This window comes from Micromonospora sp. HUAS YX12 (genome assembly GCF_040215685.1).
Classification (GTDB): Bacteria; Actinomycetota; Actinomycetes; order Mycobacteriales; family Micromonosporaceae; genus Micromonospora; species Micromonospora tulbaghiae.
In genome coordinates this window covers 2,820,275-2,877,945 of record NZ_CP157974.1, presented here as the reverse complement: position 1 = coordinate 2,877,945, position 57,671 = coordinate 2,820,275, and the positions used below count along the sequence as shown (strand labels likewise).

The 57,671-nt window shown below is 73.1% G+C and carries 44 protein-coding genes and 1 pseudogene (2 of these 45 running past the window's edge); 22 read left to right on the top strand and 23 right to left on the bottom strand.

All coding sequences use genetic code 11. From position 1 onward, the window contains the following. The 3 genes from ABIH81_RS13960 to ABIH81_RS13950 form a co-directional block, all read left to right on the top strand. Positions 1-819, top strand: partial view of an ROK family protein gene (locus tag ABIH81_RS13960; RefSeq protein ID WP_349880653.1) — the 3' portion only. 441 nt of this gene lie to the left of the window's left edge; the window shows 819 of its 1,260 coding nt (coding positions 442-1,260); the start codon falls outside the window, past its left edge; the stop codon is at positions 817-819. Between the two features lie 133 nt (positions 820-952). Further along, entirely contained in the window at positions 953-2,620 is a 1,668-nt protein-coding gene (locus ABIH81_RS13955; protein WP_349880652.1) for a PP2C family protein-serine/threonine phosphatase, read from the top strand. After that, positions 2,617-3,624, top strand: a complete 1,008-nt coding sequence (locus ABIH81_RS13950) for a cobalamin-dependent protein (RefSeq protein WP_349880651.1) — start codon at positions 2,617-2,619, stop codon at positions 3,622-3,624. The genes ABIH81_RS13955 and ABIH81_RS13950 overlap by 4 nt, the downstream gene beginning before the upstream one ends. Position 3,625: 1 nt before the next feature. On the opposite strand, the gene ABIH81_RS13945 is transcribed toward ABIH81_RS13950, so the two are convergent. Then, the gene (locus tag ABIH81_RS13945; protein WP_349880650.1) at positions 3,626-4,141 is read right to left on the bottom strand and encodes a MarR family transcriptional regulator; all 516 of its coding nucleotides are present in this window, start codon (positions 4,139-4,141) and stop codon (positions 3,626-3,628) included. A gap of 95 nt (positions 4,142-4,236) precedes the next feature. On the opposite strand from ABIH81_RS13945, the gene ABIH81_RS13940 reads away from it, so the two are divergent. Further along, complete coding sequence (locus ABIH81_RS13940; protein ID WP_349880648.1) at positions 4,237-5,367, top strand: PP2C family protein-serine/threonine phosphatase; 1,131 nt, start codon at positions 4,237-4,239, stop codon at positions 5,365-5,367. Between the two features lie 10 nt (positions 5,368-5,377). On the opposite strand, the gene ABIH81_RS13935 is transcribed toward ABIH81_RS13940, so the two are convergent. From ABIH81_RS13935 to ABIH81_RS13905, 7 genes are all read right to left on the bottom strand, one after another. Continuing rightward, positions 5,378-6,859 carry a sugar transferase gene (locus tag ABIH81_RS13935; protein ID WP_318335447.1) on the bottom strand — a complete coding sequence of 494 codons (1,482 nt, stop codon included), beginning with the start codon at positions 6,857-6,859 and terminating at the stop codon, positions 5,378-5,380. A 212-nt stretch (positions 6,860-7,071) separates the two neighbouring features. Further along, positions 7,072-8,826 (bottom strand): substrate-binding domain-containing protein, encoded by a 1,755-nt coding sequence (locus ABIH81_RS13930; RefSeq protein WP_349880647.1) that lies wholly within the window; start codon positions 8,824-8,826, stop codon positions 7,072-7,074. A 177-nt stretch (positions 8,827-9,003) separates the two neighbouring features. Next, positions 9,004-10,038, bottom strand: coding sequence for a lactonase family protein (locus ABIH81_RS13925; protein ID WP_349880645.1), 1,035 nt, complete (start codon positions 10,036-10,038; stop codon positions 9,004-9,006). Between the two features lie 102 nt (positions 10,039-10,140). Beyond that, a complete protein-coding gene (locus tag ABIH81_RS13920; RefSeq protein ID WP_128137837.1) occupies positions 10,141-10,743 on the bottom strand; it encodes an ATP/GTP-binding protein in 603 nt (200 codons plus the stop codon). Further along, positions 10,724-11,113, bottom strand: coding sequence for a DUF742 domain-containing protein (locus tag ABIH81_RS13915; RefSeq protein WP_349880643.1), 390 nt, complete (start codon positions 11,111-11,113; stop codon positions 10,724-10,726). Before ABIH81_RS13915 ends, ABIH81_RS13920 begins: the two co-directional genes overlap by 20 nt. Beyond that, positions 11,103-11,525 carry a roadblock/LC7 domain-containing protein gene (locus tag ABIH81_RS13910; protein WP_013288181.1) on the bottom strand — a complete coding sequence of 141 codons (423 nt, stop codon included), beginning with the start codon at positions 11,523-11,525 and terminating at the stop codon, positions 11,103-11,105. Before ABIH81_RS13910 ends, ABIH81_RS13915 begins: the two co-directional genes overlap by 11 nt. Beyond that, complete coding sequence (locus tag ABIH81_RS13905) at positions 11,525-13,873, bottom strand: nitrate- and nitrite sensing domain-containing protein (protein WP_349880642.1); 2,349 nt, start codon at positions 13,871-13,873, stop codon at positions 11,525-11,527. The genes ABIH81_RS13910 and ABIH81_RS13905 overlap by 1 nt, the downstream gene beginning before the upstream one ends. 304 nt (positions 13,874-14,177) lie before the next feature. Here ABIH81_RS13905 and ABIH81_RS13900 point away from each other — a divergent pair, with 304 nt between their 5' ends. The 5 genes and pseudogenes from ABIH81_RS13900 to ABIH81_RS13880 all read left to right on the top strand — a co-directional run bounded on the left by ABIH81_RS13900 (position 14,178) and on the right by ABIH81_RS13880 (position 18,422). Next, positions 14,178-14,771, top strand: coding sequence for a hypothetical protein (locus ABIH81_RS13900; protein ID WP_282311049.1), 594 nt, complete (start codon positions 14,178-14,180; stop codon positions 14,769-14,771). A gap of 13 nt (positions 14,772-14,784) precedes the next feature. Next, a complete protein-coding gene (locus tag ABIH81_RS13895) occupies positions 14,785-15,837 on the top strand; it encodes a hypothetical protein (protein WP_349880641.1) in 1,053 nt (350 codons plus the stop codon). A gap of 126 nt (positions 15,838-15,963) precedes the next feature. Beyond that, a pseudogene (locus ABIH81_RS13890) lies at positions 15,964-17,624 on the top strand (sodium:solute symporter family protein). A 16-nt stretch (positions 17,625-17,640) separates the two neighbouring features. Further along, positions 17,641-17,964, top strand: coding sequence for a hypothetical protein (locus ABIH81_RS13885; RefSeq protein WP_349880639.1), 324 nt, complete (start codon positions 17,641-17,643; stop codon positions 17,962-17,964). Between the two features lie 74 nt (positions 17,965-18,038). Beyond that, positions 18,039-18,422, top strand: coding sequence for a hypothetical protein (locus tag ABIH81_RS13880; protein WP_349880638.1), 384 nt, complete (start codon positions 18,039-18,041; stop codon positions 18,420-18,422). 108 nt (positions 18,423-18,530) lie between these two features. Here ABIH81_RS13880 and ABIH81_RS13875 read toward each other — a convergent pair whose 3' ends face one another. Beyond that, positions 18,531-20,354 carry a glycoside hydrolase family 6 protein gene (locus ABIH81_RS13875; RefSeq protein WP_349880637.1) on the bottom strand — a complete coding sequence of 608 codons (1,824 nt, stop codon included), beginning with the start codon at positions 20,352-20,354 and terminating at the stop codon, positions 18,531-18,533. Between the two features lie 561 nt (positions 20,355-20,915). Between ABIH81_RS13875 and ABIH81_RS13870 the strand changes: the two genes are divergently transcribed. Together ABIH81_RS13870 and ABIH81_RS13865 are read left to right on the top strand one after the other, a co-directional pair. Next, on the top strand, positions 20,916-22,010 hold the full coding sequence (locus ABIH81_RS13870) for a hypothetical protein (RefSeq protein ID WP_349880635.1): 1,095 nt from the start codon (positions 20,916-20,918) through the stop codon (positions 22,008-22,010). A 79-nt stretch (positions 22,011-22,089) separates the two neighbouring features. Continuing rightward, entirely contained in the window at positions 22,090-22,857 is a 768-nt protein-coding gene (locus tag ABIH81_RS13865) for a class F sortase (RefSeq protein WP_349880634.1), read from the top strand. Between the two features lie 63 nt (positions 22,858-22,920). On the opposite strand, the gene ABIH81_RS13860 is transcribed toward ABIH81_RS13865, so the two are convergent. Then, positions 22,921-27,984 carry an NAD-glutamate dehydrogenase gene (locus tag ABIH81_RS13860; RefSeq protein ID WP_349880633.1) on the bottom strand — a complete coding sequence of 1,688 codons (5,064 nt, stop codon included), beginning with the start codon at positions 27,982-27,984 and terminating at the stop codon, positions 22,921-22,923. A 288-nt stretch (positions 27,985-28,272) separates the two neighbouring features. Between ABIH81_RS13860 and ABIH81_RS13855 the strand changes: the two genes are divergently transcribed. Beyond that, entirely contained in the window at positions 28,273-30,240 is a 1,968-nt protein-coding gene (locus tag ABIH81_RS13855) for a penicillin-binding transpeptidase domain-containing protein (RefSeq protein WP_349880631.1), read from the top strand. 10 nt (positions 30,241-30,250) lie between these two features. Here ABIH81_RS13855 and ABIH81_RS13850 read toward each other — a convergent pair whose 3' ends face one another. The 3 genes from ABIH81_RS13850 to ABIH81_RS13840 all read right to left on the bottom strand — a co-directional run bounded on the left by ABIH81_RS13850 (position 30,251) and on the right by ABIH81_RS13840 (position 34,265). Further along, complete coding sequence (locus tag ABIH81_RS13850; RefSeq protein ID WP_349880630.1) at positions 30,251-31,420, bottom strand: arginase family protein; 1,170 nt, start codon at positions 31,418-31,420, stop codon at positions 30,251-30,253. 58 nt (positions 31,421-31,478) lie between these two features. Continuing rightward, positions 31,479-32,396 (bottom strand): tetratricopeptide repeat protein, encoded by a 918-nt coding sequence (locus tag ABIH81_RS13845; RefSeq protein WP_349880628.1) that lies wholly within the window; start codon positions 32,394-32,396, stop codon positions 31,479-31,481. A 180-nt stretch (positions 32,397-32,576) separates the two neighbouring features. After that, positions 32,577-34,265, bottom strand: coding sequence for a methylmalonyl-CoA mutase family protein (locus ABIH81_RS13840; protein ID WP_349880627.1), 1,689 nt, complete (start codon positions 34,263-34,265; stop codon positions 32,577-32,579). A gap of 319 nt (positions 34,266-34,584) precedes the next feature. Here ABIH81_RS13840 and ABIH81_RS13835 point away from each other — a divergent pair, with 319 nt between their 5' ends. Beyond that, complete coding sequence (locus tag ABIH81_RS13835) at positions 34,585-34,968, top strand: hypothetical protein (protein ID WP_349880625.1); 384 nt, start codon at positions 34,585-34,587, stop codon at positions 34,966-34,968. Positions 34,969-34,972: 4 nt separating this feature from the next. Here ABIH81_RS13835 and ABIH81_RS13830 read toward each other — a convergent pair whose 3' ends face one another. Then, the gene (locus ABIH81_RS13830; RefSeq protein ID WP_349880624.1) at positions 34,973-36,607 is read right to left on the bottom strand and encodes a PucR family transcriptional regulator ligand-binding domain-containing protein; all 1,635 of its coding nucleotides are present in this window, start codon (positions 36,605-36,607) and stop codon (positions 34,973-34,975) included. A 149-nt stretch (positions 36,608-36,756) separates the two neighbouring features. Between ABIH81_RS13830 and ABIH81_RS13825 the strand changes: the two genes are divergently transcribed. Both ABIH81_RS13825 and ABIH81_RS13820 read left to right on the top strand, forming a co-directional pair. Continuing rightward, complete coding sequence (locus ABIH81_RS13825; protein ID WP_349881097.1) at positions 36,757-38,247, top strand: CoA-acylating methylmalonate-semialdehyde dehydrogenase; 1,491 nt, start codon at positions 36,757-36,759, stop codon at positions 38,245-38,247. 17 nt (positions 38,248-38,264) lie between these two features. Then, entirely contained in the window at positions 38,265-39,608 is a 1,344-nt protein-coding gene (locus tag ABIH81_RS13820) for an aspartate aminotransferase family protein (RefSeq protein ID WP_349880623.1), read from the top strand. Between the two features lie 71 nt (positions 39,609-39,679). On the opposite strand, the gene ABIH81_RS13815 is transcribed toward ABIH81_RS13820, so the two are convergent. From ABIH81_RS13815 to ABIH81_RS13805, 3 genes are all read right to left on the bottom strand, one after another. Continuing rightward, complete coding sequence (locus tag ABIH81_RS13815) at positions 39,680-40,087, bottom strand: Asp23/Gls24 family envelope stress response protein (RefSeq protein ID WP_349880622.1); 408 nt, start codon at positions 40,085-40,087, stop codon at positions 39,680-39,682. 127 nt (positions 40,088-40,214) lie between these two features. Beyond that, positions 40,215-41,216, bottom strand: a complete 1,002-nt coding sequence (gene meaB / locus ABIH81_RS13810; RefSeq protein WP_349880621.1) for a methylmalonyl Co-A mutase-associated GTPase MeaB — start codon at positions 41,214-41,216, stop codon at positions 40,215-40,217. A gap of 5 nt (positions 41,217-41,221) precedes the next feature. Next, positions 41,222-42,415 carry an acetyl-CoA C-acetyltransferase gene (locus tag ABIH81_RS13805; protein ID WP_349880620.1) on the bottom strand — a complete coding sequence of 398 codons (1,194 nt, stop codon included), beginning with the start codon at positions 42,413-42,415 and terminating at the stop codon, positions 41,222-41,224. Positions 42,416-42,477: 62 nt separating this feature from the next. Here ABIH81_RS13805 and mce point away from each other — a divergent pair, with 62 nt between their 5' ends. From mce to ABIH81_RS13780, 5 genes are all read left to right on the top strand, one after another. Further along, positions 42,478-42,942, top strand: coding sequence for a methylmalonyl-CoA epimerase (gene mce / locus ABIH81_RS13800; protein WP_030271412.1), 465 nt, complete (start codon positions 42,478-42,480; stop codon positions 42,940-42,942). A 301-nt stretch (positions 42,943-43,243) separates the two neighbouring features. Further along, a complete protein-coding gene (gene ccrA, locus ABIH81_RS13795) occupies positions 43,244-44,599 on the top strand; it encodes a crotonyl-CoA carboxylase/reductase (protein ID WP_194800729.1) in 1,356 nt (451 codons plus the stop codon). Positions 44,600-44,862: 263 nt separating this feature from the next. Next, positions 44,863-46,113, top strand: coding sequence for a DivIVA domain-containing protein (locus tag ABIH81_RS13790; RefSeq protein WP_013475376.1), 1,251 nt, complete (start codon positions 44,863-44,865; stop codon positions 46,111-46,113). 171 nt (positions 46,114-46,284) lie between these two features. Next, positions 46,285-48,342: a hypothetical protein gene (locus ABIH81_RS13785; protein ID WP_349880619.1), complete on the top strand. Its 2,058-nt coding sequence runs from the start codon at positions 46,285-46,287 to the stop codon at positions 48,340-48,342. 383 nt (positions 48,343-48,725) lie between these two features. Then, positions 48,726-49,805, top strand: a complete 1,080-nt coding sequence (locus ABIH81_RS13780) for an AI-2E family transporter (RefSeq protein WP_349881096.1) — start codon at positions 48,726-48,728, stop codon at positions 49,803-49,805. Between the two features lie 4 nt (positions 49,806-49,809). Here ABIH81_RS13780 and ABIH81_RS13775 read toward each other — a convergent pair whose 3' ends face one another. The 5 genes from ABIH81_RS13775 to ABIH81_RS13755 all read right to left on the bottom strand — a co-directional run bounded on the left by ABIH81_RS13775 (position 49,810) and on the right by ABIH81_RS13755 (position 54,919). Beyond that, positions 49,810-50,619 (bottom strand): alpha/beta fold hydrolase, encoded by an 810-nt coding sequence (locus ABIH81_RS13775; RefSeq protein ID WP_349880616.1) that lies wholly within the window; start codon positions 50,617-50,619, stop codon positions 49,810-49,812. 67 nt (positions 50,620-50,686) lie between these two features. Continuing rightward, positions 50,687-51,013, bottom strand: coding sequence for a hypothetical protein (locus tag ABIH81_RS13770; RefSeq protein ID WP_349880615.1), 327 nt, complete (start codon positions 51,011-51,013; stop codon positions 50,687-50,689). Between the two features lie 92 nt (positions 51,014-51,105). Then, on the bottom strand, positions 51,106-52,896 hold the full coding sequence (locus ABIH81_RS13765) for a 3-hydroxybutyryl-CoA dehydrogenase (RefSeq protein ID WP_349880614.1): 1,791 nt from the start codon (positions 52,894-52,896) through the stop codon (positions 51,106-51,108). Positions 52,897-53,019: 123 nt separating this feature from the next. Continuing rightward, complete coding sequence (locus tag ABIH81_RS13760; protein WP_349880613.1) at positions 53,020-54,084, bottom strand: alpha/beta hydrolase; 1,065 nt, start codon at positions 54,082-54,084, stop codon at positions 53,020-53,022. A 388-nt stretch (positions 54,085-54,472) separates the two neighbouring features. Beyond that, positions 54,473-54,919 carry an FHA domain-containing protein gene (locus tag ABIH81_RS13755; RefSeq protein ID WP_349880612.1) on the bottom strand — a complete coding sequence of 149 codons (447 nt, stop codon included), beginning with the start codon at positions 54,917-54,919 and terminating at the stop codon, positions 54,473-54,475. 219 nt (positions 54,920-55,138) lie between these two features. On the opposite strand from ABIH81_RS13755, the gene ABIH81_RS13750 reads away from it, so the two are divergent. Then, positions 55,139-56,641, top strand: a complete 1,503-nt coding sequence (locus tag ABIH81_RS13750) for an aldehyde dehydrogenase family protein (protein WP_349880610.1) — start codon at positions 55,139-55,141, stop codon at positions 56,639-56,641. 9 nt (positions 56,642-56,650) lie between these two features. On the opposite strand, the gene nucS is transcribed toward ABIH81_RS13750, so the two are convergent. Beyond that, the gene (gene nucS / locus ABIH81_RS13745) at positions 56,651-57,310 is read right to left on the bottom strand and encodes an endonuclease NucS (RefSeq protein ID WP_349880609.1); all 660 of its coding nucleotides are present in this window, start codon (positions 57,308-57,310) and stop codon (positions 56,651-56,653) included. 71 nt (positions 57,311-57,381) lie between these two features. Here nucS and ABIH81_RS13740 point away from each other — a divergent pair, with 71 nt between their 5' ends. Continuing rightward, on the top strand, positions 57,382-57,671 hold the start of the coding sequence (locus tag ABIH81_RS13740; RefSeq protein WP_349880608.1) for a DUF4126 domain-containing protein. Its footprint extends 328 nt past the window's final position; 290 of the gene's 618 nt are visible here — the first part of the coding sequence; the start codon lies at positions 57,382-57,384; its stop codon lies off the right edge, out of view.

Sequence of the window (57,671 nt, the reverse complement as noted above, 5' to 3'; positions counted from 1 at the left end):
GAGGCGCGGGAGGCCGCCGTACGCGACGGGCTGACCCTGGCCGGCGCGGCGCTCGCAGTGCCGGGCCTGGTCGGCGACGGCGGCCTGGTCCGGCTCGCGCCGAACCTGGGCTGGCGGGACGTGGACGTGCCGGCGCTGCTCGCCGGGCACCCGCTGGCCGAGCCGGTCGACGGGGTGCCCCCGCTGGTGGTCGACAACGAGGCCAACCTGGCCGCGCTCGGCGAGCTGTACGCGGGCCCGGCCGGCCCGCGCAGCTTCCTGCACGTCACCGGCGAGATCGGCATCGGCGCCGGGATCGTGCTCGACGGCTCGCTCTACCGGGGCGCGCGCGGCTGGAGCGGAGAGATCGGCCACTTCCCGGTGCAGCCGCAGGGGCGGCCGTGCCGCTGCGGCGGCCAGGGCTGCCTGGAGCGGTACGCGGGCCAGGAGGCGATCCTCGCCGCCGCCGGCCTGCCCGGCGCGGAACTGCCGGCGGACACCGCCGCCACCCGGCTCGCCGACCTGGCCGAGACCGGTGACCCGGCCACGCTGAGCGCCCTGACCGACGCCGGCACCGCCCTCGGGGTCGCCGTGGCGGGCGTGGTGAACCTGCTGGATCTGGACACCGTGGTGCTCGGGGGCGGATACGCCCGGCTCGCGCCCTGGCTACGGCCGACGGTGGAGGCGGAGGTCTCCCGGCGGGTGCTCACCGCCGGCTGGGCGCCGGTCACGGTGCGCCCGGCCGTGCTCGGGGCGCAGTCCGCGGCGGTCGGCGGCGCCGGCTCGGTGGTCCGCCGGATCGTCGACCGGCCGGTGGGCTGGCTGGCCCGGACCACCTGACCCGGGATGATCCTCGACGGGCATTCCGTGCGTGTGCTCGGTACGCTTGCCGTCAGGCAACATATCCGCCGAGCGAGGGGTGCACCGACAGCATGCGCAGGGGTCGACCGGCCGAAGCGCCCGGCCACCGGAGGTGACCGCCGCGCGCCGGGGCGGTGTCGCGGGGCCGGTCAGCGGCGGTGGACACGCCTCGCGGAGACGGCCCCGGCGGGTTGCCGAGGCCGCGCTACCGGCTGACGACCATCTGGCCCGGGAACTGCTGGACGGGCTCGCCGAGGCGGTCGTGACTGTCGACCACGCCGGGGTGGTGACGCTCGTCAACGCGATGGCCGCCGACCTGCTCCCCGAGGTGGCGCCCGGCGTCGACCTGGCCGCGTGCCGGGTGCCGGCCCTGGCCGGCGCGGCCGCCGCCGGGTCGGACGCGTTCGAGACCGAACACCACGGCCGGCGGCTGCGCGGCCTGCGGCGCCCCTTGGCCGGCGACCGCAGTGCCTGGTACGTCCGGGACGTCACCGAGGAACACGCACGCACCGACGCGCTGCTGGCCGAACGGTCGCGCACCGCGTTCCTCGCCGAGGCGGGCAGCCGGCTCGGGCTGTCCCTGCACCGGGAGCAGACGCTGCGTACCGCCGTGACGCTGCCGGTGCCCTACCTGGCCGACGCGGCAGTCGTGGTGCACCGCCCGCCTCCACCCGCCGAGGATCAGCCGCACTGGGTCCGGTACGCCACAGGTGACCCCGGCCCGGTCACCGGCCTGGCCGGCTGGCCGACTGTGGAGTCCGTCCCCGGCCTGGTCGAGGCGCTCGACGGCGACCTCACCGAACCGAGTCCCTGGCTGGACGCCGAGCTGGCCGACCTGGCCGAGGTGCTGCCCGCCGGGTTCGGCCGCCCGGGCACCGTGTTGATCAGCCCGATGCCCAGCGCGGGCGGTCCGGCCGGCGCGCTGGTGCTGGCCCGCCGCCGGGAGCGGCCCGGTTTCGACAAGCGGGAGATCGGCCTGGCCCGGGAGTTCGCCGGCCGGGCCGGCGCCGCGCTGGCCGCGGCCGAGCTGTACGGCGAGCAGGCGCACCTGGCCCGGGTGCTCCAGAACAGCCTGCTCCCGCCGGCGCTGCCCCGCCTGCCCGGGATGACGCTCGCCGGCGGTTACCGCGCCGCCGGGGACAGCCTGCGCATCGGCGGTGACTTCTACGACCTGTTCCCCACCGGTGACGGCGGCCTGTTCGCGCTCGGCGACGTCTGCGGCAAGGGCGTCGGCGCGGCCGTGCTGACCGGCCGGGTCCGCCAGTCGCTGCAGACCCTGCGCCTGGTCGAGCAACGACCCCGGGAGCTGCTGGCACTGCTCAACCGGGCGCTGCTGGACGGCCCCGACGCGGCCCGCCGGGCCCAGTTCACCACGCTCCTGCTCGGCGCGCTGCGCCGTGAGCCGGGCGGCGGGCTGCTGATCCGGGTGGCAGGTGGCGGGCACCCGCCGCCGCTCGTCGTCCGCGCGGGCGGCCGCGTCGAGACGGTCCGGGTGGGCGGCATGCCGGTCGGCGCGCTCACCGACGCCCGGTTCGCCGACGCCGAGGTACGGCTGGCGCCGGGTGACCTGCTGCTGGCGTACACCGACGGGGTGACCGAGGCCCGGGGCGGCCCGACCGAGCCCGCCATGTTCGGCGACCCCCGGTTGCGTCAGGCGCTCGCCACCGGCGCCGGGCTTCCGCCCGCCGCGCTCGTCGACCGGGTGCTCCAGCTCGTCGACGAGTGGCTGGACGGGCAACCCCACGACGACATCGCCATGCTCGCCGTGGCGGCCGGGTGACGCCCGAGCGCCGGATCGGGCCGGAGGCACTCGCCGCGTACCTCGACCACCTGGACGCCGCCGACCGGGCCGGCGCGGTCGCGCTGGCGCGCGGCGTGCTGGCCGACGGCTTCTCGGTCGCGGACGTCCTGGTCGACCTGGTCGCGGTGGCGCAGCGGGAGGTCGGCCGGCGCTGGCTCACCGGCTCGTGGAGCGTCGCCCAGGAGCACGCCGCCACCCACGTCAGCGAGCAGGTGGTGGACGCGCTGGGCGCGACGATCGGCCCGCCGCGGCGCGGGCACGCGGTGATGGCCTGCGTCGAGGGCGAGTGGCACGCGCTGGCCGCCCGCATCGTGACCGAGGTGGTCCGGGCGGCGGGCTGGCGGGTGACGTTCCTCGGCGCCAGCGTGCCGGCCCGGCATCTGGTCTCCTACCTGCACCAGACCGGCCCGGACGCGGTGCTGCTGAGCTGCGTGCAGCCGAACCGGCTGGTCCGGGCGGCGCGGATGGTGGAGGCCAGCCGCGCGGCCGGGGTGCCGGTCCTGGCCGGTGGTCCCGGCTTCGGCCCGGACGGCCGGTGGGCCGCCGCGATCGGTGCGGCGGGCTGGGGCGCCAGCGCCCGGGACGCGGTCGCGCTGCTGGAACGGCCGCTGTCGGCCGCGCACACCGGCACGCCGCCGCCCCCGCCCGACGACGCGTACGTGGCGGTGCTGCACCGGCGGCGTGAGCTGGTCCGGCTCGCGCTCGCCGCGGTGGACCCGCCGCCGGAGAGCGCCGAGGACGTCGCCGCCGGCATCGCGCACCTGGTGGACGCGCTGATCGCGGCCGTGCGGGTGGACGACGACCGGCTGCTGCGCGACTTCGTCGGGTGGCAGGAGGAGGCGCTGACGTCCCGGGGCGGCCGGGCGCTGCTGGACGGCGTGCTCGGCACGCTGGAGCGGGCGCTCACCGAGCATCCCCGGGTGGTGGCCCGGTTGCGGGCCGCCCGCGAAGGCGCGCCGGACGATCCCGGCCGGGCCGACTGAGTCAGGCGGTACGGGCCACCGGAGGCTCGCCGGACGGCCGGGCGGGGTCGCCGATCCGTTCCCCGGAGGGTTGCAGCATCGGCCAGCCCTCCGCCACCGTGGCCTCGCCGCGCCGGCCCACCTCGTCGAACTCGCGCATGCCGCGTACCAGCGCGGCCCGGCCCTCCGGGCTCATCCCGGCCAGGATCCGCTCCAGCCGGTGCCGCCGGTCGGCACGCAGCTCGGCGAGGAGCCGGATGGCGGCGGGCGTGAGGTGCAGCGAGATCTCCCGCCGGTCGTAGCGGCCCGGCTCGCGTTCCAGCATCCCGGCCGCGACCAGCCGGTCGCACAGCCTGCTGGCGGAGGAGAGCAACATGTCGGTGAGCGTGGCGAGCCGTCGGAGGTTGATGCCGTCATACTGCTCGACGACCATGATCACGCGTAGCTGGGCACTCGACACCCGGCTGGTGGTGCGCTCCCGGGCGGCCTCCCAGACGGCGAGCAAGGTGCCTGCCGCCTCGTCCAGGGCGGCGGACATACTCGTTTCAGGTCCCCGGGGACTGCGCTCTTCGGTCATGGTGGGCCCGAGACTACTCCCCGGATCTGCCCGGCGACCTGTGCAAAGGAGCAAAGATGAGCGAAGCGGAGGGCCTCGTGCGCCGGATCCTGACCGAGGCGCCGACGGATCTCATCGTGGACCGGCTCGCCGCCGAGCTGGCGCGCACGTACGGCGTCACCCGCACCGAGCTCTACCAGGTCGACTACCGGCTCGCCGAACTGCTGCCGCTGGATGACGGCCCGGCGGTCACCGGCCCCGGCCACCCGGCCTGGCGCGCCTTCGACCACCAGGAGCCGGTGATCGCCGACGGCGTCGGCTGGTTCCCGGTGGGCATGCGCGGCGAACGGCGGGGCGTGCTCAAGGTCTCGCCGGTGCCCGCCGACCCGCACGCCCGCCGGGAGCTGGACACCCTCGCCACGGTGCTCGGGCACGAGCTGAGCGCGGTCATGGCGACCACCGACATCTACCGGTCCGCCCGGCGCAGCCGCCGTCTCACGCTGGCCGCCGAGATGCAGTGGGAGCTGCTGCCCGGGCGCAGCCGGATCCGCCCGTCGTTCAGCCTGGCCGGGCAGCTGGAGCCGGCGTACGCGGTGCGCGGGGACAGTTTCGACTGGTCCGACGACGGTCACCGGCTCTGGCTGGCGGTGCTGAACGGCTACGGCGAGGGGGTGGCCGCAGCACTGCTCGCCTCGCTGGCCACGTACGCGCTGCGCAACGCGCGCCGGGCCGGGCTCGATCTGGCCGACCAGGCCGCGCTGGCCGACCAGGCGATCTACGCCCAGTACCGGGGCGAACAGCACGTCTCCGCGCTCCTGATCGAGCTGGAACTGGCCACCGGTGAGCTGACGGTGGTCGACGCCGGTTCGCCCCGCCTCCTGCGGCTGCGGGCCGACGAGGTGACCGGGCAGGAGCTGGACAAGCAGTTCCCGCTCGGCATGTTCGAGAGCACCGACTACCGTCCGCAGCGGTTCCGGCTGGAGCGCGAGGACCGGCTCTTCGTGGTCAGCGACGGCGTGATCGACGCCACCACCGAGCAGGGGCGCTACGGCGAGGTGGCGCTGGACCGGTTCCTGCGCCGGACCGCGCCGATGGAGCCGCTGGAGGCGGTCCGGTCGCTGATCGGCGACCTGCGGGCGTTCGTCGCCGGTGATCTGGTGGACGACGCGGTGGTGGTCTGCCTGGACTGGCTGGGGCCGCAGCCCTGACCCGCCCCTGTCAGTACGCGCCGCGGCTGTTGACCACCGCGCCGAACGTCTTCCAGAGGATGGTCAGGTCGGCGGCCAGCGACCAGTTCTCCACGTAGTAGAGGTCCAGCCGGATGCCGTCCTCCCAGCTCAGGTCCGACCGGCCGCTGACCTGCCAGAGGCCGGTCATGCCGGGCTTGACCAGCAGCCGGCGTGCCACGTCGCCGTCGTAGCGGGCTACCTCGGAGGGCAGCGGCGGGCGCGGGCCGACCAGGCTCATCTGGCCGAGCAACACGTTGGCGAGCTGAGGCAGCTCGTCCAGCGACCACTTGCGCAGCAACCGGCCGACCCGGGTGACGCGCGGGTCGTCGCGCATCTTGAACATCAGGCCGTCGGTCTCGTTGCGCGCGGCCAGCTCGGCGAGCAGGGCGTCGGCGTTGACCACCATGGTGCGGAACTTGAAGACGCCGAACTCCTCGCCGCCCTGGCCCACCCGGGTCTGCCGGAACAGCACCGGGCCGCGACTGTCGATCTTGATGGCCAGCGCGATCACGATCAGCAGCGGCGCCAGCACGAGCAACGCGATCAGCGAGATCGACCGGTCGACGAAGCCCTTGACCAGCTTGCGGGCACCGCGGAACTCGGGCGCCTCGACGTGGATCAGCGGCAGGCCGGCGACCGGACGGGTGTGGATGCGGGGGCCGGCCACGTCGGTGAGCGCCGGTGCCACCACCAGGTCGACGCCGGTGCCCTCCAGTTGCCAGCCGAGGCGGCGCAGCCGGGTCGCGGTCAGCTCGCCGGAGGCGGTGACCGCCACCGTGTCGGCGCCGATCGCGGTGGCCGCCTCCGGGATGCCCCGGAAGCTGCCCACCACCGGCACGTCGCCCAGCCGCTGCGGCACCGGGGCGAGCAGCGCGTCCGGAATGCACGCCCCGACCACCTGGTAGCCGGCGTACGGTTCCCGGCGCAGCGTGTGCACCAGCTCCAGCACGTGTGCGGTGTCGCCCACCACGAGCACCTTGCGGGACCAGCCGGCGCCCCGGTCGCGGGCCCGGTGCAGCCGCTTGCGGGCCGCGAACCGCGCCACCTCCAGGCCGATCGTGCCGACGGCGAAGGAGATGGCCAGGAAGCCCCGGGAGACGCCGACGTCGGCGATGTACCCGGCGATGGCGATGCCGCCGGCGAGTCGCATGCTGGCCGCGCTGACCCGGCGGTACTCGTCGGCGCCGTAGCCGAGCACCTGGTCGTCGTAACACCGCATCGCCTTGAGCGAGACGAGCCAGACCAGCAGGAGCGCCGGGGCGACCACCACGTACGGGATCTCGGACCCGGTCGGTTCCTCGTCGCCGAACCGGGCCAGGTAACCGACCAGGATGGCCACTGCGAGCACGGCGGTGTCCAGCACCACCAGGACCCGGATGTAGGCCCGCTCCGCGGCTCGCGTCGTCTTGCCCGGGCGTTCACCACCGGGTCGCGACGACGTGGCAGGGGTCAACAGCGTCGCCGAGGTCACCGGCCCTCCCCACTTCGCTCAGGACCGCCCCGTACCCGCCCGGCTCCGGTGTGGAGCCTGCGGTCGAGGCACCCGGTCATCATGCCTGGACAATTATGGTTACCGATTGATTCGGACGCATTACCGTCAGTTCTCATCCCGTGTCTTGACCCGGGAAGCCTTCCGCCGTACCGGATTCCCGGTACGGCGGAAGACTAGCGCTGAGCTTCAGGTCAGCGGGGGGCGGGCGGACGCAGCGCGATCGCCCGGAGGAAGATCTCACCGATCTTGCTGGGGTCGGTGGTGACGAAGGCGCCGCCACCGGTGACCTTGGTGATCGACTCCAGTTCGGCCCGGTTCACCTCGGTGCCGATGCCGATGATGATGACCTGGACCGGCTGCTCGTCGTCCTTCAGCTTGTTCAGCTGGTCCAGCAGCGCCTTCTGCGAGATGCCGTCGTCGTCCTCGTTCTTGCCGTCGGTGAACAGCACGATCGAGTTGACCTTGCCCGGCTCCCAGTCCTGCTGCACCTTCTTGTACGCCGCGAGCATCGTGTCGTACAGGCCGGTGTTGCCGCTGGAGGGCTTGACCGAGGCCAGGCCGCGCTGGAGCGCGCCCCGGTTGCTGGACAGAGGCTTTATTCCGACCAGCTCGCTCCAGTCCTGCGAGCCCTGGAGGTTGGTGGAGAACGTCCAGAGGCCGATCGACCAGGAGTCGTCGAACAGCCCGAGGCCCTGGCTCGCGGCGGCGACTGTGACCTGCTCCCGGCTGGCGCCGTTGGCGGTCGCGACCGGCTTCTTCATCGAGCCGGAGACGTCGATGACGCAGAGCATCCGGCCCGACTGAGTGGCCACCGACCAGGTCGTGGTGGCGGTCGAGATGGCGCCGGGGTCGAGGTCGGCCGCGCCGCCCTGACCCGACGGCGGCACCTGGCTCGCGCCGCCGTTGGCCGGGCTCGGCGCGCCGGTCGGAGCCTGGAAACCCTGGCCCCAGTTGCCGTCCGGCGCGCGCAGCGCCTGCGAGGCGAGGCGGTCCTTGAAGCCCGGCGTACGCAGCACCTCGAAGAGCACCCGGGCGGCGGACGCCTTGGTCGGCTCGATGCCGGGCAGCACCGCGAACGGGTAGTCCAGCGGAATCGGCGCCGGCTCCAGGTAGAGCGCGGCGAGCCGGATCGGCGGCTTGTTGCTGTTGTAGGCGATCACGTCCTCCTCGGACAGCGCCGCCGCACCCAGCCCGTTGGCGATCGCCGTCGGGTCCGACGAGCGCGGGAACCGCGCGAGGAGGTCCTGCCGCAGCGAGGAACGGTTGGTCGCCAGCGCCCGAAGCGCACCGACCATCGCCTCCTGCGCCTTCGGCGAGCCGGACTCGCCGGTGGAACTGGCCGCGGCGGTCAGCGACAGCAGGCCGGACAGGCCGGCCGCGTCCTGGGTCGGCTCGACGATCCCGGCCCGCAGCGGCTTGCTGGCGGTGACCTGGGTCAGCAGGTCGGACCAGCGGAGCTTCTTGTCCGGCCACCCTATGCGCGAGGCCACCGGCTCGGGCAGCGCCACCACGACCGGGCTGCGCGCGATCGAGGCGCCGTTGGTCGGCGCGAAGGCGCTGGCCCCGCCGCTCTTGAGCCGGACCAGCCAGGTCGACGAGTCCGGCACCCAGACGTCGGGGGTGACAGCGGTGCCGCTGGCCTGCCCGACGCCGGCGAGCGTGGCGCCGTGCTTGCTCGCCACCGCGGCGGCCACCTCGACCGGCTCGGACGAGGAGACGTTGACCGCGATGCAGGTCCCGCCCACCGCCGCGCCGTCGGAGACCCACTTGTCGGCGGCGGCGCGCACCGCGGGGGCGATCTCCGGGGCGGTCGCCACGGACAGCTCGATCCGGCCCGAACAGTTCGGGCCGGCGAGCTGCTGGTAGCCGAACCAGGAGCCGGTTACGACGGCGACCAGGGCAGCCGCCACGGCGGCGGCACCTGCTCCGCGGAGGTGAGAACGCATGCGATGGCGGCCAGACACGGTGACCATCTTGCGTACCTCGTGGGGTTACCACCACAACCGTTCGGACGAAAGTTACGCAGCAGAAACAGTTGATCGGCTAACCCATACACTAAGTTACCGATCAGTCATCCATGGTGACGTCAATCCACTTCGGACTGTCACTTGGTGACCGTCCGGTCACGGCAGGACGCACGTCGGGCTCGCCACCGGCACCGGCTCCCCGACCGGCTCGGGCACCCCGCCGTCGGGACCGACCCGGAAGATCCTGATCATGTCGGCCCGCTCGTCGGCCACGTACAGGTGCTCCCCGGCGAACGCGAAGTGCCGCGGCCACTCGCCGCCGGTGTCGACCTCGGCCACCAGCTCCGGCGCGGCTCCGTCGAGCGCGAAGACAGCGATCGTGCCCACGCCGCGGTTGCCCACGTAGAGGAAGCGCCCGCCCGGCCCGACGGCCACCTCGGAGGGCTGGACGTGCCCGGTCCGCCCGCTGGCGTCGACACGCGTCGACTGCCGCGGCCCGTCCGGCGTCAGCTCGTACGCGGTGACTGTGGCGTCCAGCTCGCCGACCAGCCAGCAGCGCCGCCCGTCCGGGTGCCGGGCCAGGTGCCGGGGCCCGGTTCCGGGCGCCGTCCGCAGCCGCGGCTCCCGCTCGGCCAGCCGGCCGGTGGCCGCGTCGACGTCGTACCGGTAGACGGAGTCGGTGCCCAGGTCGACCGCGAGCAGCCCTCCGCCGGATGGGTCGGGCGAGACCATGTGGCAGTGCGCGTGCTCCTGCCGCTGCGGGTCGGCGCCGTGCCCGGAGTGCCGGACCAGGTCGGTGCGCTCCCCCGGCACGCCGCCGGCGTCCAGGCCGAACACCGCCACGCTGCCGCCGCCGTAGTTCGCCACGAACAGGTGCCGCCCGTCCGGGGCGACCGCCAGGTGGCACGGCTCCGCGCCACCGGTCTCGCGGACCCCCAGCGGCGTGAGGTCGCCGTCCGGGGCCACCCGGAACGCGCTCACCAGCCCGTCGGGCAGCTCGTTGCACCCGTACAGCACCGGCAGCGCCGGATGCCGCACCAGGAACGACGGCGACGGGGTGACCGCCACGACGCCCAGCGGGGTCAGCTCCCCGGTCACCCGGTCCCGCCGGGCCGCCACGACGCCCTCGGCCCGCCCGCCCGTCTCCGCCGTGTAGCCGCCGATGTGGACGATCTCGTTCTGCCCGGTCACCGCACCCACCTCTCGTCGGTCCTGCCTGCGATCCAACCAGAGGCTTCCCGGTGACACGCCCGGTCAGTCCCGCCGGGCCCGACGGATCGGGCGCGGGGGTGCTCAGCCCACCGGCACCGGCTCGCCGCGCTGCCGCGCCACGTGCTCGACGAGCGAGATCAGCACCAGCTTGCCGGACTGCCGGTCCCGTGCGTCGCAGAGCACGAGCGGGACGTCCGGGTCCAGGTCCAGGGCGTCGCGGACCGCCTCCAGGCCGAACCGGCGGGAGCCCTCGAAGCAGTTGACGCCCACCACGAACGGGATGCCCCGCTGCTCGAAGTAGTCGATCGAGGGGAAGCAGTCGGCCAGCCGCCGCGTGTCGGCGAGCACCACCGCGCCGAGCGCGCCGAACGCCAGCTCGTCCCAGAGGAACCAGAACCGGTCCTGGCCCGGGGTGCCGAACAGGTAGACCTGGAGGTCGTCGTTGATGGTGATCCGGCCGAAGTCCATCGCCACCGTCGTCGTCGACTTCTGCTCGACCCCGGAGACGTCGTCGGTGCCGAGCCCGGCCCCGGTCAGGACCTCCTCGGTCTGCAACGGCCGGACCTCACTCAACGCACTGACCAGCGTCGTCTTTCCGGCGCCGAAGCCACCGGCGATGAGGATCTTCAAAGCCAGCGGCACCTGCGGCGCCCCCGGCTCCCGGTCATAGCGCACGGAGTCCACTGACCACCGCCTTGAGGATGTTGTCGTCGGGCAGGTACGCGGTGGCCGGTGGCCGGTGCACCGCGACGAGCCCATGGGCGAGAAGGTCGCCGAGCAGCACCCGGACCACGCCCACGGCGAGGTCCAGGTCGGCGGCGAGGTCGGCCACGGCCTTCGGCCGCCGGGCCAGCTCGATCAGGCGGCGGTGCTCCGGCTGGAGACCGGGCGTGCCGGCCGGGTCCGCGCCGGGGGTGGCGAGCACGAACGCCAGCAGGTCGAAGCCGTCGACGGGCGGGCGCACCCGGCCGCCGGTGAGCGTGTACGGACGCACCACCGGCCCGGCGTCGGCGTCCAGCCACTCGTGCTGCGGCCCCGGCGACTCAGCGCGCATCGGTCCGCTCCCCCGCCACCCGGCTCGGCGCGGCCAGGTTCTCCCCGACCCGGATGACGAGCATCGCCATCTCGTACGCCACCAGGCCGATGTCGGCGTCGGCGTCGCTGGCCACCGCCAGGCAGGCGCCCTGCCCGGCGGCGGTCACGAACAGGTAGGCCGACTCCATCTCGACCACCGTCTGGCGGACCGCGCCGCCGCCGAGGTGCCGGGTGGCGCCCTTGGCCAGCCCGGAGAAGCCGGACGCCAGCGCGCAGAGGTGTTCCGCGTCCGTGCGGTCCTGGTCGGTGGAGGCGCCGAGCAGGAGCCCGTCCGCCGAGAGCACCACCGCCTGGCGGGCGGCGGGAACACGCTCCACCAGGTCGTCGAGCAGCCAGTCGAGATCGGCGTTCTGCCGCGTCGTGTGCACCACTAGGCGTCCCTCTCAGTCGCGGTTCGTTGGTCCGGCGCCGGCGGGGCGGGCTCCACGGCCGGCCCCGCGGTGGTGGACGGCGTACCGGTGTCGCGCGGTTCGGTGGCGGGGGCGGCCGGGTCGGTTCCGGCGGCCCGGGAGCCGTCCCGGCGTCCGCGCGCGGTGCCGGCCTGCAACGCCGACATGGCCCGGCGGGCCTCCTCCGGGTTGCGGTGGGCCGGGGTGTCGGCGACCGCCGCGCGGGGACGCGCGGTCGCGCCGCGGCGCCGGATCCGGCGGGGCAGGCCGTCGTCGTCGGCGGGTTGTTCCACAGTCGAGGCGCGCGCCGACTGCAACGGGACGACGGTGTTCTCCGACCGGTCCCGGCCCGGCCGGGGCGGCCGCCCCGGCCGGGGCACAGTGGTCAGCCGGGTCACCTTGGCCAGGCGTCGGCGCTCCGGCCCGGCGTAGGCGTCCGCGCCCACCGGCGGCTCGTCGGTGATCAGTTCCGACGGTACGAACACCGCGGCGACGATCCCGGCCGGGCGGGACGGCCGCAGCTCCACCCGTACGCCGTGCCGGGCGGCCAGGCGCGCCACCACGAACAGCCCGAGCCGGGCGCTGCCGGACGGGTCGAACTCCGGCGGCTCGGCCAGCTTGCGGTTGGCCTCGGCCAGGGCCGGCGCGGACATGCCCAGCCCCCGGTCGGTGATCTCGACGGTGTAGCCGCCCGGGACGCTCCGGCCGGTGACGTCCACCCGGGTGCCGGGCGGGGAGAACGCGGTCGCGTTCTCGATCAGCTCGGCGAGCAGGTGGATCACGTCGCCGACGGCGCGGCCCAGCACCCCGGCCGGGGCCACCTCGCCCACGTCGACCCGGTCGTACGCCTCGACCTCGGAGATCGCGCCCCGCATCACGTCGACAGCGGCGACCGGGCGGCGCCAGCCCCGTCCGGGCGCGGCCCCGGCGAGGATGACCAGGTCCTCGGCGTGCCGCCGCAGCCGCGTCGCCAGGTGGTCGACCTGGAACAGCCCGGCCAGCTCGTCCGGATCCTCGGTACGCCGTTCCAGCCGGTCCAGCAACGCCAGCTGCCGGTGCACCAGCCCCTGGCTGCGCCGGGCGAGGTTGAGGATCACCTCGTTGAAGCCCCGGCGCAGCGTCACCTCGTCGACGGCGGCGCGGACCGCGGTCCGGCGCACCTCGTTGAAGGCGCGTGCCACCTGGCCGATCTCGTCGCCGCCGTGGTCCAGCTCGGGCGCCTCCCGGGCCACGTCGACCTCCTCGCCCCGGCGCAGCCGCGCGACCACGTCGGGCAGCCGGCGTTCGGCCACCTCGGTCGCGGCGGCGCGTACGCCGGTCAGCCGCTGCGCCAGCGACCGGCCGACCCGCAGCGCCACCAGCACGCACACCACGATCGTGAGCAGGCCCAGCACACCGGCGGCGGCGAGCTGGACGAGAATCCGGGTGGCCATCGGCACCGACCGCTCGGCGAGGGCGTCCGCGCCGCGCAGCTCGAAGTCGCGCAGGCTCTGCCAGACCTCGGCGTGACCGGTGTCCCACGCCCGCATGTCGAACCGGGCGGGCAGCGCGGGCGAGCGGATCAGGCTGTCCTGGAGCGCGCGCAGCTGGAGGAACCCGGCGCCCTCGGTCATCCGCTGGTACGCGGTCCGCTCCCCGGGCGGCAGGTCGGCGACCGCGATCTCGGCGAGGAAGCGCTGGTTCTCGACCGTGCGTACCAGTTGCTCGTGCTCGCCCTCGGCGTACCGGCCCGCGGTGACGGCACCGGCCAGCAGCGCGTCGGCCTGACCGAGCAGCTCCCGGGAGCGGCCCAGCGCGGTGAGCGCCGTCGCCTCCCGGTTGAGGTGCGCGTCGGGCAGCGCGGCCATGGCGCCGAACGCCTGGAACGCGGAGCCGATCATCCCGCTGTAGAGGCCGACGGCTCCGGCCCGGTCGACCTTCCGGGCATCGATGAACGCCCGCCCGGCGGGCAGCGCGTCGAGCGCCGAGACCAGTTGGTCGAGCCGGTTGTCGAGCTGGGCGTCGGCGACGTCACGCAGGTCACCGCCGTCGACCTTGCGGCGCAGCTCGACGACCGCGTCGTCGGTGCGTACCCGCTGCTCGGTCAGCTCCGGGAGGACGCGGTCACCGGCGAGCTGGACCACCGACAGCCGCCGCTCCCGTTGCAGCTCCGCCACCACGGCCTCGCCCGGACGGCCCAGGTCGTAGAGGAGGGTACGCGCGGAGAGCAGGTCGAGCGCGGGCCCGAAGGTGAGCGTGGTGGCGAAGATCCACAACGCCAGCAGCCCGGTCACCGGGCCGATGACCAGCGCGGTCAGCTTGGCGCGGATCGGCCAGTCACGGGTGTTCAATCAGACCTCGCCCGGGAAGGTGTCGCTCGGTGGCGCCGGCAGCGGCCGTCACGTTCGCCGGCCACGACGCCGGGCCCCGGCCCGGACGCCTTGGGCAGGATACGTAATCCGGGGCGGATGCACTACCGGCCGTCTCGGCTCTCACTACGGTCCGAGACGGGCAGGAGGGCCCCAGTCGGACATCGGCCCGGCACCGGACGGCGGTCGCGGCACCGCGCCTTTTTCCCGGCCGGGGCGGAAAGTGCCGCACAACGGGATTGGCGATCACCCGCGCGAGGGAATACCAGCGTGCGAAGGAGGAGCCATGTCGTCCACCCAGGTAGTCGTCATAGTCATCGTCGTCGCCGTCATCGCCGCGCTCGTCGCGGTCGCCGTGGTCGCCAGCCGCCGCCGGGCGCTGCGGGAGCGCTTCGGCCCCGAGTACGACCGGGTCGTCGCCGAGCAGGACAGCCGCAGCGCCGCCGAGCGTGAGCTGCGGGAACGCGAGCGCCGGCACGCCGAGCTGGAGCTGACCCCGCTGAGCCCGGAGTCCCGGGCCCGCTACGCCGCCGCCTGGGAGGAACTCCAGGTGCGCTTCGTCGACTCCCCCGCGGAGACCGTCGGCGAGGCCGACGAACTGGTGAGCCGCCTGATCGCCGAGCGCGGATACCCCACCGGGGACTTCTCGGACCAGATCGCCCACCTCTCGGTCGAGCACGCCCGCACGCTCACCCACTACCGCGACGCCCACGAGATCCGGCAGCGCAACGAGCGCGGTGAGGCCGGCACCGAGGACCTCCGGCAGGCGCTCGTGCACTACCGGGCCCTCTTCGCCGACCTGCTCGGCGAGGATCCGGTCGCCCCGCAGCAGCCGGAGCAGCGCCACCCCGACCACGACCACGACGTCCCGAGCCGCTGAGGAGGCCGCCGCCATGCGCCAGGAGGAACAGCAGGTCACACAGGACCACCCCGAGGCCGTCCGGTCCGCACCGGTGCCGGTGCCGCAGCCGGGCGAGCACACCGACGCCGGCCGGCGCGACGCCGGCCGGGCCGACGTGCCCGAGGACGCGCTGGACGACCGGGGCACCTTCGACGACCCGGCGGTCGCCGACCAGCGGCGCGACGCCGAGGTCGACGAGACCCGCGCCTACGACGCCGGGGAGCTGCGCGACGCCGCCGACCGGACCGACGACGACGGGCGGCCCCCGTACCACGAGCCGGCCCCGCTGCCGACGGCGTTCGGGGCGGCCACGGTGGGCGACGCGGTCGCCGCCTCGGCCCTGGCGAGCGGTCGTCCGCAGGACGAGCGCGACGCGCGCGACGAGGACACCGCGGCGCCGGGCGACGGCGCGCCGGGCCGCACCGACCCGCTGGACGACGAGCGGGCCGACCCGACCGCCGGGGACCGCCTGCACGACCGGGACCGCTGGGACGCCGAGCAATCCGCGGCCACCGGCCGCGACGGAGACGGAGACGCCGCCGTCCGGAACGACCGCACGGTCGACGGCGTCGTCCGGGACGACGCGGCGGCCGACGGCGCGGTCGGGTACGGCAGCGCCGAGCCGGGCCTGGTCGACCCCGACGCCGAGCCCGTCCCCACCACCGACGACGCCGACCGGGTCGACCCGGAGACCGCGACCGCGGCGGCAGGCGCGGCAGCCGCCGGCACGGGCCTGGCCGGCGCGGAGCGGCCCACGCCCGGCGCGGTACCGGCCGACGCGGCGACACTGTTCGCGCCGGAGGCCGCCCAGGGCTTCCGGGACCGCTGGCGCGACGTGCAGCTGCGCTTCGTGGACGACCCGCGGGCCGCGGTCGGCGAGGCGGAGTCGCTGGTCGAGGAGGCGATCGAGGCGCTCTCCACGGCCCTGCGCGAGCAGCGCACCCGGCTCGGCGCCTGGCAGGAGTCCGGCTCCACGGACACCGAGCAGCTCCGGGTGGCGGTGCGCGGCTACCGCGACTTCCTGGACCGCGTGCTCGGCCGCTGAGAAACCGCCACGAAGCCCCGGCCGGTGAACCGGCCGGGGCTTCCGCACGCCCGGACCGAACAGGAGGTATGAAACTTCGCAATCGGGGTACGTGCGGGCAGCGGTGCACACGAGGGGAGCACGGGCATGGGCGGTGGCGGCCTGCGGTTGAACATGAACGCCCTGGACTATCTGATCCTGGCGCTCTACTTCGTCACGGTGCTCGGCGTCGGTTTCGCCGCCCGGCGCGCGATCCGCACCAGCGTGGACTTCTTCCTCTCCGGCCGCTCGCTGCCCGCCTGGGTCACCGGCCTGGCGTTCGTCTCGGCGAACCTGGGCGCGCTGGAGATCATCGGCATGGCCGCCAACGGCGCCCAGTACGGCATCATGACCGTGCACTACTACTGGATCGGCGCCGTGCCGGCGATGGTCTTCCTCGGCATCGTGATGATGCCGTTCTACTACGGCTCCAAGGTCCGCAGCGTCCCCGAGTACCTGCGGCTGCGCTTCAACCGCCCCACCCACCTGCTCAACGCGATCAGCTTCGCGGTCGCGCAGGTGCTCATCGCGGGCGTGAACCTCTACGCGCTGGCCCTGATCATGCAGGCGCTGCTGGGCTGGCCGCGCTCTGGTTCGCGATCATCATCGGTGCGGTGATCGTGCTGGCGTACATCACCGTCGGCGGTCTCTCCGGCGCGATCTACAACGAGGTGCTCCAGTTCTTCGTGATCATCGCCGGTCTGGTGCCGATCACGGTGATCGGGCTGGTCAAGGTCGGCGGCGTGAGCGGCCTGATGGACGCGGTCCGCGACTCCAAGCTCGGCGAGGCCGGCCTGCACGCCTGGGAGGGCACCGGCAGCACCGACAACCCCCTCGGCGCGCACTGGCTGGGCATCGTGTTCGGCCTCGGCTTCGTGCTCTCCTTCGGCTACTGGACCACCAACTTCGCCGAGGTGCAGCGCGCCCTGTCCGCGCGGAACATGAGCGCCGCCCGGCGTACGCCGATCATCGCCGCGTACCCGAAGCTGCTCATCCCGGCGGTCACCGTGATCCCCGGCCTGATCGCCCTGGTCACGGTCAAGGGGCTGGGCGCCGACGAGGGCGACCTGGTCTACAACAACGCGATCCCGCTGCTCATGCGCGACCTGCTGCCCAACGGCGTCCTCGGTATCGCGGTCACCGGCCTGGTGGCCTCGTTCATGGCCGGCATGGCGGCGAACGTCAGCGGGTTCAACACCGTCTTCACGTACGACATCTGGCAGGCGTACTTCCGGCGGGACAAGCCGGACGAGTACTACGTGAAGGTGGGCCGGATCGCCACCGTCGGCGCGGTGGTGATCGGCATCGGCACCGCGTTCATCGCGGCCGGGTTCAGCAACATCATGAACTACATCCAGGCGCTCTTCTCGGTCTTCAACGCGCCGCTGTTCGGCACATTCATCATCGGCATGTTCTGGCGGCGGATGACGCCGCTGGCCGGGTTCTGGTCACTGCTGTCCGGCACCGTCGTGGCCACCGCCACGTACCTGCTCTACAAGGGCGGCGTGATCAGCTTCAACTCGGACCTGGAGGAGAGCTTCTGGGGCGCGGGCCTGGCCTTCGCCACCGTCGCGGTGGTGGCCGCGATCGTCACGCCGCTGACCCGGCCGAAGACCGACCGGGAGCTGACCGGGCTGGTGTACGGCCTCAGCGACACGACGCTCGCCGACGACTCGCTGGCCGGCGACACCGCCTGGTACCGCTCCCCGGTGCTGCTCGGCGTCGTCGCCGTGATCCTCGCCGCCCTGTTCTACATCCCGGTCTTCTGAGGAGGGGACGCACGCCATGGCAGACAACGCGGACCGCCACTACCAGGGCGGCGAGGCGCACGACCCGCTGGTCGACGAGACCGAGGACGCCCGGGAGGAACGCTCCGCCGCGGCCCGGCTGTTCGACATCCGCCGGGTCATCGGCGGCCTGTTCGTGGTGTACGGGCTGATCGTCGGCCTGATGGGGCTGTTCGACACGTCCGCCGAGATCGACAAGGCGCAGGGCGTCCGGATCAACCTGTGGGCCGGCGCGGCGATGCTGGTGTTCGGGCTGCTGATGCTGCTGTGGCAGTGGCTGCGCCCGACCGAGGCGCCGGAGCCGCGGCGCGACGAGTCCTGACCCCTCCGCCCGCATGGCGCGGCCCGCACCGGGTAGGCCACGGGGATCACGCGAAGGGACAGGAGGGCAGCAGCATGACCGATCGTGACCGCGGTGGCGAGCGGCCGCTGGAGGAGACCCCCGAGGTGGCCGCGGCGGTGGACGACGACAGCACGGTGCCCCAGTTGCGCAACGGCGGCACCGACCCGGACAACCCCGTCTTCACCGAGCCCGACGGCGCGGTGCCGGACACCGGGTCGCCGAACCTCATCGGTGACCCGTACGCGGCCGGGACCGGCGCGACCGGCACCGGCACCGGCGCGGCCCCGGACGACATCCGTACCGGCGCCGAACAGCCCTGGGATCCGGAGGATCTGGTGCAGGCCCGGGGGCAGGACGTGACGCCGGAGAACCTGGAACGGGCCCGCCGAGACCTGGCCGAGCTGGGCCGGGCGGCGATCGAGCGCACCGTTCCCTGACACCGGAACGGCCGAGGGCCCCTGGCCGACGTGGGCGTCGGCCAGGGGCCCGGGGAACCCGCGCGGCGGTGCCTCACTCCCGCCGCCGCGGGTGGTCCTCACCGCGGCTCAGGAGAGCGGCGGGTACGCGTTCTGCATGAGCTGCTGGAACTGGGCCGGGAACCACGCGCCGGAGATCGGCGCGTCCGGCAGGGCGCCGGACATGTTGTTGCCGTTGCGGGCGTTACCGGTGTAAGTCGGGTCGCACATCCGGTCGAAGCCCTTGCCCTCGGTGTTCGGGATCTCCTTGCTGGAGCCGTCCGACTCACCCGGGGGCTTCACCCAGACGTAGGCGTCGATCCCGGTCTCCGGGTTGGCCCGCGGCCGCTCGCCGAGACCCGCGCCGGCCTGGTTGCACCAGTTGCCGGTGTGCAGGCGCCGGTCGACGCGGCCACCGTCGACGTACGCGTCCACGCTGGTCGACGGGCCGGGGCCGGTCGGCCGGGCGGAGCCGCCCCAACCGTTGCGGGAGGTGTCGATCAGCATGCCGATGTTGCTGTCGAAGCCGATCGAGACCAGCTTCTGCCGGAACGCCTGGGCGAACGACAGCTCGTCGAGGTACTGGTTCCAGTCGGCCCACTTGGACTGCCGGACGGTCTGGCCGTTCACCGTGTCGGTGATCTTGACGTACGGCTCCTTCAGGGCGGAGTAGTTCGCCGTGTTGACGATGAAGCCCTGCACGTTGGCGACGGTGCTGCCGGACGCCACGGCGGCGGCCTTGAGCTGGTCGGCGACCGGGCCGAAGTTGCTGTCCCAGCCGATCCAGCCGTGGTGGGCGGCGTCGATGTAGTTGTAGACGTTGCCGATCGCGCCCAGCTTCGCCAGGGCGTAGCCGACACCGTTCACGTACGCGCCGTTGGCCTTCACCGTGTCACACATGACCGTGCCGCCCGCGTTGCCCGAGGTGTTGGTCACCAGGTTGGGCAGCGAGTCGATCTCGATGATGTTGACGATGCGCAGGTTCCGGTACTTCGAGTCGCCCTGGATCGCGGCGATCGGGTCGATGTACTCGGCCTTGTAGCGGGGCAGCTCGTCCGGGCCCAGCTCACCGTTGGAGGCGAGCGCGGAGCAGTCCCGGCCGGGCAGGTTGTAGATGACGAACTGGATGTAGCCGGCGCCCTGGGCGAGCGCGGCGTCCAGGTGGTCACGGACGCCCATCGCGCCGTTGGAGCTGCTGTTCGGCGTGCCGTTGATGGCGGCGATCCGGTCGAGCCAGACCGCGGTCGGGTTGTTCGACACCCGGCTGCCGCCGGACACCGACTCGGCCTTGGCCTTCCACTCGGGGTTCACGTACCCCTTCACGCCGGCGTACGGGTTGTCGACCCGCTGCCCCGGCGGCGGGGTGGTCGTGGGCGGCGTGCTCGTGGGCGGCGTGCTCGTGGGCGGCGTGCTGGTCGGCGGCGTGCTCGTGGGCGGCGTGCTGGTCGGCGGCGTGCTCGTCGGCGGGGTGCTGGTGGACGGCGTGCCGCCGTTGCAGACCGTGCCGTTGAGCGTGAACTGGGTCGGCTTCGGGTTGCTGCCGCTCCAGGAGCCGTTGAAGCCGATGGTGGTGCTGGCGCCGCTGGCGAGCGACCCGTTGTACGACTCGTTCTGCGCGGTGACGTTCTGGCCGCTCTGGGACCACCTCGCGGACCAGCCGTTCACCACCCGCTGCGAGCTGTTCGGAAAGGTGAAGCCGAGGTTCCACGAGCTGAGCGCGTCACCGATGTTCCTGATGGTCACGGTGCCGGTGAATCCACCGGGCCAGTCGCTGGTCGTGTAGGTCACGCTGCACTGCGTGGCGGCCTGCGCCGCGGTGACCGGGAGGGTCACCAGTCCACCGGCTACCAGGACGCCGGCGCCGGTGAGCGCAAGCGTCCGGTTCCGGCCGGACAGCCTTCTCCACAGATTCATGCCACTGATCTCCTTGGGCGAGACCGGATCCGCGTACGGCCCGGCGCAAATGGCGGCGGCGGTCGTCCTGCGGGAGCGACCGTGCGCGCCACGGGTTTCTTCGGGGGACGCCCGACCCGGACGGGCGCTATGGGGGTGGTGGTGCCGACCGGTCCACAGGACCGGCCGATGGAGCCGGACGTCGGCCGGTGGTGCCGGCTGCCCTCGACGTCTGAGCTCGCGGTGTGGCTCCCCGAACCGCGTGCAGCGATTCTTGCATGGGAGCGCTTCCATGGCAATGCCTCGATACGCCCGCCGCCCACCCTACCGTCGCGACCGTCGTCACCCGCCCGGGTGGAACGCCATGGGTGGTGAAACGGCTCGAAGACACCCACCACGTTCTACCCAGCCGCACCGAAGTGTGCCCGATCGGCGCGGGGGGTCGCGGAGAACGCGCACCGCCCCAACATCGGCAAATCACTAAAAGCGAATCTTTCCCCGGATAAGTCGCGAAAAGGTCTAACGTCGGCCTTAGCTCGACCGACGTCGGGCTCAGGACGAACAGGGATGGAGACGCTGGGCATGGCTAAGAAGATGCTCGGGAACGTGGTCGCGGGCGCCGCCCTCGGCGGAGCCGGCCTTCTCGCGTTCACCCCGGGAATGGCCTACGCGGGCGGACACGACGAGGGCAAGGTCATCGCCAAGCCGCACGTGGTCAAGGCGGGGGACCGAGTCGAGCTGCTCGCGATCTGCTCCGAGCCGCAGAAGCACGCCACCGTCTGGTCGAAGGTGACCGGCAAGGTCGACCTGCACCCGGCCCGGGACGGCGAGCACGGCGACTGGGGTGGCGACCAGGACTGGGGCTGGGACGGCAAGGGCCCGGACGGCAAGGACGAGCACGGCAAGGGCCTCAACGGCAAGGACGACCACGGCAAGGGCCCCGACGGCAAGGACGAGCACGGCAAGGGCCTGGACGGCCGCGGCGAGCCGGGCGGGTACGGACACGGCCCGGACGCCAACGGCCCCGGTGGCAACGGCCCCGGCGGGGACGGCATGCCGCAGCCTCCGGCGAACCAGCCCCAGCCGCCCGCCGGCCAGCCGGGTGGCGCGGGCGCCGGCACGGCCGTCGACCCCGGCGACTGGCAGGGGCACGACGAGTACGGCCAGGACGCCGAGCCGGGCTGGGAGAAGGAGCAGCGGGGCGCGCCGGACTGGACCAAGGACGCGCACGGCCCCGACGGCAAGGACCGGTACGGCAAGGACGCCAAGGACGAGCACGGCAAGGACGAGCACGGCTCCTGGCCGGACGACAAGGGCAAGGACAGCAAGGACGAGCACGGCTCCTGGCAGGGCGGCAAGGACGACAAGGCTGACTACGGCAAGGACGCCGAGCGCGACTACGGCAAGGACGGCTGGGAGCACGGGAAGGACTTCGTCTACTACGGCGAGGCCACCGTCTCGCACGACGCCCGGCCGGGCCGGTACGAGCTGCGGGGCTCCTGCGGTGAGGGCGAGCTGGTGGTCCTGCCGCACGGTGGGGTCGACGGCGGCGACGGTGGCATGACGACCACCGGCGTGGACCGCAACCTCGCCACCGGTGGCGCGGGCATGATCGGCGCCGCGGCGCTGGGCGGCCTGGTGCTGCTGCGCCGGCGGCGGGCCGGTGGCCTGGTCTGACCGGACGACGACCCGGGCCGGCGGCCGTCACGGAAGTCCGTGGCGTGCCGCCGGCGCGGCCGTCGTCGTCCTGCTCGCCATGGCCGGGGCCGGTCTGATCGGCGCGTCCGTGCGGACCGTCCCGCCACCCTCACCGCCACAGCCGATCTCCCAGGCCGGCCCGGTCACCACCGGCCCGCAAGCCGACCCGGGCGGCACGTACACCGATCCGGACGCCGAGGGGCAGCCGACACCGGACGCCGCCGGGCAGCCCGCATCCGGCAGCACCGGCCAACCGGCGGCGGACGCCGCCGGGGGCGGCAACGGCCCGGCGACACCCGGCCCACCGACGGGCGGCCCCGGCGCCACCCCGGGCGGTCCCGAAGCGACGAGCCCCGCCCCGGCCCCGCTCCCCCGGTCGGCGCCGGTCGGCATCTCGATCCCCCGCATCGGGGTGCAGGCCCCGATCATGTCGCTCGGCACGAATCCGGACGGCACGGTCCAGGTGCCCCCGCTGGACCAGGCCATGACGGCCGGCTGGTACTCCCCCGGCGCCAGCCCGGGCGAGGCCGGCAACGCGGTGATCGTGGGTCACGTCGACTCCGCCCAGCTCGGCCCGGCGGTGTTCTTCAACCTCGGCGCGCTGGTGCCCGGCGACACGATCGTGGTCGCCCGGCAGGACGGCTCGGCCGCCACGTTCACGGTTCGGGAGATCGGGTCGTACCCGAAGACCGCCTTTCCCGCCGCGCAGGTCTACGGTCCATCGGACGTGCCGGCCCTGCGCGTGGTGACCTGCGGCGGGGTGTTCGACCGGACGGCCGGGAGCTACCTGAACAACATCGTGGTCTACGCCGCTATGACGAGCTGAGGGCGGCAACGGCAGTGGCCCGGTGGTCGGGGAACCGACCACCGGGCCACGCGCGTCGAGCGGTCAGGCCGCGGCCGAGGTCCGGACCAGGGTACGGATCTGGCGCAGCAGCACCGACAGCGCGGACAGGTCGGCGCGGGACTCGTCGAATTCCCCCATCGCCCGGTGCGCCCGGTGGATCGAGGTGGCGTTCGCCTGCTCCCACTCCTGCACCCGCTCCACCGGCGGCACGTCCTCCCGCGTGGACCCGAGCACCTCCGCGGTGAGCGCGGCGAGCGCGGCGTACAGGTCGTAGCGCAGCGCCATCCGGGCCAGGGTCTGCCACCGGTCCTCGCGGGGCAGCAGGGAGATCTTCGACAGCAGCGCGTCGACCCGGAACCGGTCGGAGAGCACGAAGTAGACCGAGGCCACCTCGCTCACGTCCCGCCCGGTCTCCTGCGCCGTCTCGACGATGTCGAGCAGGCCGAAGCTGTACATCAGGCGGGTCGCCTGCTCGGCCAGGTCACGCGGCAGCCCGCGGCCGGCCAGCGACTCGATGTGCGCCGCGATGGCCTCCCGCTCGGTGCCCCAGAACCGGTGCTCCAGGTCCGGCAGGAGCCGGGCCACGCCGTCGCGCAGCCGGGCGATCTCCGCCGGCACGTCGATCGGCGACCGCCGGTTGGTGACCAGCCAGCGCACCGCGCGGTCGAGCAGCCGCCGGGTGTCCAGGTAGACGGCGGTCTGCAACTCGGGCGAGACCTTGTTGTCCAGCGCCTCGACCGCGTCCCACAGGTCGCGCAGGCCGAACACCTCGCGGACCACCACGTACGCCCGGAGCACGTCCGCCGCGGACGCCGCCGTCTCCTCGACCACCCGGAAGACGAACGAGATGCCGCCCCGGTTGATCGCCTCGTTGACCAGGACCGTGGTGACGATGTCCCGGCGCAGCCGGTGCCGGCCCATCCGGTCGGCGAAGCGCTGGCGCAGCGGCGTCGGGAAGTAGTTGACCAGGACGTCGGTCGTCCACTCCTCGTCCGCCAGGCCCTCGCCGACGATCTCGCGCTCCAGCACGATCTTGACGTACGCGAGCAGCACCGCGAACTCCGGCGCGGTCAGGCCGCTCTCGGTGCGGACCGCCAGTTCCTCGTCCGAGGGCAGCGCCTCCAGCGCCCGGTCCAGCGCGCCGGACCGCTCCAGCTCGCTGATCATGCGCCGGTGCACCGGGAGCAACGAGGCGGCCTGGGCCTGGGCGTTGTTGAGCGCCCGTGCCTGGTCGTAGTTGTCCCGCAGCACCAGATCGGCGACCTCGTCGGTCATCTGGGCCAGCAGCTCGTCGCGCTCCGGCCGGTCCAGCTCACCGTCGGCGACCGCCGTGTTGAGCAGGATCTTGATGTTGACCTCGTGGTCGGAGCAGTCCACCCCGGCCGCGTTGTCGATGAAGTCGGTGTAGATGCGGCCGCCGGTCGAGGCGTACTCGATCCGGCCGTGCTGGGTGAAGCCCAGGTTGCCGCCCTCGCCGACCACCCGGCAGCGCAGGCCCTTGCCGTCCACCCGGATGGCGTCGTTGGACTTGTCCCCGACCTCGGCGTTGGTCTGGCTGGACGCCTTGACGTAGGTGCCGATGCCGCCGTTCCAGAACAGGTCGACCGGCGCGGTGAGGATCGCCTTCATCAGCTCCTGCGGGCTGAGCTGCGTGACGTCCTCGTCGAGGCCGAGCACCGCGCGGACCTGCGGCGAGACCGGCACCGACTTCGCGGTACGCGGGTAGATGCCGCCGCCTTCGGAGATCAGCTCCCGGTCGTAGTCCTCCCACGACGAGCGGGGCATGTCGAACAGCCGCTTGCGTTCGGCGAAGGACCGGGCCGAGTCCGGGTCCGGGTCCAGGAAGATGTGCCGGTGGTCGAACGCGGCCACCAGCCGGATGTGCTGCGACAGCAGCATCCCGTTGCCGAACACGTCGCCGGACATGTCGCCGACGCCGGCCACTGTGAAGTCCTGCGTCTGGGTGTCGTGCCCCAGCTCCCGGAAGTGCCGCTTGACCGACTCCCAGGCGCCCCGGGCGGTGATGCCCATCTTCTTGTGGTCGTAGCCGGCCGAGCCGCCGGAGGCGAACGCGTCGCCGAGCCAGAAGTTGTGCGCCTCGGAGATCTCGTTGGCGATGTCGGAGAACGTCGCGGTGCCCTTGTCGGCGGCCACGACCATGTACGGGTCGTCGCCGTCGTGCCGGACCACGTCCTCGGGCGGCACGATCTCGCCGCTGACGATGTTGTCGGTGACGTCGAGCAGGGCGGAGACGAACTCCTTGTAGCAGATGACCGCCTCGTCCCGGTCGCCCGGCTTCTGCTTGAGCACGAAGCCGCCCTTGGCGCCGACCGGCACGATCACCGCGTTCTTCACCATCTGCGCCTTGACCAGGCCGAGCACCTCGGTCCGGAAGTCCTCGCGCCGGTCGGACCAGCGCAGGCCGCCGCGGGCCACCGGCCCGTACCGCAGGTGCACGCCCTCGAACCGGGGCGAGTAGACGAAGACCTCGAACTTGGGTCGCGGCGCCGGCAGGTCCGGGATGGCCTGCGGGTCGAGCTTGAGCGCCACGTACGGCTTGGGCCGCCCGCCGACCGGCTTCTGGTAGAAGCTGGTGCGCAGCGTGGCCTGGATCAACGTCAGGTACGACCGCAGGATCCGATCCTGGTCGAGGCTGGCCACCTCGTCCAGCGCCTCGCCGATCGCGTCGACCAGTTCGCCGCTGCGCTGCCGCCGCTCGTCGAGCGTGGTCGCGCCCGGGGCGAACCGGGTCTCGAACAGCCTGACCAGCAGTTCGGCGATCTGCGGGTACGCGATGAACGTCTGCTCCATGTACTCCTGGGAGAACACGGTGCCGGCCTGCCGCAGGTACTTGGCGTACGCGCGCAGCACGACGACCTGCCGCCAGGTGAGCCCGGCCCGCAGCACCAGCTCGTTGAAGCCGTCCACCTCGGCCTCGCCCCGCCAGGCGGCGGCGAAGGCGTTCTCCACGTGCGGGCGCACCTCGGCCAGGTCCTGGTGCCGCTCGGGCAGCTCCAGACCGAAGTCGTAGAGCCAGATCCGGCCGTCGACGCGCTCCACCTCGTACGGGTGCTCGTCGACCGCCTTCACGCCGAGCGAGTGCAGCACCGGCAGCACGGCGGAGAGCATCATCGGCTCGCCGTACCGGTAGACCTTGAACCGCACGTCCATCGCCTCGTCGGCGTCGGCGGCGCGGGCGGCGTACGGACGCGGCGGCGCCTGCTTGCGGAACAGGTGCATCTCCAGCTGGCCGGGCTCCTCCAGCAGCTCCAGCTTCGCCAGGTCCTTCATCGCCTCGTACGGCGTGTGCCCGTCCTTGTAGCCCTCCGGGAACGCGTCGGCGTACCGGGCGAACAGGTGCTTGGCCTGCTCGTCGCCGAGCTTGCGTTCCAGCACCAGCCGGTAGTCGTCGTCCCAGAGCCGGGTCGCGTCGGCCAGTTCCTCGGCGAGCAGGTCGGCGTCGATGTCACCGGGCGGGTTGTTCGGGTCGGTACGCACGATGAAGTGCACCCGGGCCAGCATCGACTCGGTCACCCGCGTGGTGTAGTCGACGCCGACGCCGTTCAGCTCGCGCAGCAGGATGTCCTGCATGCGCAGCCGGTTCTGCGTGGTGAACCGGTCCCGCGGCAGGTAGATCAGGCAGGAGATGAACCGCCCGTACGCGTCGCGGCGCAGGAACACCCGCAGCTGCCGGCGGCCCGCCATCCGCAGCACGCCGATCACCGCGTGGTAGAGGTCGTCGGTCTTGATCTGGAACAGCTCGTCGCGCGGGTAGGTCTCCAGGATCTGCAACAGGTCCTTGCCGGAGTGGCTGCGCAGGCTCAGGCCCGAGCGGTCGAGCACCTCGGCGACCTTGCGCCGGACCACCGGCAGCTCCTGCACGCTGGTCCGGTACGCGGCGGTGGAGAACAGGCCCAGGAAGCGCCGCTCGCCGACCACCTCGCCGGCCTCGTTGAAGATCTTGAAGCCGATGTAGTCGAGGTACGCCGAGCGGTGCACGGTGGCGCGCGAGTTGGCCTTGGTGATGATGAGCAGGCGCTTCTCCAGCACCTTCTCGTGTGCCTCGGGCGTCATCGAGTTCAGCGACCGGGCCTCCGGCGAGTCGGAGCGCAGGATGCCCAGCCCGGTGCCGAGCACCGCCTCCAGGGCCTGCCCGCCGCGCGCGCCGTCGGTGTCGACCAGGCGGTACTCCCGGTACCCGAGGAACGTGAAGTGGTCGTGCGCCAGCCAGCGAAGCAGCTCCACCGAGTCGGTGATGTCCTTCTCCGGCACCGGCGGGCGATTGTCCGACGTCCGGGCGGCGGCCAGCTCGTCGGCGAGCGCGAGAGCCCGCTGCCGCATCTTCGGCCAGTCCTCGACCGCCTCGCGCACGTCGGTGAGCACCCGCTGCAACTCGCGGCGCAGCATCTCCCGCTCGGCCGGGTCGCGCACCGGGTCGATCTCGATCCGCATCCAGCTCTCGACCAGGTCACCGGCGATGGCGTCGTCCGGTTCCACGTCCGCTGAGACCTCGGTGAGCCGGCCCAGCGGCTCGCGCCGCACCACGACCAGCGGGTGCACCAGCAGGTGCACGTCGAGGTGGCGGGAGTTCAGCAGGGCGGTCACGGAGTCGACCAGGAACGGCATGTCGTCGGTGACGATCTCGACGACGGTGTGGTGCTGCTCGGCGTCCGGTTCGTGGATGCGGAGCTTCAGCTCGCCCGGCACCCGCTGCTGGGCCAGGTCCCGGTGCGCCCGGGCCGCCTCCAGCATCTCCTCGGCGGTGAAGCCGATCAGCTCCTCGTCCGGCGCGAACCGCCAGAAGCGGTCCACGAGTGTGGCCGCGTCGTGGTCGTCGCCGGCCAGCGCGACCGCCTGGGCGACCAGCCGCTCCGCGTTGGGAACGGGCTCGTCCAGCTCGGCGTCCTCCGACTCGTCGGCCAGTGCCTTCGCAGGCAGGCCCAGGTCGTAGAGGGTGTCGATGCTGGAACCGGTCATCCCGGTCACTCCTGTGTCGAGACGGCTGAAACCGTCTCCGTCGGTCGCCGAATCGAAGCTGTCGTCGTCCCGGCCGGTGTCAGCCTGCCGGAGGTCGGGTCCCGGTTTGATCGCCGGACGCCGGTCCATCGGTGCCACTCCCCTCGACCCACCGCGTTGTGGGTCACTCTGCCGCCAAGCCTAGGCCCTACCGCGTGGTACCTCCCGCGGCGGACCACTGGCCGGACGTCCGGATCGGGACTCTGTCCTTTCACCCGTTGCGAGTCCGTGGTCGGCCGCTCGCGGAGTACCCCGACTGGCGATGTTCATCACACTGCCACACGCTGCTTCTCGCGCTGCCGGAGGCCGTGGCGGGGCGGTGGGGAGCGCCGCGCCGTACTAGCGTGCAGGGCAGTTGAGCACCGGAGGGACCGCTTCATGCCCGTGTCGTACCCCGTCCGCCCCCGCCGCCACACCCGTCACCGCGTTCTCTCGGCGCTGGCCGCCGTGCTGGTCACAGCCGGCGCGCTGACCGGATGCTCCGGGGACGACGGCCCGGAGACGGCCGTCGAGGCGTTCCTCGGCGGCTGGCGCTCCGGCGACCTCCAGGCGGTCGGCTTCGTCGAGCCGACCGGCGGGCGGGTGCCCGCCGCCGAGGTGACCAAGCAGATCCAGGCGCTCGCCGGCGCGCTCGCGGCCAACCCGCCGGAGCTGGCGCGTACCGGCGAGATCACCACCACGGGCGACGTCGCCACCGCCCGGCTCAAGGTGAGCTGGGCGCTGCCCGGCGGCGGCAACTGGGCCTACGAGAATCCGGTACGCCTCAAGCGCGGCGGCGACGACAAGTGGCAGGTGATCTGGGAGCCGTCGGTGGTGCACGAGAAGCTGGAGAGCGGTGACAAGATCGCGCTGCGGCGGGAGCCGGCGCAGCGCGCCGGTGTGCTGGACGCGGCCGGTCAGCCGATCGTCGCGCCGCGCCCGGTGGTCCGGGTGCAGGTCGTCCCCGGCGAGGTCGACGACGTGCCCGGCCTGGTCCGGAAGCTGGACGCCGCGTTCAAGGCGATCCGGCCCGCGCTCACCCCGCCGGTCGACCTGGGCGACCTGCCCGAGCGGCTCAAGGCGGCGAAGCCGGACGGGCTCGTCGAGGTGGTGACGTTGCGCGACGAGGCGTACCGGCAGATCAAGCCGCGCATCTACGAGCTGCCCGGCACCCGGTTTCCGTCCGACCAGCTCCTGCTGGCGCCGACGCGCGAGTTCGCCCGGGCGCTGCTCGGCTCGGTCGACCAGGCCACCGCCGACGACCTCCAGGCCCACCCCGAGCGGTACGCGCGCGGCGACCTGGTCGGCCACGGCGGCCTCCAGGGCCGGTACGACGAGCGGCTGCGCGGCGTCCCCGGCGTCACCGTGATCACCGAGCGGACCACGCCGGACGGCAAGGTGGAGCCGACCGGCACCGAGCTGTTCCGCAACGAGCCGAAGCCCGGTCAGCCGGTGAAGACCACACTCGACGTGGCCACCCAGAACGCGGCCGACGCCGCGTTGCGCGGTCAGGCCCGCCGCTCCGCCCTGGTCGCCGTGCGGATCAGCGACGGCGCGGTGCTGGCCGCGGCCAACGGCCCGGGCGCGGCGGGCGGCAACCTCGCCTTCACCGCCCAGGTGCCGCCGGGTTCGACGTTCAAGATGGTCAGCGCGCTCGGCCTGCTCGACCGGGGCGCGGTGACGCCGCAGACGACAGTGAACTGCCCGAAGACGTCGACAGTCGAGGGCCGGATCTTCAAGAACTCGGACGACTTCGAGCTGGGCGCGGTGCCGTTCGCCACCGACTTCGCCAAGTCGTGCAACACCGCGTTCACCGCGCTGGCGCCGAAGCTCGGCCCGGACGGGCTGGCGCAGGCCGGCCGTACGCTCGGCCTGGAGGCCGCGTGGGATCTCGGCACGGAGGCGTTCACCGGCAAGATCTCCGCCAACGGCTCGGCCACCGAGCAGGCCGCGGCCGCGATCGGCCAGGGCACCACGCTGGTGAGCCCGCTGGCTATGGCGAGCGCCACGGCGGCGGTGGCCCGGGGCAAGTTCGAGCAGCCCAAGCTGCTGCTCGACCCGGCGCCGGCCAAGCCCGCGCCGGCCGGCGAGGCGCTCAAGCCGGAGTCGGTGGCGGCGCTGAAGTCGATGATGCGCGGGGTGGTCACCTCGGGCAGCGGCAGCGCGCTGGCGGACGTGCCGGGCGAGCCGGTGCACGGCAAGACCGGCACCGCGGAGTACGACAACAACCCGGCGCACACGCACGCCTGGTTCGTCGGCTGGCAGGGCGATGTGGCCTTCGCCGTCTTCGTCGAGCAGGGCGGGGCGGGCTCGAAGGTCGCGGCGCCGATCGCCGAGAAGTTCCTGCGCGGCCTGGCCGCGAGCTGAGGCGTACCGGTCAGGCGATGTCGATGCCGGAGCGGGCCGGGTCCGGCTCGTCTCCGGCCGGCGCGCGGCGCAGCAGGCCGGGGCCCAGCGGGTCGTCGCCGGGGTCGTCGCCGGCGGTCGGGTCGGGGCCGATCGGCTCCACCGCGACCGCCGGCGCCGGTACGGCAGCCGGGGCGGGCAGCGGCTCGGGCTCCGGCCGGCTGTCGGCGGCGCGTGGCGCCGGTGCGACCGGCCCGGCCGGCAGCAGCCGGGGCGGTACGGCGCCCGGCGCGACGACCGGGGCGAGCCCGGCCACCACGGTGTTCACGATCTCGGCCGCGTACGCCCCGTCCGGGTCGTAGTCGGGGTCGAAGACGGTCAGCTCGACGCCGAGGCAGTGCGGGGTGTCGACCAGCCCGGCGAGCAGGATCTCCAGCTCGGCGAAGGCGATGCCGCCCGGGTCGGGCGCGTCCACGGCGGGCATCACCGCCGGGTCGAGCACGTCCACGTCGATGTGCACCCAGTAGCCGGCGCAGTCGACGAGCTGCTCGTGCGCCCACTGCGCGGTCCGGGCGGCGCCCTCGGCGCGCAGCGCGGGCACCGGCCGGGTGGTGATGCCGGCGGCCTGGAGGTCGAGCCGGTACTCGTCCTGCGCGCGGATGCCGAGCACCACCACGTCGATGTCCCGGAAGTACGGCCGGCGGCCCTCGATCGCGGCCAGGTCGGGCTGCCCCCGGCCGGTGACCAGGGCCAGGTCCTCCCCGGCGGCCGCGCCGACGTAGGAGGCGTTGCCGGGGTGCCGGAAGTCGGAGTGGCCGTCGACGAAGACCAGCCCGATCCGCCCGCCGACCGCCTCGCCGAGGCGGTGCATGGCCAGGGCCGAGCCGAGCAGCACGGAGCAGTCGCCGCCGAGCACCAGCGGGAACTCGCCCCGGTCGATGATCGCCCCGAGCCGGTCGGCGAGCGCCAGCGAGTACGCGGAGATCTCCGGCGCGTGGCAGACGCCGTCGCCGGGGCGCCAGTCTCCCGGGTCGTACCGGGGCGGGGTGAGGCAGCCGGCGTCGCGGGCGCGCAGCCGGGCGAGCAGGCCGTGGTCGCGCAGCGCACCCGGCGCCTTGGCGCAGCCGGGGACGGAGCTCGCGGTGGGCGGGCGCAGTCCGAGGTTCGTCGGCGCGTCGAGGACGGCGATCCGGCGCATCATGGGCTCCCGTCCTCGGTGGTCGGGCGGGCCGGCGGTGCGCCGGCCCGCGCGGGTTGACTCAGAACAGTGCGCTGGCCAGGGCGCGTCGGGCGGAGGCCACGGCGGGGTCGTCCGGGCCGGCGATGGTGAACAGGCCGAGCAGGTGCTGGCGTACCCGGTCCCGGTCGTCCCCGGCGGTGCGCCGGACCAGGCCGACGAGCCGCTTGTACGCCTGGTCGGCGAGGCCGCTGAGCACCTCGATGTCGGCGGCGAGCAGTTGGGCGTCCACGTCGTCGGGGGCGGCGGCCGCGGCGTCGAGCGCGCCCTGCGGGTCCGCGCCGGCCACCCGGCGGGCAAGCCCGACCTGCGCCAGGCCCGCCTCCGCCGCCGCGTCCGCGGGCGACTCGGCCAGGATCTTCCGGTACGCCGCCTCGGCGGCGTCGAGGTCACCGCTCATCAGCGCGTCGTCGGCGGCGTCGAGGCGCGGGTCCTCCGGCTCGGCGACGGTGACGCCGCCGGCCTTGAGTACCGCCTGGAGCCACTGTCGCAACTGCGACTCCGGCACCGGGCCGGGGAAGGCGTCGATCGGGCGGCCGCCGACGATGGCGTACGTGGTGGGCAGCGCCTGCAGCTGGAACATCTGCGCGAGCCGCGGTTGCTGCTGCACGTCGACCCGGGCCAGCAGCCACGCTCCGCCGCCCTCGGCGGCCAGCTTTTCCAGCACCGGTGCGAACTGGTCGCTCTCCGGGTAGCCGGCGGCGCCGAAGAAGACCACCACCGGTGTGGTGAGCGAGCGTTCGAGCACCTCGGACTGGATGTTCGCCTCGGTCACGTCGATCACGGCGGCGGAGCCGGCGGGGCTGCCCGGCAGCCCGGCGGGCGTGCCGCCCGGAGACGGTGTGGCGGTGGAGGTGTCGGCCGGTGCGGGGGTGCGCAGCGCGCTGAGGTCGACCGCGCCGCGGGTGAAGATCGACGAGGTGATCCGTGGGTCGCTCATGGTTGTCTAGTCTCGCACGTACGCGACGGATCTCCGACCAGCCGCGACGGCGACAGTCACCACTCTCCCCCAGCTCAGCCCGCCCGCAAGGAAGGGCCCCCTGTTAACGCCTGCGGTAGAGGAGGGGCCCCTTATTAACAGCTGCTGTTAATAAGGGGCCCCTCCTTGCAAAGCGGGGGGTCAGAAGCGGGCGGGCTCGCGGTAGACGCCCCACTCGGCGCGGAGGGCGTCGCAGATCTCGCCGAGGGTGGCCTCGGCGCGGACCGCGTCGAGCATGGCGGGGATCATGTTCTCGCCGGTCCGGGAGACCTCGACCATCCGCGCGACGGCGGCGGTCACCGCGGCGTCGTCGCGGGCCGACTTGCGCTCGGTCAGCACCCGGCGCTGCTCCAGCTCCACCTCGTGCGAGATGCGCAGGATCTCCAGATCCTTGGCCACGGTGCCGGTGTGGCAGTTGACGCCGACGATCTTCTTGTCGCCCTTCTCCAGCGCCTGCTGGTAGACGAACGCCGACTCGGCGATGTGCCCGGTGAACCAGCCGTCCTCGATGCCGCGAAGGATGCCGGAGGTCATCGGGCCGATGGCGTGCGGGCCCTCACCGCCGAGCTGCTTGATCCGGGCGAAGATCTCCTCCGCCTCGGCCTCGATCCGGTCGGTGAGCGCCTCGACGTACCAGGAGCCGCCGAGCGGGTCGGCCACGTTCGTCACCCCGGTCTCCTCCATCAGCACCTGCTGGGTACGCAGGGCGATCTCGGCCGACTCGTCGGTGGGCAGGGCGAGCGTCTCGTCGAGCGCGTTGGTGTGCAGCGAGTTGGTGCCGCCGAGCACCGCGGCCAGGGCCTCCACGGCGGTGCGTACCACGTTGTTGACCGGCTGCTGGGCGGTCAGCGACACCCCGGCGGTCTGCGTGTGGAACCGCAGCCACTGGGCCTTCTCGCTGGTGGCGCCGTACACGTCGCGCAGCCAGCGGGCCCAGATCCGGCGGGCGGCGCGGAACTTGGCGATCTCCTCGAAGAAGTCCACATGGGAGTCGAAGAAGAAGCTCAGGCCGGGGGCGAACGTGTTCACGTCCAGCCCGCGCGACAGGCCCAGCTCGACGTACCCGAAGCCGTCGGCGAGCGTGTACGCCAGCTCCTGCGCGGCGGTCGAGCCGGCCTCGCGGATGTGGTAGCCGGAGACGGACAGCGGCTTGTAGCGGGGGATCTCCCGCGCGCAGTACTCCATCAGGTCGCCGATGAGGCGCAGGTGCGGCTCGGGGTCGAACAGCCACTCCTTCTGCGCGATGTACTCCTTGAAGATGTCCGTCTGGAGCGTTCCGTCCAGCGTGGACAGGTCGGCGCCCTGCCGTTCGGCGGCGACCAGGTACATGCAGAAGACCGGCACGGCCGGGCCGGAGATGGTCATCGAGGTGGTCACGCCGGCCAGGTCGATGCCGTCGAACAGCACCTCCATGTCGGCCGCCGAGTCGATCGCGACGCCACAGTGGCCGACCTCGCCGAGCGACTGCGGGTCGTCCGAGTCGCGGCCCATCAGCGTCGGCATGTCGAAGGCGACGGAGAGACCGCCGCCGCCCGCGCCGAGGATCATCTTGTAGCGCTCGTTGGTCTGCCGGGCGTTGCCGAAGCCGGCGAACTGCCGGATGGTCCAGGTCCGCCCGCGGTAGCCGGTCGGGTACAGACCCCGGGTGTACGGGAACTCGCCCGGCCAGCCGATCCGCTCGAACCCGGGGTACGCGGTGTCCTCCGGCGGGCCGTACACCGGCTCGACCGGCAGTCCGGACAGCGTGGTGAAGTCCGCGTCGCGCTTGCGGGCGGCGTCGTAGCGGGCCTGCCAGCGGGCCCGACCGGCGGCGATCTCGTCAGCGTCCATGCGCGGAGCTCCTTCTCAAGTCGTCGTCCCAGGTCCGAGTGTAGAGCGAGATCCTGAACGATCCTTAAGGGCTCGCGTACCCGCCGGTAACCCGGCGGCCGGACCCAGCGGGACGACCCATCACCGTCGATCCGCAGGTCAGGGCCCCGTCTCACGTGGCGGACGGCCGCCCGGCGCAGCCTCCCGACGAGGCGGTTCCCGTGCCACACTCCCGCCGTGGGCAATCGAATCGCGACCCGGCTGATTACCTAGGCGGCGTACGCCTCCGCGTGCGTCGCCGGCCAAGCCAACCTGTCGGCTCGTCCCTGTGAGGCCCCCCGTGAGCGCGTCCGCATCCACCCCCGCAACCGTCGATCCTCCCCGGCCCGCCCCCGCCCGCCACCCGCACGACGAGCCCGCCGGTGAGCACGGCACGCCGTGCACGATGGTGATCCACCTCGGCGTGGGTCACTCCACCACCGGCCTGCTCAAGGTGCTGTCCGTGCTGCACTCCCGCCGGGTCGCCGTCTCACACGTCCAGTACGTGCAGTGCCCGGACCGGTCCGCGGTGATGATCGTGGAGTGCTCCCCCGCAACCGCGCCGATGGAGACGGTCCGCAAGAGCGTCGCGAACGCCGTACCGGTCGTCAGCGTCAGCGTGCACAGCGCGCCGGCCCGCGACGGCGTCCGGCGCCTCCGGTCGGGCCGTGGCACCCACCGGTGACCGGTCAGCCGGTGGCCTCCGGGCCGCCGGCGCGCATGACGTCCCGGGCGGTGAGCGCCACGTGCAGCGACAGGCGCCGCTCGCTCGAATCCAGGTCGACGCCGAGCACTCGCTCGATCAGCTCCAGCCGCTGGTAGAGCGCTGACCGCGAGAGCGACATCGCGTCCGCCGCGCGCCGCTTGTTGCGCCCCTCCACGAGATACGTCTCCAGCAGCGCGACGTGGTTCGTGCCGTGGCGCTGGTCGTAGGAGAGCAGCGGGCCCAGCTCGCGCTCGACGAACGTCTGCAGGCGCACGTCGTCGCGCAGCAGGTACAGCAGGCCCCGGAGGCGGACGTCGTGCAGCCGGTAGAACGGTCGCGGCTCGGCGGTGTGCACAGTCGCGTCGGCGACCTGCGCCGCCTCGACCAGTGAGCGCCGGGCCAGGTCGAGCGTCCGGACCACCGATCCGGCGGCGACCACCACGTCCGATCCGGCCCGGTGGCCCGCCCGGGTGAGCGCGGCGGACAGGCTCCCCAGCGCGGCTTCGTCCGAGCCGGTCTCGTCGAGCGCGACGAGGAGGGTGACGCCGGCCGCCTCGTCCACGTCGCCGACGAGCGCGGCGAGCCCGCACTCGCGTACCGCCGTCTCCACCGCGTCCAGCAGTTCCCGCCGGCGCGCGTTCGCCTCGACGCCGGTGACCGGGGCCGGCCGGCGCCGCCGGACCACGACGCCGAGCAGCAGTCGCTGCTCCAGGACGACGCCGAGCCCGCGCGCCCGCAGCGCCACGTCCCGGGTGGGCGCCGAGTGGTTGACGAGGCTCAGCAGCAGGCTGCTGCGCGCCTGCCGCTCGACCGACGACGAGTCCCGGGCGACGAGCTGGTTCAGCGCGATGGTGGACGCGGCGCGTTCCAGCAGCACCCGGGTCCGGGCCGGCGGCTCCTGGTCGCACAGCAGCACGAGCCGCCCCCACCTGTTGCCCCGCGCCTCGACACCGGTGACCAGCCAGCCCGAGTGCGGCTCGTAGCCGGTGCCGGACGGGACCTCGACCGCACGTGAGCGGGTCTCCCAGCGGTCGAGCAGCTCCTCGGCGGTCAGCGGGCCGGTCTCGTACGCCAGCACCTGGTGGGCGAGGTTCTCCAGCACGGCGGGACGCCGGGACAGGCGGGTGACCTCGCGGAGCACCTGCCGGGGCTCGGCGCCCTCCACCGACAGCTCGGTGAAGATGCGGTGGATCTCGTCCTTCGCGAGCAGGTCGGCCGTCTGCTCCGCGACGATCACCGAGTGGACGACCTCGGTGACGGCCACGAACCGCATCTCGCGCCGGAGCGCGATGAGGGGCAGGTTCCGGCTGCGGGCGTGCTCGACCAGCCCGGCCGGCAGCGTGCCCCCGAACCGGCGGCCCAGCTCGACCACCACACCCGCCACCCCGACGGCCGCGAGGCCGTCGATCCACCGGCGCAGTCCGTCGTCGTCGGGGGGCAGGCCGATGCCAGTGGTCAGGACCAGCTCGCCACCACGCAGCAGGTCGGCGATCTCGGGGATCTCGGCGACGTGCACCCAGCGCACCGGCGCGTCCAGCCGGTCCCGGCCCGCCAGGACGCGCGGCCCGGCCTGCTGCAACGCCGGCAGTTCGAGCACGTCGCGGACCGTCATCGGCATCGGAGCGCCTCCCCCTCTCCTCCGGCGCACAGTATGTGCGCTTCCCGCGGACGGGAACGACACAGTGCCCATTGCCCGGGCGTGGGGAAGCGCAGATGATCCGGGGCATGACCCAGACAGCACCCGGCACCGTGCCCGCTCCCGTCCCGCTGGAGCGGGTGACCCACTGGATCGACGGCAAGCCGTTCACCGGCGTCACCGAGCGTACGGCTCCGGTCTACGATCCGGCGCTGGGCGCGGTCCGGGCGGAGGTGCCGCTGGCCTCCGTCGACGAGGTGGACCAGGCCGTCGCCTCGGCCGCCGCCGCGTTCGCCTCCTGGCGGACGTCGTCGCTGACCAGGCGCACCCAGGTGCTGTTCGCGTTCCGGGAGCTGGTCGACCAGCACAAGCAGGAGCTGGCCGAGCTGATCACGGCCGAGCACGGCAAGGTCGTCGCCGACGCCCTCGGCGAGGTCACCCGAGGGCTGGAGGTCGTCGAGTTCGCCTGCGGGATCCCGCACCTGCTCAAGGGCGGCTACTCCGAGGGCGTGTCCACGAACGTGGACGTCTACTCCATCCGCCAGCCGGTCGGCGTCTGCGCCGTCATCTCGCCGTTCAACTTCCCGGTGATGGTGCCGATGTGGTTCGTGCCCGTCGCCGTCGCGGCGGGCAACACCGTCGTGCTCAAGCCCAGCGAGAAGGATCCGTCCGCGTCGCTGCTCGTGGCCCGGCTGTGGGAGCAGGCCGGCCTGCCCGCGGGCGTGTTCAACGTCGTACACGGCGACAAGGTCGCTGTGGACCGGCTCCTGGAGCATCCCGAGGTCAAGGCGGTGTCGTTCGTCGGCTCCACGCCGATCGCCCGGTACGTGTACGAGACCGGCACCCGCAACGGCAAGCGCGTCCAGGCCCTCGGCGGCGCGAAGAACCACATGGTGGTGCTGCCGGACGCCGACCTGGACCTGGCCGCCGACGCGGCGGTCAACGCCGGGTTCGGTTCGGCCGGTGAGCGGTGCATGGCGATCTCGGCCCTGGTGGTGGTCGAACCCGTAGCCGACGACCTGGTGGCCCGGATCCGCGAGCGCATCGCCACGCTGAAGGTCGGTGACGGCCGGCGCTCCTGCGACATGGGCCCGCTGGTCACCCGGGAGCACCGCGACCGCGTCGCGTCGTACCTCGACGCGGGCGTCGAGGCCGGCGCAGAACTGGTGGTGGACGGCCGCGAGGTGCGGGCCGACGGCGACGAGTCCGGGTTCTGGCTCGGGCCGAGCCTGCTGGACCGGGTGTCGCCGGAGATGAGCGTCTACACCGACGAGATCTTCGGGCCGGTGCTGTCAGTCGTGCGCGTCGGCAGCTACGACGAGGCGCTCGCGCTGGTCAACGCCAACCGGTACGGCAACGGGACGGCCATCTTCACCAACGACGGCGGCGCCGCGCGCCGCTACCAGAACGAGGTCGAGGTCGGCATGGTCGGCGTCAACGTGCCGATCCCGGTGCCGATGGCCTACTACTCCTTCGGCGGCTGGAAGGACAGCCTCTTCGGCGACTCGCACGCCCACGGCGCCGAGGGCGTGCACTTCTTCACCCGCGGCAAGGTCGTCACCTCCCGGTGGCTCGACCCCAGCCACGGCGGGATCAACCTCGGCTTCCCCGAGAACGACTGAGCAGCGGAGAGAGACCGATGAGCACCAGCGCACGGCGCACCTACGAACTCGACCGAGCCCACGTCTTCCACTCCTGGTCCGCCCAGTCCCTGCTCGACCCGATGGTGGTCGAGCGCGCCGAGGGCTCGTACTTCTGGGACGGCGACGGGAACCGCTACCTGGACTTCTCGTCCCAGCTCGTCAACACCAACATCGGCCACCAGCACCCGGTGGTGGTCGCGGCGATCCAGGAGCAGGCGGCCCGCCTGTGCACGATCGCGCCGTCGTACGCCAACGACGCCCGCGGCGAGGCGGCCCGGCTGATCACCGAGCTGACCCCGGCCGGCCTTTCCAAGGTGTTCTTCACCAACGGTGGCGCGGACGCGATCGAGCACGCCGTCCGGATGGCCCGGCTGCACACCGGCCGGCCGAAGGTGCTGTCGCAGTACCGCAGCTACCACGGCGGCACCCAGACCGCGGTGAACCTCACCGGCGACCCACGCCGCTGGCCCAGCGACAACGGCACCGCCGGGGTGGTGCACTTCTTCGGCCCGTTCCTGTACCGGTCGGAGTTCGGCGCCACGACCGAGGAGGAGGAGTGCGCGCTCGCGCTGCGCCACCTCGAACGCGTCGTGGAGATGGAGGGCCCGTCCACCATCGCCGCGATCGTGCTGGAGACGGTGCCGGGCACCGCCGGCATCATGCCGCCGCCGCCGGGCTTCCTCACGGGCGTACGGGAGCTGTGCGACAGGCACGGCATCCTCTACATCGCCGACGAGGTGATGGCCGGCTTCGGGCGTACCGGCGCCTGGTTCGCGCTGGACCACTACGGCGTGGTGCCCGACCTGATCACCTTCGCCAAGGGCGTGAACTCCGGTTACGTCCCGCTCGGCGGTGTGGTGATCGCCGACCACGTCGCCGAGACGTTCGCCACCCGTGCCTACCCCGGCGGCCTGACCTACTCCGGCCACCCGCTGGCCACCGCCGCCGCCGTCGCGACCATCAACGTGATGCGGGACGAGCGGATCGTCGAGAACGCCGCCACGATCGGCGCCGACGTGCTGGGCCCGGGGCTGCGTGAGCTGGCCGAACGGCACCCGAGCGTCGGTGACGTACGCGGGCTCGGCGTGTTCTGGGCACTGGAACTGGTGCGCGACCGCGAGACGAAGGAGCCGCTGGCGCCGTACGGGTCGTCGTCGCCGGAGATGAACGAGGTCCTGGCCGCGTGCAAGCGCGGCGGCCTGGTCGCGTTCGCCAACTTCAACCGGATCCACGTGGTGCCGCCGTGCACCGTGTCGGAGACGGAGGCCAAGGCGGGCCTGGCGATCCTCGACGAGGCGCTGACGCTCGCCGACCGCCACACGGCCGTATCCGAGATCTGAGCCACGCGCTAAGAGATCTTGGTACGAAGAGGCCCCTTGGGGGGCACTTTCGTACCAAGATCTACGGGTCTTCAGACGGAGGCCGGGGAACCCATCGCCACGTCGTCGACCCGGATGTTGATCTCGGCGGCTCGCAGCCCGTACGCCTCGATCGCGGACGTCACCGCGGCCCGGACCTCGTTCGTCACCTGCGGCACCGGGTGCCCGGCCTCGATCACGAGGACGAGGTTGACCACTGCCGACCCGTCGGTGACGTGCGCCGAGCAGCCGCGCCGCGCGTCCCCGACCTGGTCCAGCCCGACCCGGTCCAGCACGGCGTTGAAGAAGCGGGCGATGTCGCCGCCCAGCTCGGCCACCCCGGGCACCGACTTCGCGGCGGCCACCGCGATCTTCTCGACCACCTCGTCCGAGACCGAAGTGCTCCCGCCCGCCACGGCCTCAGGCGTCACCGGCAGTTCCTGAGTAGCGTCATGCTCCACGCGCCCCACCCTCCCTCGTCCGGGGGGAGCGTACATCGACCGTCGATCATGGAGTTGCGGCCCCGGCAGAAGCCGCGAAGCAGGCGTTCCCGGGGCCGCAACCGCAAGATCAACGCGGCGGGGAGGGTCAGGAGCCGAGCTGGGTCAGCAGCTCGTCGGCCGCCGCGTACGGGTCGATCGCGCCCTCGGCCACCTTGGCCGCGAGCGTCGGGAGCTGCGTACCGTCGCGCAGTGAGCCGATCCGGGCACGCAGCGCGCCCAGCGCGATCGCCTCGATCTCGGCGGCGGCCCGCGCCTCCCGGCGGCGGCGCAGCTCGCCGTGGCGCTCCAGCCAGTCGCGGTGCTTGTCGATCGCGGCGGCGATGTCGTCGATGCCCTCGGCGCGGGCGGCGATCGAGCGCACCACCTGCGGCCGCCACTCCCCCGGCCCGCGCTCGCCGAGCGCGATCATGCCCTGGATGTCGCGGACGGTGGCGTCCGCGCCGTCCCGGTCGGCCTTGTTGACCACGAAGACGTCGGCGATCTCCAGGATGCCGGCCTTGACCGCCTGGATCGCGTCGCCCATGCCCGGCGCGAGCAGCACGAGCGTGGTGTCGGCCAGCGAGGCCACCTCCACCTCGGCCTGCCCGACGCCGACGGTCTCGACGAGCACCACGTCGCAGCCCGCGCCCTCCAGCACGCGCACCGCCTGCGGCGTCGCGGCGGAGAGCCCGCCCAGGTGGCCCCGGCTGGACATCGAGCGGATGTAGACGCCCGGGTCGGTCGCGTGGTCCTGCATCCGGACCCGGTCGCCGAGGATCGCCCCGCCGGTGAACGGGCTGGACGGGTCGATCGCCAGCACGCCGACCCGGTGCCCGCGTGCCCGCAGCGCGCGTACCAGCTCGTTCGTGGTGGTCGACTTGCCCACGCCGGGCGAGCCGGTCAGGCCGACCACCTGGGCGTGCCCGGCGTACGGCGCGAGCGCCGCCGCGACCTGCGGCAGCACCTCGTCGCCGGACTCGACCAGCGTGATCAGCCGGGCCACCGCGCGGGGGTCACCCGCGCGGGCCCGTTCCACCAGCATGGGTACGTCCCGGCTGCGGCGCACCGGCCCGGAGGCCGCCGCCGGGGCGTTGCTCGCGTCGTTCAAGGTGATCAGCTCTCGGCGCCGTTCGGTACGTGGATGATCAGCGCGTCGCCCTGCCCGCCACCGCCGCAGAGCGCCGCCGCGCCGGTGCCGCCGCCGCGCCGCTTCAGCTCCATCGCGAGCGTGAGTACGAGGCGGGCGCCGGACATGCCGATCGGGTGGCCGAGCGCGATCGCACCACCGTTGACGTTCACCTTGTCGGCGCTGATCCCGAGGTCACGGGTGGACTGGATGCCCACCGCCGCGAACGCCTCGTTGATCTCGATGAGGTCGAGGTCCTCGATGCTCAGGCCACCCTTCTTCAGGGCGTGGTTGATCGCGTTGGACGGCTGCGAGTGCAGGGAGTTGTCCGGGCCGGCCACGTTGCCGTGCGCGCCGATCTCGGCCAGCCAGGTCAGGCCCAGCTCCTTGGCCTTGGCCTTGCTCATCACGACCACGGCGGCGGCGCCGTCGGAGATCGGCGAGGAGCTGCCCGCGGTGATGGTGCCGTCCTTGGCGAAGGCGGGACGCAGCTTCCCGAGCGACTCGGCGGTGGTGTCCGGGCGGATGCCCTCGTCCTCGCTGATCACCAGCGGGTCACCCTTGCGCTGCGGGATGACCACCGGGGTGATCTCTTCGCCGAAGTGGCCGTTCTTCTGCGCGGCGGCGGCACGCTGGTGGCTGGCCGCGGCGAACGCGTCCTGCTCCTCGCGGGTGATGCCGTGCCTCGCGCCGTGACGCTCGGTGGACTCGCCCATCGAGCAGCAGTCCCAGGCGTCGGTGAGGCCGTCGAGGGCCATGTGGTCCTTGACCGTCACGTCGCCGTACTTGTAGCCGGAGCGCTGCCCGAGCAGCAGGTGCGGGGCGTTGGTCATGGACTCCATGCCGCCGGCCACCACGACGTCGAACTCACCGGCCCGGATGAGCTGGTCGGCGAGCGCGATCGCGTCCAGCCCGGAGAGGCAGACCTTGTTGATGGTCAGCGCCGGGGTGGACATCGGGATGCCGGCCTCGACGGCCGCCTGCCGGGCCGGGATCTGCCCGGCGCCGGCCTGGAGCACCTGGCCCATGATCACGTACTGGACCTGCTCGGGCGCGACGCCGGCGCGCTCCAGGGCGGCCTTGATCGCGATGCCACCGAGCCTGGTCGCGGGGAGGTCCTTGAGGTTGCCCAGCAGGCGCCCCATGGGGGTCCGCGCGCCGCTGACGATCACCGAAGCCATTGCCTGCCTCCGAGGGGGTGCCGACCTGTACGCCTTAACGATTGTTCGGTCAGACTAGCGTCATGGCTGAGAACTCCCCCGTCGAGCCCGCTGCCGAGTTTGTCACAGACATCGGCCTGCGCCGCATCGACCACGTCGGGATCGCCGTGGCCGACCTGGACGCCGCGATCGACTTCTACCAGCGCACGTTCGGGATGCGCTGCGTGCACACCGAGACCAACGCCGAGCAGGGCGTACGCGAGGCGATGCTGGCGGTCGGGCCGGACGCCTCCGGCGGCATGGTGCAGCTGCTCGCGCCGCTCTCGCCGGACACCACGATCGGCAAGTTCCTGGACAAGCGCGGTCCGGGCATCCAGCAGGTCGCGTACACGGTGGCGGACATCGACGTGGCCTGCGCGGCGCTGCGCGAGCGCGGCGTACGGCTGCTCTACGACGCGCCCCGGCGCGGCACCTCGGACTCCCGGGTCAACTTCGTGCACCCCAAGGACGCCGGCGGCGTACTGATCGAGCTGGTCCAGCCCGCCTGACGGCGCAAGGAAGGGCCCCTTCTTAACAGACGTCTGTTAAGAAGGGGCCCTTCCTAACACGTGGGAACGCGCGCGGCAGTGCGCGCTTGCACGTTCCCACGGACACCTCCACGCATCGGTGGATGCAGTTTTTCACAGAGGGGTTCCCGCTTTAGCTACCGTTCAGTAACGTCCGCCCGAACAGCAGCGGCGACCGGTGGCGAATGTGTCGATTGCCGACATGGCGGTCCCGTCGCACCGGCGCCGACTATGGCAGCACCCCTGCCCGCGTCGTGCGGGTGTGGACTAACGGGAGGTCACCGTGCAGGACATCCTCGAAGCGATCATGGCGGCGGAGGGTTCGTCGCAGCCGGAGCGGGAGCTCGCCGGCCTCGCCGGCCTGCCCGTGCCGGAGAGCTACCGGGGCGTGGTGGTGCGCGCCGAGGACACCCGCATGTTCGAGGGCATGGCCACCCGCGACAAGGACCCGCGCAAGGCGCTGCACGTGCAGGAGGTGCCCACCCCGGAACTGGGCCCGGGTGAGGCGCTCGTCGCGGTGATGGCCAGCGCGATCAACTACAACACGGTGTGGACGAGCATCTTCGAGCCGCTGCCCACCTTCAAGTTCCTCCAGCGCTACGGCCGGCTCTCCGAGCTGACCCGCCGCCACGACCTGCCGTACCACGTGGTCGGCTCGGACGCCGCGGGCGTGGTGCTGCGCACCGGGCCGGGCGTGACCAAGTGGAAGGCCGGCGACGAGGTGGTCGCACACTGCCTCTCGGTCGAACTGGAGGACTCCGCCGGTCACGACGACACGATGCTCGACCCGCAGCAGCGGATCTGGGGCTTCGAGACCAACTTCGGCGGCCTGGCCGAGCTGGCGATCGTGAAGGCCAACCAGCTGATGCCGAAGCCGCGCCACCTGAGCTGGGAGGAGGCGGCCAGCCCCGGCCTGGTCAACTCCACCGCGTACCGGCAGCTCGTCTCGCACCACGGCGCGAACATGAAGCAGGGCGACGTGGTGCTGATCTGGGGCGCCTCCGGCGGCCTCGGCGGCTACGCCACCCAGATGGCCCTCAACGGCGGCGCGATCCCGGTCTGCGTGGTCTCCTCGCCGGAGAAGGCCGAGCTGTGCCGCAAGATGGGCGCCGAGCTGGTCATCGACCGCACCGCCGAGGGGTTCAAGTTCTGGTCCGACGAGCAGACCCAGGACCAGGACGAGTGGCGCCGCTTCGGTGAGCGCATCCGCGAGCTGACCGGCGGCGAGGACCCGGACATCGTCTTCGAGCACCCGGGCCGGGAGACGTTCGGCGCCAGCGTCTACGTCGCCAAGAAGGGCGGCACGATCGTCACCTGCGCCTCCACCAGCGGCTTCAACCACCAGTACGACAACCGCTACCTGTGGATGCACCTCAAGCGCATCGTCGGCAGCCACTTCGCCAACTACCACGAGGCGTGGCAGGCCAACCGGCTGGTCGCGCTGGGCAAGGTCCACCCGACCGTGTCGAAGACGTACGCGCTGGAGCAGACCGGCCAGGCCGCGTACGAGGTGCACCGCAACGCGCACCAGGGCAAGGTCGGCGTGCGGTGCCTCGCCCCGGCCGACGGGCTCGGCGTCCGGGACACCGAGATGCGGTCGCGCCACGAAAGCGCCATCAACCGGTTCCGCGGTCACTGACCGTACGGTCGCCTCGGATTGCCTTTCCGGCCGACCGGTGCGCCATTCGACCGGCGTACGCACAAAGGGCCGCGGGTGCCGACCCGCGGCCCTTTTCGCGCCGCCTTCCACGCAGAAGCCCGACCCGCCCCACCCGCCCGGGAGCTGCCAAGATCGCCAATTGGTCCAGTCTCACCGGACGGCGGAGTTGACCATGTAAACAGGACGCGAAAGGTGCCCCCCGCTCTTGCGAACCACCCTGGGGCGTCTGCCAGTATGTCCCAATGCCCCAGCAGCAGTCCTCCCCTCTTGCGTTCTTCGATAACGCGAACTCACAGCCCGATTTCACCGTTGGCCTGCGTGGTTACAACACCAACCAGGTCGACGACTTCATCGGCCGCCTCAGCGCCGCCCTGAGCCAGTCCGAGCAGGCCCGCGCCGAGGCCGAGCAGCGGATGAACGACGCGCAGCGCCGCCTGCGGCAGGCCGAGCAGCGCCAGAGCGCGCTGGAGCAGAAGCTCACCGAGACCAACAAGCAGCTCGAGGAGAACAGCCGGCCGACCCTGTCCGGCCTGGGCACTCGGGTCGAGCAGATCCTGCGGCTGGCCGAGGAGCAGGCCAACGACCACCGCAACGAGGCCAAGCGCGAGTCGGAGGGCATCCTCTCCGCCGCCCGCCTCGAGGCGCGCGAGATCACCGACAAGGCGCGCGCCGAGGCCGCCGCCATGAAGGCGACCGCGGAGCGTGAGGCCGGCAGCGTCCGTACCGCCGCCGAGCGCGAGGCCGCCGAGGTCCGGGTGCAGGCCCGCCGCGAGGCCGACACGCTGCGCGCCGACGCCGACCGCGAGACCAAGCAGCTGCGTACGGTCACTGCGCACGAGGTGGCCGAGCTGAAGTCGACTGTCGAGCGCGAGGTCGCCACGCTGCGCGCCACCGCCGAGCGGGAGATCACCCAGCAGCGGGCCAAGGCCGCCCGCGAGGCCGAGGAGAAGCGGGCCGAGGCGACCAAACTGCTCACCGACGCGCGCGACAAGCGCGACAAGGACCTCCAGGCCCTGGAGCTCCAGCTCGCCGAGCGGCGGGAGAAGGCCGAGCGCGAGGAGTCGGAGCGGCACGCCGCCCAGGTCGCGCAGACCCAGAAGCTGGTGAACGAGGCCGAGCAGCGGGCGCGTGCCGCGCAGGAGCGGGCCAAGGAGATCGAGCAGCGGGCCGAGGCCCGGCGGGTCGAGTCCGAGCGCACCGCGAACGAGACCGTCGACAAGGCCAAGGCGCTCGCCGACAAGACGCTCAACGAGGCGCGCGCCGAGGCGCAGCGGGTGCTCAACGAGGCCCGCACCGAGGCCGAGCTGACCACGCAGGCGGCCCGCCGCGAGGTCGAGGACCTGACCCGCCAGAAGGACGCGGTCACCTCGCAGCTCGGGCAGATGCTGTCCGGCCTGGCCGGCATCGTGCCGGGCGTGCCGGCCGGCGGCAAGGCCGAGACGCCGAAGGCGGACGCCTCCGGGCAGAAGGTGACGGCCGAGTCGGCCGGCTGATCGAACACCCGCTGTCGGGGGCATGAGCCACGGCGCGGGGTGACGCCGGGTAACCGGTGTCGCCCCGCGCCGTCATGCTTGTGCGGTCCGTTTCGCCGGGAGGGTGAAGTAGCTCCCAGAAGGGGCGTCCGTATCGCCCCAGCAGAGCCGGATGCGTGTGAGGATGGGGGCATGTCGCACGGCGAGGAACTGTTCGCGCTCGGCGGGGACGTGACGACGGAGCCCAGCTTCGAGTCCGCCCTGCGGGGGTACGAGAAACGACAGGTCGACCGCTACGTCGCTCGCGCGGAGCACGAGATCGCGGCGTTGACGACCGAGCGGGAACAGGCGTACACCCAGATCCACAAGCTGGCCGGTCAGGTCGAGGTGCTCCAGCGCGACCTGGCCCAGGTGCGCAAGCAGGCGGCGGTGGTGGACCGCGCGTCGTTCCGGCACCTGGGTCCGCGCGTCGAGCAGATCCTCACCATGGCCGAGGAGCAGGCCGACGAGATCCTGGCCGCCGCCAACGAGGAGATCGAGGCCCGCCGCGCCGCCGCCGAGCACATCGTCGAGGAGGCCCAGGAGCAGGCCGCCCGGGCGCTCAAGGACTTCGAGATCGCGCTGGCCGCCCGCCGGGCCGAGGAGGAGCGGCACACCGCCGCCCGCAAGGCCGAGGCCGAGGCCACGCTCAAGTCCGCCAAGGACGAGTCCGCGCAGATGCGCAAGGCCGCACAGGACGAGTCGACGAAGCTGCGGACGGCCGCGCAGGACGAGTCCGAGAAGCTGCGCCGGACCGCCCGGGACGCGCTGGCGAAGGCGCAGCAGGAGGCCACCCAGCTCCGCGACACCGCCAAGGAGATCCACTCCCGGGCCCAGCAGGAGGCCGCGCGGCTGCGGGAGGCGGCCAAGGAGGCGCTGGCCAAGGCCCAGCAGGAGGCGAGCCAGCTCCGCGAGGCGGCCAAGGAGGTGCACGCCAAGGGCCAGCAGGAGGCCAAACGGCTCACCGACGCCGCCGCCGAGGCCGGCCGGGCCACGCACGCCAAGGCGCTGGCCGAGGCCAAGAGGATCGTGGACGACGCGGAGGAGGCCGCCAAGGCCACCCGCGGCCGGGCCCGCACCGAGGCCAACCGGCTCACCACCGAGGCCGCCGAGGCCGGCAAGCGCAACCGCGCCGAGGTCGAGGCGTACGTGCAGCGCATGCGCACCGAGACCGAGGCGTACGTGCAGCAGTCCCGCGCGCAGACGCAGCAGGAGCTGGGCGCGTGGCGGGCCGGGGTGGAGAAGGAGGTCGCCGAGCGGCGGGACAGCGCGGAGAAGGAGCTGGCCCAGCGCCGGGCCGCCGCCGAGCAGGAGTTCGCCAAGCGCCGCGACGAGCTGGACAAGCAGCACGCCAAGCGGCAGGAGGAGCTGGAGCAGGCGTTCACCACGCGGCGCGACGAGATCGAGCGCACCGCCGCCGGCATCCGGCAGGCCGCCGAGGCCGACGCGCTGAGCATGCGGCAGCAGGCCGAGCTGGAGGCCGCCGAGCTGCTGCGCCGCGCCGAGGCGGACGCCACCGCGCAGCGGCGCAAGGCCGACGAGCACGTCGCGGCCTCGCGCCGCCAGTTCGAGGAGTACGCGGCCACCACCCAGCAGCACCTCGCCACCACGCAGCAGCACCTGGCCGCCACCCAGCAGGAGGTGGCCTCGGGCCGGCAGCAGCTCGCCGGGGTGATGCTGGAGATCGCCAAGGCCCAGCAGGAGCTGGCCGACCTGCGTACCGAGACGTGGAAGTCGCGGCAGGAGTCCGACGACCTGCAACGACGGCTCGCCGACCTGCGGCGTGACGCCGCCTCGGCCGGGATCGCGGCCACGCCGGTCGACCCGGACGACCTCGCCACCGCCACCGCCGGGCGTGGCACCGACGACGGCGGCGAGCCCGCCGACGCCCCGGTCGGCAGCGGCGCGCCGGTGGCCGCGAAGGGCGTCGCCACTGTCGCTCCCACCGGCGCCGGACCGGTCAAGGGCGACGGCGAGCCGGCCGAGGCGGGCAAGGCGAAGCCGGTCGGCGAACCGGTGACCACGATGGACTCCGCCGCCGGCGCGGCCGTCGACGGGGAGCCCACTGTGGCGGCCGTACCGGGCGAGGGTGGCCGGGGCGCCACCCCGACGAAGATCACCAGCACCGGCGAGAACGGCAAGCGCCCGACCAAGCCGACCACCGACGAGCGCAGCGCCAAGCCCAGCACCGTCACAGTCGACAAGGACTGACCCACACCGCTTCGCCCGAGTAGCGGTATCCCACCCGCCCGGACCACACGACGTCCCCGAACCGGCGAGTGGCCGGGCCGGGTGAGGGCGGCGGGAAGCGGTGGCGGGATGGTCGGGGCGTATGGCGGCGACTACCCTGCGGGCAGGGGGCCGCACGCCGGCAGGCGCGGCCCGTGGACGTCTACCCCGGCGAGGGCCGGGGCTGCGGGGAGGCACGGGTGTCGCAGGAGGGCTCCGCCGCCCGGGACGACGAGGCCGCGACCGGGGACGCGAACGCCACCGGCTCCCCCGCCGCGAACGCGACGCCCGAAGACCCCGGCGCCGCGAAACCGGCCGGCGCCGACCCGGGCGCCGCCGGGAGCACCGGCGAGCGGGCGGCCGGCGTGGACGTCGAGCCGGGTGAGTTCGAGCCGAGCGGGCGCTTCGGCGTACCGGGGCGGCCGCTGCGGCGCAGCGCCTTCCTGGTCGGGTTCACCGGCGCGCTCGGCGTGCTGCTGGCGTACGCGCTGTTCCTGGGCATCCGGAACGCCGCCGGCATCCTGGTGCTCGTGGTGATCGCGCTGTTCCTCGCGGTCGGCCTGCACCCGGCGGTGGTCCGGCTGCGCAGGTGGGGCGTGCCGCGCGGCCTGGCCGTGGCGGTGGTGACGCTCACCCTGCTGTTGCTGATCGTCGCCGGTCTGCTGGCACTGGTGCCGCCGGTGGTGACCCAGTCCGGCCAGTTCATCCAGCAGCTACCCGGCTACGTCGAGGAACTGCGCCGCAATCCCACAGTCAACGACCTCGTCGTCCGGTACGACGTGATGGAGCGGGTCCAGGCGGCGGCGAACGCGGACAATGTCGGGCGGGCGCTGGGCGGTGTGCTCGGCGGCGCGCAACTGATCTTCGGGACGATCTTCCGCCTGCTCACGGTGCTGGTGCTGACGATCTACTTCCTGGCGTACTTCGACAAGCTGCGCGAACTCGGGTACGCGCTGGTGCCGCGCTCGCGCCGGCAGCGGGTCCGCCTGATCGGCGACGAGATCCTGACCCGGGTCGGCGCGTACATGGTCGGCGCGCTCGCCATCGCGGTGCTGGCCGGCGTGACCACGTTCGTGTTCGCGCTGGCGGTCGGCCTGCCGTACCCGTTCGCGCTCGCCGTGGTGGTCGCGGTGACCGACCTGATCCCGCAGATCGGCGCGACGCTCGGCGCGGTGGTGGTGACGCTCGTCGGGCTCGCCACGGACCTGCCCGTGGGCATCGCCTGCCTGGTGTTCTTCGTGCTCTACCAGCAGGTGGAGAACTACCTGATCTATCCGAAGATCATGCGCCGGGCGGTGTCGGTCAACGAGGTGGCCGCGTTGCTCGCCGCGCTGCTCGGAGTGGCGCTGCTGGGCGTGGTGGGCGCGCTCATCGCGATCCCCACCGTGGCCGCGTTGCAGCTGATCCTGCGCGAGGTGGTGCTACCCCGCCAGGACGCGCGCTGAGCCGCTACTCGGCGCGCCGCTGGGCCGGGCCGGGGACCGGGGTGTCGGCGAACGCGGCGACCGTGCGGTCGGCGTACGCGCTGGCGTCACCGGTCTCCATCGGGCCGTCCCAGGTCGTCGGCAGCGGCAGCGGTACGCCGGGGGCGACCCGCCGGACGATCTCGTCCAGCACCTTCTCCGCGTCGCCGACCCAGAGGTGCTTGGCGCCGTCCACGCCCACCACCTCGGCCTGCGGTACGGCGGCGAACCGCTCCCGGGCCTCCTCCGGGCGCAGGTAGTCGTCGAACTCGGGTACCAGGGCGGTCAGCGGCTTGTCCGTCTCGGCCCAGACCGCCAGATCCTCCGGCGCCGAGTAGCGCAGCGGCGGGGAGAGCAGGATCGCGCCGGCCACCGCCGGGTCGCAGCCGTACTTCAGCGCCAGGTCGGTGCCGAACGACCACCCGACCAGCCAGATGTTCGGCAGCTCGTGGAACTCGGCGTACTCGATCGCGGCGGCCACGTCGAACTTCTCGCCGACCGCGCCGTCGAACGCGCCCTCGCTGGTGCCGCGGACGCTGCTCGTGCCGCGGGTGTTGAACCGGAGCACTGCCAGGCCGGCCAGCGCGGGCAGCCGCCAGGCCGCCTTGCGGAACACATGGCTGTCCATCATCCCGCCGTGGGTGGGCAGCGGGTGCAGGCAGACGAGCGTGGCGGCCGGTTCGCGGTCCAGCGGCCGGGCCAGCTCGCCGACGAGCGTCAGCCCGTCGGCGGTGTGCAGCTCGATGTCCTCCCGGCGGCCGGGCAGGATCGACGACGCGCGAATCGGAGTGCTCACGCCTGCCAGTCTCCCGCGCCGGCGGCCCCGCCGCCCAGTGGGACGGGAACCGGGTGATCCAGATCGCTCAGCCGTGGCGCGGGGCACCCCGGCCGCGCTGGAGGTTGGGCCCGCGCCGGTCCCGGGCCCGCCAGCAGCCGGAGTGCCAGTGCCGCCGGTCCGTCAGGTCGCCCCGGTCGTCGGCCGGCCAGGCCACCAGGTGCGCCACGCCCGGCCGGATCTCCTGGTCACAGCCGGGACAGCGGTACGTCTTGACCGATGCGCCGCCGCTGATCGCGCGTACCTGCCAGTCGCCGTCGCGCCACTGCTGCACGGTCGGCACGCCGTGGCGGGCACGCTCGGCGTCCAGACCGGGGCTTTCTTCCCGGCGGGCCCGATTTCGACGGGGACTCACGATCCCAGCCTACGGCCCCTCCCCACCCCACCGCCGGTGCCCCGAACCCGAGCGATCTTGTCGCCGTCACCGCCGCCGGGCGTCGACCGGGATCAGCGGCGGGTGTGGTCGCGGAACCCGCGGCCGGACTTGCGGCCCAGGTAGCCGGCCGTGACCAGGTGCTCCAGCAGCGGTGCCGGGGCGAAGCCGGGCTCGCGCAGCTCCAGGTACAGCTCCCGCTGGATGGCCAGCGAGACGTCCAGGCCGACCACGTCGAGCAGCTCGAACGGGCCCATCGGGTAGCCGCAGCCGAGCTTCATCGCGTAGTCGATGTCGTCGGCGGTCGAGTAGCTGGCCTCCAGCATCTTCACCGCGTCGTTCAGGTACGGGAACAGCAGCGCGTTGACGATGAACCCGGACCGGTCGCCGCAGACCACGCCGGTCTTGCCCAGCTTCGCGCAGACCGCCCGGGCGGTGGCCGACGTCTCGGCGGAGGTGCGGATGGTCTGCACGATCTCCACCAGCGGCATGATCGGCGCCGGGTTGAAGAAGTGCAGGCCGACCACGTCGGCCGGGCGCTGGGTCGCCATCGCCACGTCGATCACCGGCAGCGACGAGGTGGTGGTGGCGAGCACGACGCCGGGCTTGCAGATCTCGTCGAGGCTGGCGAACAGCGCCTTCTTGACGCTCAGCTCCTCGATCACGGCCTCGACCACCAGGTCGACGTCGGCCAGGTGCTCCAGCGTCGCGGACCAGGTGATCCGGCCGAGCGCGGCGTCCCGGTCGGTCTCGCTGAGCTTGCCCCGCACCACGCCCTTGTTCAGTGAGGTCTTGACCGCCTCGCAGACCTTCGCGGACTTCTCCGCGCCCCGGGTCACCGAGATGATCTCGTACCCGGCCTTGGCGAACACCTCGATGATGCCGGTGGCCATGGTCCCGGAGCCGACCACGCCGACCTTCGCGATGGCGCGGGCGCCGTCGGCGAGCGCGGCGTCCGCGGCGAGCGGCGTGTACTCGTCGGGTACGACCTTCGGCGAGCCCGGCCGCTCGTAGGTGTAGAAGCCGCGACCCGACTTGCGGCCCAGCAGACCGGCGGTGACCATCTGCTTGAGCAGCGGGGCGGGGGCGTGCCGGCGGTCCCGGCCGCCGCGCCGGTACATGGTGTCGAGGATCTCGTACGCGGTGTCCAGGCCGATCAGGTCCATCAGCGCGAGCGGGCCCATCGGCAGGCCGCAGCCGAGCTTCATGGCGGCGTCGATGTCCTCGCGGGTGGCGTAGCGGGCCTCGAACATGCCGACCGCGTGGTTCAGGTAGCCGAACAGCAGCGCGTTGGCGATGAAACCGGCCCGGTCGCTGATCGTCACGTCGACCTTGCCGAGGCGCTCGCAGAGCGCTTCCACGTCGGCGACCACGTCGGCGGAGGTGACCACCGTGCGGACCACCTCGACCAGCTTCATCACCGGCGCCGGGTTGAAGAAGTGGATGCCGATGACCTGGTTGGGCCGGGTGGTGGCGACGGAGATCTCGGTGACGCTCAGCGAGGACGTGTTGGTGGCGAGGATCGCCTCGGGCTTGCAGACCCGGTCCAGCTCGGCGAAGATCCGCTGCTTGAGGTCCAGGTGCTCGGGCACCGCCTCGATCACCAGGTCCACGTCGTGCAGCGCGTCCAGCCCGACCCGGAAGTCGACGCGCGCCATCAGGGCGTCCCGCTCGGCCTCGGCCAGCTTGCCCTTGGCGACGGCCCGGTCGGTGGAGCCGGTGAGCGTGGCCCGGCCGCGCTCCAGCGCCGCGTCGGAGATCTCGACGGCTGTGACGTCGAGGCCGTTGCGGGCGAACACCTCCACGATGCCGGCACCCATGGTGCCCAGACCCACCACGCCCACCCTGGTGAACTCGCGCGCCACGACCGGCCTCCCCTGGCTCGACTCCGCCGTCCGCGACATGAACGGCCGCTAAGGTTATGCGCCGGAGTCTGCCACGTGACGCTGTGTTGTCGAGACGCCGTGGGATATTTCACGCACCGCGCCTCACCCGGTGGCGTTCTCCCCGGCCAGCGCCAGCAGTTCGGCGACGAACTCCGCCGGGCGTTCCAGGTGCGGGCTGTGCCCGCAGCCGGGCAGCACCACCTCCCGGTACGTCCCGCCGGCCGCCGCGTACCGCTCCAGCACCGCGCGGGTCTGCCCCACCATCGGCTGCGGCGGGCACTCCTGCGGGCCGGGCCAGCCGGGCACCACACCGAGCTGACCGAGGTACGCCAGGTCGAACAGAGAGGTGTCCGAGACGATCACGTCGGCGTCGCCGCGTACCCAGGTCACCGGCGGCTTGACCGGCACGGCGACCAGCTCGTCGGCGAGCCGGAAGTGGGCCGGGGCGAGCGCGTTGAGCACGCCGCGCCGCCCGGCGGCGGTCCCCGGCCAGTGGGCCGAGGCGACAGCGGTGCCCGGGTAGTTGTCGTCGCCGGTCGCGGTGGTCAGCATGCTCTCCAGCAGCAGGTCCTCGTCGTCGCCCAGTGACGCGGGGTCGGCCACGTACGCCGTGCGCAGCACCGCCCGCGGGCTGGTCGGGCCGTCCGCGCTCCGGTCACCGGCGGCGAGCCGTGCCACGAAGTCGGGGTTCGCGCCACCGGCGCCGGTGCCGGCGAAGTCGGGCGTGGCGGGGGTGCCGTCGAGGTCCCGGGTGCCACCGAATCCGTACGGGGACACCGGCGCCTCCAGCAGCAGCCCGGCGACCCGCTCCGGGTGGCCGACGAGCAGCCGCATCGCCACGCCGCCGCCCAGCGAGTGCCCGGCCACCACCGGCCGGGCCCCGGGCCGGAACAGCCCGGGGGCGTCCAGCAGCGCGGCCACGTCGTCGGCGAAGTCGTCCAGCCCCCGGGTGGCGTCGACCGGCGCGGTGTCGGTCTCGCCGTAGCCGCGCAGGTCGGGGGCGGCCACCCGCAGCGTCTCCGGCAGCCGGGCCAGCAGCGGTTCCCAGAACGCGGAGGAGGAGACGTTGCCGTGCACCAGCAGCACCGGTACGCCGTCCGGCGGACCGGCCACGCGGACCGCCTGGGTGATGCCGTTGGCCTGGACCGTGAGCCGTGCGCTGCGCATCCGCGCATGCTGGCACGCACCCCCGACCCCGGTCCATGTCCCCCACCGACACACCGCCCCACCGCGGACGTGGCGCGCACCCCACCCCCCACCCGCCCCCTTACCGCGGCGATCATGAAGTTGGCGGCGACAAATCGGACGCAGAACGCCGCCAACTTCATGATCGACCGGCCATCGACCGGCCCCGTCAGGGGTGATCAAGGAGTTTGCGTCACCGCAGCAGCCCTTCCCGTACCCAAACTCCTTGATCACCGCGAGTGGGCGGGCCGGGGAGGGGGACGGCGGGAAGGCGGGGGCGCGGACCTGCGCGACCCCCGGGGTCAGCGCGGGCGTGAGGCCCAGCGGGCGCCGGGAATCAGCGGCCCGGGGGCTCGGCGGGTGCCGGGGTCTAGTGGGCGTCGGCCGGCTGGGCCTCGCGCGCCTCGATCGGCTGGCGCGGCCCGGGGACGGGCAGCGGCAGGGTGGGACGCTGGTCGCGGCGCATCGCGCCGAAGCTCATCCCGACCGGGTCGGTCCGGGCCACGCCCGGGTCGTAGAGGCGCAGGTCGGTACGGCCCAGCCGGACCACGTCGCCGTCGGCGATCGCCACGCTGCCGGTGACCCGGGTGTCGTTGAGCCAGGTGCCGTTGGTCGAGCCGAGGTCGGTGAGCAGCACGCCCTCCGGGGTGGCCCGGACGGTGGCGTGCCGCCGGCTCAGGTGCGGGTCGGCGAGCACGATGTCGGCGGTCGGCGCACGGCCGATCACCTGCGCGTCCTGGCCGACCCGGAACGTGAGCCCCCGCATCGCCCCGCCCGACACCGTCAGCAACGGCATCAGCTCAGGATGCTCCTCCATGGACAGTCGACCTCCACCCCACATCGCCCCGCGGCGTCAGCCTGCCACCTCACCGTAGTGGCTTGCACCACCGCGCGGTCACCCCCTCGACCCCGGCCGGTCATCTCCCGTTCGCCGTTTCGGACGGCACTTCCGTCGATGCGACGGCTGATCGTCCGCGCAGCGTACGGGCGCGTTCCACACCTACCGGCGAGTAATCCTCGGGTCTAGACTTCGGCCATGACCGCTGTGCATGTGCCGGGCGCCCCGCTCATCTCCGAGGGTCTACTGGTGTCGACCAGCCCGGCCACCGGCGCCGAGGCAGGCAGATTCCCGCTGGCCGCAGAGGCGGACGTGCGTGCCGCGGTCGACCGCGCCCGGGAGGCCGCCGACTGGTGGGCCGGGCTCGGCTTCGCCGGCCGGCGGGACCGCCTCCAGCGCTGGCGCGGCGTGGTCGCCCGGCGGATCGAGGAGCTGGCCGACCTGATGCACACCGAGGGCGGCAAGCCGGTCGGTGACGCGGTGGTGGAGATCCTCACCGCGCTGGAGCACATCGACTGGGCGGCCCGCAACGCCCGGCGGGTGCTCGGGCCGCGCCGGGTCCGCTCCCGCCTGATCCTCGCCGAGTTCACCGGTCACCTCGAATACCAGCCGTACGGCGTGGTCGGCGTGATCGGCCCGTGGAACTACCCGGTCTTCACCCCGATCGGCTCCGCCGCGTACGCGCTCGCGGCCGGCAACGCCGTGGTGTTCAAGCCGAGCGAGTACACCCCGGCGGTCGGTCAGTGGCTGGTCGACCGGTTCGCCGAGGTGGTGCCGGAGCAGCCGGTGTTCCAGGCGGTGCACGGCTTCGGCGCGGTCGGCGCCGCGCTGTGCCGCTCCGGGGTCGGCAAGATCGCGTTCACCGGCTCGACCGCGACCGCTAAGCGGGTGATGGCCGCCTGCGCCGAGTCGCTCACGCCGGTGCTGCTGGAGGCCGGCGGCAAGGACGCGATGATCGTGGACTCGGACGCCGACCTGGACGCGGCGGCGGAGGCGTGCGTGTGGGGCGGGCTGACGAACGCCGGCCAGACGTGCATCGGCATCGAGCGGGTCTACGCGGTCGACCAGGTCTTCGACGCCTTCGTGGAGAAGGTGGTGGCGAAGGCCGGCCGGCTCACTGTGGGTGCCGACGGGTCCGACCTCGGCCCGATCACCATGCCGTCGCAGATCGACATCATCCGCCGGCACATCGACGACGCGATCGACCGGGGCGGCCGGGCGGTGCTCGGTGGCCCGGAGGCGGTCCAGCCGCCCTACGTGCACCCGACGGTCCTCGTCGACGTGCCGGAGGACTCGGCCGCCGTGCGGGAGGAGACGTTCGGCCCCACGCTCGTGGTCAACCGCGTCCGCGACGTGGACGAGGCGGTCGAGCGGGCCAACGCGCTGCCGTACGGGCTCGGGGGTTCGGTCTTCGGCCGCGCGCGGGCGGTGGCGGTGGCGCGGCGGCTGCGCTCCGGCATGGCCTCGGTCAACTCGGCGCTGACGTTCGCCGGCATGTCGACGCTGCCGTTCGGCGGCACCGGCGAGTCCGGCTTCGGCCGCATCCACGGCGAGGAGGGGCTGCGCGAGTTCGGCCGGCCCAAGTCGGTCACCCGCCGCCGGGCCCGGTCGCTGCTGCCGGCGATGACGTTCGAACGCACCCCGGCCGACGTCGCCCGCCTGGTCAAGGTCGCCAAGCTGATGTACGGCCGGGGCCGCTGAGGCAGCGCCTCAGAACAGCGTCAGCTCGTCGCGCTCGATGCCGCGCAGCTTGTCGTAGTCGACCACCACGCACCGGATCCCCCGGTCGGTGGCGAGCACCCGCGCCTGCGGCTTGATCTCCTGCGCGGCGAACACCCCGGCCACCGGCGCGAGCAGCGGATCGCGGTTCATCAGCTCCAGGTAGCGGGTGAGTTGCTCCACACCGTCGATCTCGCCGCGCCGCTTCACCTCGACCGCCACCGCGCCGCCGCCGGCGTCCCGGCAGAGCAGGTCGACCGGCCCGATCGCGGTCATGTACTCCCGCCGGACCAGCGTGAAGCCCTCCCCCAGCGTCACCGGGTTCGCGGCGAGCAGCTCCTGGAGGTGCGCCTCGACGCCGTCCTTGCGCAGGCCCGGGTCCACGCCCAGCTCGTACGAGGTGTCCTGGAAGATCTCCTCCAGCGTGATGCGCAGCTCCTCGCCGGCCTTGTTCACCACCCGCCAGACGCCGGGCGCCTCCTCCAGCCGGCAGGGCGGGCTCATCCAGTTCAACGGCTTGTAGGCCCGGTCGTCCGCGTGGATCGACACCGACCCGTCCGCCTTCACCATCAGCAACCGGGTCGCCGGGGGCAGGTGGGCCGAGAGCCGTCCGACATAGTCCACCGAGCACTTCGCAATGACCAACCGCACCCGCCGAGGGTAGCCGAGGCCCCGGCGGACGCCGACGAGCGCCACTGGCGTACCGGTGCCATATTGAGATCGTGCTCGAAGTCCTCACCGGTTCCGGTCTGGCCGCCTCGGCGGGCCTGAACGCCTACATCCCGCTGCTGCTGATGGGGCTGCTGTCCCGCTACACCGACCTGGTCGAGTTGCCGAGCGGCTGGCAGTGGCTCGGCAACGGCTGGGTGGTGCTGATCCTCGCGGTCCTGCTCGCGGTCGAGGTGGTGGCCGACAAGGTGCCGGTGGTCGACCACGTCAACGACGTGGTGCAGACGGTGGTCCGGCCGACGGCCGGCGGGCTCGCGTTCGGCGCGGGCGCCGGCTCGGAGAC

Bases quoted from the DNA above. Each gene is read 5' to 3' on its own strand.
- ABIH81_RS13755 (WP_349880612.1), bottom strand. From the start codon at position 54,919: ATGGAGGAGCATCCTGAGCTGATGCCGTTGCTGACGGTGTCGGGCGGG.
- ABIH81_RS13860 (WP_349880633.1), bottom strand. From the start codon at position 27,984: ATGGACCGGCGTCCGGCGATCAAACCGGGACCCGACCTCCGGCAGGCT.
- ABIH81_RS13845 (WP_349880628.1), bottom strand. From the start codon at position 32,396: ATGAGCGACCCACGGATCACCTCGTCGATCTTCACCCGCGGCGCGGTC.
- mce (WP_030271412.1), top strand. From the start codon at position 42,478: ATGGCTGAGAACTCCCCCGTCGAGCCCGCTGCCGAGTTTGTCACAGAC.
- ABIH81_RS13750 (WP_349880610.1), top strand. From the start codon at position 55,139: ATGACCGCTGTGCATGTGCCGGGCGCCCCGCTCATCTCCGAGGGTCTA.
- ABIH81_RS13830 (WP_349880624.1), bottom strand. From the start codon at position 36,607: ATGCCGATGACGGTCCGCGACGTGCTCGAACTGCCGGCGTTGCAGCAG.
- ABIH81_RS13895 (WP_349880641.1), top strand. From the start codon at position 14,785: ATGCGCCAGGAGGAACAGCAGGTCACACAGGACCACCCCGAGGCCGTC.
- ABIH81_RS13915 (WP_349880643.1), bottom strand. From the start codon at position 11,113: ATGCGCGCTGAGTCGCCGGGGCCGCAGCACGAGTGGCTGGACGCCGAC.
- ABIH81_RS13850 (WP_349880630.1), bottom strand. From the start codon at position 31,420: ATGATGCGCCGGATCGCCGTCCTCGACGCGCCGACGAACCTCGGACTG.
- ABIH81_RS13760 (WP_349880613.1), bottom strand. From the start codon at position 54,084: ATGCGCAGCGCACGGCTCACGGTCCAGGCCAACGGCATCACCCAGGCG.
- ABIH81_RS13855 (WP_349880631.1), top strand. From the start codon at position 28,273: ATGCCCGTGTCGTACCCCGTCCGCCCCCGCCGCCACACCCGTCACCGC.
- ABIH81_RS13930 (WP_349880647.1), bottom strand. From the start codon at position 8,826: ATGCGTTCTCACCTCCGCGGAGCAGGTGCCGCCGCCGTGGCGGCTGCC.
- ABIH81_RS13875 (WP_349880637.1), bottom strand. From the start codon at position 20,354: ATGAATCTGTGGAGAAGGCTGTCCGGCCGGAACCGGACGCTTGCGCTC.
- ABIH81_RS13880 (WP_349880638.1), top strand. From the start codon at position 18,039: ATGACCGATCGTGACCGCGGTGGCGAGCGGCCGCTGGAGGAGACCCCC.
- ABIH81_RS13865 (WP_349880634.1), top strand. From the start codon at position 22,090: ATGGCCGGGGCCGGTCTGATCGGCGCGTCCGTGCGGACCGTCCCGCCA.
- ABIH81_RS13785 (WP_349880619.1), top strand. From the start codon at position 46,285: ATGTCGCACGGCGAGGAACTGTTCGCGCTCGGCGGGGACGTGACGACG.
- ABIH81_RS13870 (WP_349880635.1), top strand. From the start codon at position 20,916: ATGGCTAAGAAGATGCTCGGGAACGTGGTCGCGGGCGCCGCCCTCGGC.
- ABIH81_RS13900 (WP_282311049.1), top strand. From the start codon at position 14,178: ATGTCGTCCACCCAGGTAGTCGTCATAGTCATCGTCGTCGCCGTCATC.
- ABIH81_RS13945 (WP_349880650.1), bottom strand. From the start codon at position 4,141: ATGTCCGCCGCCCTGGACGAGGCGGCAGGCACCTTGCTCGCCGTCTGG.
- ABIH81_RS13940 (WP_349880648.1), top strand. From the start codon at position 4,237: ATGAGCGAAGCGGAGGGCCTCGTGCGCCGGATCCTGACCGAGGCGCCG.
- ABIH81_RS13885 (WP_349880639.1), top strand. From the start codon at position 17,641: ATGGCAGACAACGCGGACCGCCACTACCAGGGCGGCGAGGCGCACGAC.
- ABIH81_RS13790 (WP_013475376.1), top strand. From the start codon at position 44,863: ATGCCCCAGCAGCAGTCCTCCCCTCTTGCGTTCTTCGATAACGCGAAC.
- ABIH81_RS13805 (WP_349880620.1), bottom strand. From the start codon at position 42,415: ATGGCTTCGGTGATCGTCAGCGGCGCGCGGACCCCCATGGGGCGCCTG.
- ABIH81_RS13840 (WP_349880627.1), bottom strand. From the start codon at position 34,265: ATGGACGCTGACGAGATCGCCGCCGGTCGGGCCCGCTGGCAGGCCCGC.
- ABIH81_RS13820 (WP_349880623.1), top strand. From the start codon at position 38,265: ATGAGCACCAGCGCACGGCGCACCTACGAACTCGACCGAGCCCACGTC.